The 53,440-nt window shown below is 54.5% G+C and carries 42 protein-coding genes and 1 tRNA gene; 34 read left to right on the forward strand and 9 right to left on the reverse strand.

The window, feature by feature from the left end; translation table 11 throughout:
• The first annotated feature begins 164 nt into the window (after positions 1 to 164).
• Entirely contained in the window at positions 165 to 398 is a 234-nt protein-coding gene (locus tag R3F64_RS18075; RefSeq protein ID WP_332612925.1) for a helix-turn-helix transcriptional regulator, read from the forward strand.
• A gap of 3 nt (positions 399 to 401) precedes the next feature.
• Here R3F64_RS18075 and R3F64_RS18080 read toward each other — a convergent pair whose 3' ends face one another.
• Positions 402 to 1,205, reverse strand: coding sequence for a hypothetical protein (locus R3F64_RS18080; protein ID WP_332612926.1), 804 nt, complete (start codon positions 1,203 to 1,205; stop codon positions 402 to 404).
• A 651-nt stretch (positions 1,206 to 1,856) separates the two neighbouring features.
• Here R3F64_RS18080 and R3F64_RS18085 point away from each other — a divergent pair.
• From R3F64_RS18085 to R3F64_RS18110, 6 genes are all read left to right on the forward strand, one after another.
• Positions 1,857 to 4,736 (forward strand): SNF2-related protein, encoded by a 2,880-nt coding sequence (locus R3F64_RS18085; RefSeq protein WP_332612928.1) that lies wholly within the window; start codon positions 1,857 to 1,859, stop codon positions 4,734 to 4,736.
• Between the two features lie 169 nt (positions 4,737 to 4,905).
• On the forward strand, positions 4,906 to 8,256 hold the full coding sequence (locus R3F64_RS18090) for a site-specific DNA-methyltransferase (RefSeq protein ID WP_332612930.1): 3,351 nt from the start codon (positions 4,906 to 4,908) through the stop codon (positions 8,254 to 8,256).
• Complete coding sequence (locus R3F64_RS18095) at positions 8,243 to 8,836, forward strand: zeta toxin family protein (protein WP_332612932.1); 594 nt, start codon at positions 8,243 to 8,245, stop codon at positions 8,834 to 8,836. The genes R3F64_RS18090 and R3F64_RS18095 overlap by 14 nt, the downstream gene beginning before the upstream one ends.
• Positions 8,833 to 9,027, forward strand: a complete 195-nt coding sequence (locus R3F64_RS18100; RefSeq protein WP_332612934.1) for a hypothetical protein — start codon at positions 8,833 to 8,835, stop codon at positions 9,025 to 9,027. The genes R3F64_RS18095 and R3F64_RS18100 overlap by 4 nt, the downstream gene beginning before the upstream one ends.
• Entirely contained in the window at positions 9,027 to 12,404 is a 3,378-nt protein-coding gene (locus R3F64_RS18105) for a DEAD/DEAH box helicase family protein (RefSeq protein WP_332612936.1), read from the forward strand. Before R3F64_RS18100 ends, R3F64_RS18105 begins: the two co-directional genes overlap by 1 nt.
• 1,158 nt (positions 12,405 to 13,562) lie before the next feature.
• Positions 13,563 to 13,937, forward strand: coding sequence for a histone-like nucleoid-structuring protein, MvaT/MvaU family (locus tag R3F64_RS18110; protein ID WP_332612938.1), 375 nt, complete (start codon positions 13,563 to 13,565; stop codon positions 13,935 to 13,937).
• A gap of 374 nt (positions 13,938 to 14,311) precedes the next feature.
• On the opposite strand, the gene R3F64_RS18115 is transcribed toward R3F64_RS18110, so the two are convergent.
• Complete coding sequence (locus tag R3F64_RS18115; RefSeq protein WP_332612940.1) at positions 14,312 to 15,505, reverse strand: tyrosine-type recombinase/integrase; 1,194 nt, start codon at positions 15,503 to 15,505, stop codon at positions 14,312 to 14,314.
• 378 nt (positions 15,506 to 15,883) lie between these two features.
• Between R3F64_RS18115 and R3F64_RS18120 the strand changes: the two genes are divergently transcribed.
• The gene (locus R3F64_RS18120; protein WP_085917800.1) at positions 15,884 to 16,810 is read left to right on the forward strand and encodes a YihY/virulence factor BrkB family protein; all 927 of its coding nucleotides are present in this window, start codon (positions 15,884 to 15,886) and stop codon (positions 16,808 to 16,810) included.
• A gap of 145 nt (positions 16,811 to 16,955) precedes the next feature.
• Positions 16,956 to 17,921 carry a zinc-binding metallopeptidase family protein gene (locus R3F64_RS18125; RefSeq protein ID WP_085917801.1) on the forward strand — a complete coding sequence of 322 codons (966 nt, stop codon included), beginning with the start codon at positions 16,956 to 16,958 and terminating at the stop codon, positions 17,919 to 17,921.
• Between the two features lie 21 nt (positions 17,922 to 17,942).
• On the opposite strand, the gene R3F64_RS18130 is transcribed toward R3F64_RS18125, so the two are convergent.
• A complete protein-coding gene (locus tag R3F64_RS18130; RefSeq protein WP_332612943.1) occupies positions 17,943 to 18,722 on the reverse strand; it encodes a CLCA_X family protein in 780 nt (259 codons plus the stop codon).
• 123 nt (positions 18,723 to 18,845) lie between these two features.
• Between R3F64_RS18130 and R3F64_RS18135 the strand changes: the two genes are divergently transcribed.
• Positions 18,846 to 19,904: an oxidoreductase gene (locus R3F64_RS18135; RefSeq protein WP_332612946.1), complete on the forward strand. Its 1,059-nt coding sequence runs from the start codon at positions 18,846 to 18,848 to the stop codon at positions 19,902 to 19,904.
• 40 nt (positions 19,905 to 19,944) lie between these two features.
• Here R3F64_RS18135 and nudE read toward each other — a convergent pair whose 3' ends face one another.
• Positions 19,945 to 20,559, reverse strand: coding sequence for an ADP compounds hydrolase NudE (gene nudE, locus R3F64_RS18140; RefSeq protein WP_332612948.1), 615 nt, complete (start codon positions 20,557 to 20,559; stop codon positions 19,945 to 19,947).
• Positions 20,560 to 20,631: 72 nt separating this feature from the next.
• Here nudE and yrfG point away from each other — a divergent pair, with 72 nt between their 5' ends.
• From yrfG to msrB, 5 genes are all read left to right on the forward strand, one after another.
• Complete coding sequence (yrfG, locus tag R3F64_RS18145; RefSeq protein WP_332612950.1) at positions 20,632 to 21,285, forward strand: GMP/IMP nucleotidase; 654 nt, start codon at positions 20,632 to 20,634, stop codon at positions 21,283 to 21,285.
• Between the two features lie 18 nt (positions 21,286 to 21,303).
• Positions 21,304 to 21,693: a ribosome-associated heat shock protein Hsp15 gene (gene hslR, locus R3F64_RS18150; RefSeq protein ID WP_066317902.1), complete on the forward strand. Its 390-nt coding sequence runs from the start codon at positions 21,304 to 21,306 to the stop codon at positions 21,691 to 21,693.
• A 47-nt stretch (positions 21,694 to 21,740) separates the two neighbouring features.
• Positions 21,741 to 22,616: an Hsp33 family molecular chaperone HslO gene (hslO, locus tag R3F64_RS18155; RefSeq protein WP_332612952.1), complete on the forward strand. Its 876-nt coding sequence runs from the start codon at positions 21,741 to 21,743 to the stop codon at positions 22,614 to 22,616.
• A 289-nt stretch (positions 22,617 to 22,905) separates the two neighbouring features.
• Positions 22,906 to 24,462: a phosphoenolpyruvate carboxykinase gene (locus tag R3F64_RS18160; protein ID WP_066317899.1), complete on the forward strand. Its 1,557-nt coding sequence runs from the start codon at positions 22,906 to 22,908 to the stop codon at positions 24,460 to 24,462.
• 119 nt (positions 24,463 to 24,581) lie between these two features.
• Positions 24,582 to 25,079 (forward strand): peptide-methionine (R)-S-oxide reductase MsrB, encoded by a 498-nt coding sequence (gene msrB, locus R3F64_RS18165; protein WP_253021511.1) that lies wholly within the window; start codon positions 24,582 to 24,584, stop codon positions 25,077 to 25,079.
• 12 nt (positions 25,080 to 25,091) lie between these two features.
• Here msrB and R3F64_RS18170 read toward each other — a convergent pair whose 3' ends face one another.
• Complete coding sequence (locus R3F64_RS18170; protein ID WP_332612955.1) at positions 25,092 to 25,952, reverse strand: LysR substrate-binding domain-containing protein; 861 nt, start codon at positions 25,950 to 25,952, stop codon at positions 25,092 to 25,094.
• Positions 25,953 to 26,086: 134 nt separating this feature from the next.
• Between R3F64_RS18170 and R3F64_RS18175 the strand changes: the two genes are divergently transcribed.
• From R3F64_RS18175 to rsd, 5 genes are all read left to right on the forward strand, one after another.
• Positions 26,087 to 26,353 (forward strand): DUF1127 domain-containing protein, encoded by a 267-nt coding sequence (locus R3F64_RS18175; RefSeq protein ID WP_199283560.1) that lies wholly within the window; start codon positions 26,087 to 26,089, stop codon positions 26,351 to 26,353.
• A gap of 80 nt (positions 26,354 to 26,433) precedes the next feature.
• On the forward strand, positions 26,434 to 28,776 hold the full coding sequence (locus R3F64_RS18180; RefSeq protein ID WP_264823360.1) for a Tex family protein: 2,343 nt from the start codon (positions 26,434 to 26,436) through the stop codon (positions 28,774 to 28,776).
• 131 nt (positions 28,777 to 28,907) lie between these two features.
• Positions 28,908 to 30,545, forward strand: a complete 1,638-nt coding sequence (gene gshA / locus R3F64_RS18185) for a glutamate--cysteine ligase (protein WP_264823359.1) — start codon at positions 28,908 to 28,910, stop codon at positions 30,543 to 30,545.
• Positions 30,545 to 31,063, forward strand: a complete 519-nt coding sequence (locus R3F64_RS18190; protein ID WP_085920253.1) for a disulfide bond formation protein B — start codon at positions 30,545 to 30,547, stop codon at positions 31,061 to 31,063. The genes gshA and R3F64_RS18190 overlap by 1 nt, the downstream gene beginning before the upstream one ends.
• 104 nt (positions 31,064 to 31,167) lie before the next feature.
• Entirely contained in the window at positions 31,168 to 31,656 is a 489-nt protein-coding gene (gene rsd, locus R3F64_RS18195) for a sigma D regulator (protein WP_085920230.1), read from the forward strand.
• A 178-nt stretch (positions 31,657 to 31,834) separates the two neighbouring features.
• On the opposite strand, the gene R3F64_RS18200 is transcribed toward rsd, so the two are convergent.
• Together R3F64_RS18200 and R3F64_RS18205 are read right to left on the reverse strand one after the other, a co-directional pair.
• Entirely contained in the window at positions 31,835 to 34,897 is a 3,063-nt protein-coding gene (locus tag R3F64_RS18200; RefSeq protein ID WP_199283557.1) for an efflux RND transporter permease subunit, read from the reverse strand.
• Positions 34,881 to 36,002, reverse strand: coding sequence for an efflux RND transporter periplasmic adaptor subunit (locus R3F64_RS18205; RefSeq protein WP_309780995.1), 1,122 nt, complete (start codon positions 36,000 to 36,002; stop codon positions 34,881 to 34,883). Before R3F64_RS18205 ends, R3F64_RS18200 begins: the two co-directional genes overlap by 17 nt.
• A gap of 240 nt (positions 36,003 to 36,242) precedes the next feature.
• On the opposite strand from R3F64_RS18205, the gene R3F64_RS18210 reads away from it, so the two are divergent.
• Positions 36,243 to 37,217 carry a malate dehydrogenase gene (locus tag R3F64_RS18210; RefSeq protein ID WP_085920233.1) on the forward strand — a complete coding sequence of 325 codons (975 nt, stop codon included), beginning with the start codon at positions 36,243 to 36,245 and terminating at the stop codon, positions 37,215 to 37,217.
• A 149-nt stretch (positions 37,218 to 37,366) separates the two neighbouring features.
• Here the strand turns inward: R3F64_RS18210 and R3F64_RS18215 are convergent, their stop codons facing one another.
• Entirely contained in the window at positions 37,367 to 38,023 is a 657-nt protein-coding gene (locus R3F64_RS18215; protein ID WP_199283553.1) for an HAD family hydrolase, read from the reverse strand.
• Positions 38,024 to 38,210: 187 nt separating this feature from the next.
• Here R3F64_RS18215 and R3F64_RS18220 point away from each other — a divergent pair, with 187 nt between their 5' ends.
• On the forward strand, positions 38,211 to 38,702 hold the full coding sequence (locus tag R3F64_RS18220; RefSeq protein ID WP_085920235.1) for an RNA pyrophosphohydrolase: 492 nt from the start codon (positions 38,211 to 38,213) through the stop codon (positions 38,700 to 38,702).
• 81 nt (positions 38,703 to 38,783) lie between these two features.
• A complete protein-coding gene (gene ptsP, locus R3F64_RS18225) occupies positions 38,784 to 41,045 on the forward strand; it encodes a phosphoenolpyruvate--protein phosphotransferase (RefSeq protein ID WP_085920236.1) in 2,262 nt (753 codons plus the stop codon).
• 9 nt (positions 41,046 to 41,054) lie between these two features.
• Here the strand turns inward: ptsP and R3F64_RS18230 are convergent, their stop codons facing one another.
• Complete coding sequence (locus tag R3F64_RS18230) at positions 41,055 to 41,825, reverse strand: NRDE family protein (RefSeq protein ID WP_085920237.1); 771 nt, start codon at positions 41,823 to 41,825, stop codon at positions 41,055 to 41,057.
• A 193-nt stretch (positions 41,826 to 42,018) separates the two neighbouring features.
• Here R3F64_RS18230 and R3F64_RS18235 point away from each other — a divergent pair, with 193 nt between their 5' ends.
• The 11 genes from R3F64_RS18235 (at position 42,019) to R3F64_RS18285 (ending at position 53,158) form a co-directional block, all read left to right on the forward strand.
• Positions 42,019 to 43,191, forward strand: coding sequence for a response regulator (locus R3F64_RS18235; protein ID WP_332612964.1), 1,173 nt, complete (start codon positions 42,019 to 42,021; stop codon positions 43,189 to 43,191).
• Positions 43,188 to 43,988: a sulfite exporter TauE/SafE family protein gene (locus R3F64_RS18240; protein WP_199283550.1), complete on the forward strand. Its 801-nt coding sequence runs from the start codon at positions 43,188 to 43,190 to the stop codon at positions 43,986 to 43,988. The genes R3F64_RS18235 and R3F64_RS18240 overlap by 4 nt, the downstream gene beginning before the upstream one ends.
• Positions 43,989 to 44,074: 86 nt before the next feature.
• A complete protein-coding gene (gene lgt / locus R3F64_RS18245; protein ID WP_199283549.1) occupies positions 44,075 to 44,863 on the forward strand; it encodes a prolipoprotein diacylglyceryl transferase in 789 nt (262 codons plus the stop codon).
• A gap of 92 nt (positions 44,864 to 44,955) precedes the next feature.
• Positions 44,956 to 45,783, forward strand: coding sequence for a thymidylate synthase (locus R3F64_RS18250; protein ID WP_332612968.1), 828 nt, complete (start codon positions 44,956 to 44,958; stop codon positions 45,781 to 45,783).
• Positions 45,780 to 46,313 carry a dihydrofolate reductase gene (locus R3F64_RS18255; protein WP_332612970.1) on the forward strand — a complete coding sequence of 178 codons (534 nt, stop codon included), beginning with the start codon at positions 45,780 to 45,782 and terminating at the stop codon, positions 46,311 to 46,313. The genes R3F64_RS18250 and R3F64_RS18255 overlap by 4 nt, the downstream gene beginning before the upstream one ends.
• Before the next feature lie 45 nt (positions 46,314 to 46,358).
• Entirely contained in the window at positions 46,359 to 47,150 is a 792-nt protein-coding gene (locus tag R3F64_RS18260; protein ID WP_332612972.1) for a ProQ/FINO family protein, read from the forward strand.
• A gap of 260 nt (positions 47,151 to 47,410) precedes the next feature.
• Positions 47,411 to 48,556 (forward strand): porin, encoded by a 1,146-nt coding sequence (locus R3F64_RS18265; protein WP_332612973.1) that lies wholly within the window; start codon positions 47,411 to 47,413, stop codon positions 48,554 to 48,556.
• A 109-nt stretch (positions 48,557 to 48,665) separates the two neighbouring features.
• Complete coding sequence (locus tag R3F64_RS18270) at positions 48,666 to 49,649, forward strand: hypothetical protein (protein WP_332612976.1); 984 nt, start codon at positions 48,666 to 48,668, stop codon at positions 49,647 to 49,649.
• A gap of 361 nt (positions 49,650 to 50,010) precedes the next feature.
• The gene (locus R3F64_RS18275) at positions 50,011 to 51,969 is read left to right on the forward strand and encodes a sensor domain-containing diguanylate cyclase (protein WP_332612978.1); all 1,959 of its coding nucleotides are present in this window, start codon (positions 50,011 to 50,013) and stop codon (positions 51,967 to 51,969) included.
• A gap of 113 nt (positions 51,970 to 52,082) precedes the next feature.
• Positions 52,083 to 53,030: an AEC family transporter gene (locus R3F64_RS18280; RefSeq protein ID WP_199283544.1), complete on the forward strand. Its 948-nt coding sequence runs from the start codon at positions 52,083 to 52,085 to the stop codon at positions 53,028 to 53,030.
• A gap of 51 nt (positions 53,031 to 53,081) precedes the next feature.
• A tRNA-Arg gene (locus R3F64_RS18285) sits at positions 53,082 to 53,158 on the forward strand.
• Positions 53,159 to 53,440 lie beyond the last annotated feature (282 nt).

Here is a 53,440-nt window from a genome sequence, read left to right on the forward strand (position 1 = left end):
GCCATGATCTACCTGATTGGCAGCCCGGTGGGCCGCCTGTTCGATCAGGCCAAATCCACATGAAGTGACGAAGAACCCATTATTTTTTCTAGAGCTTCGCTTCCGAGTTGAGAAGGAATGTTGTGCACTCTAAGATATATCTATCAACGAAGAGGAGGCTAAAGATGAAAGATAAGAATCAAGTTTATGAAACCGAAAATAAACGCTCTGTGTCGGTGCTGAGAATGAATCACATGAAGAATAAGCTGGGTATTAGCCGTTCTTGTATCTATGAGAAATTGGATCCAAAATCGCCAAGATATGATCCTACTTTCCCAAAGCCAATAAAGATTGGGCTTTCTGCTATAGGCTGGCTGGAGGATAAAGTTGATGCATGGATTGTGGCGAAAGAGCACTAATGCTTAACGTTTTATCGAGTTGGCTTGGTAAGCGTTTCTACATTTAGGGTCGTTCCTAAGCCAACTCTTAAGTTTAGTGTTGACTTCTTCGAGATCTGTTCTATAAATAGCTGTTTTATCACTTTTGTTGTGGCTATCAAGGACATGCTGTGCTAAGTATCCTGCAGCTGATGTTTGAGATTGCCACCCCTCTTTAGGAGCTTTGCTATATAAAAATTCGATGAAATAACTTTTAAGATTATCATATCGGGAGTACGATTGACTTCCATACTTACGACTTTTTTCTCTTTTTAATACAACCTCAACCTCATAGGTCAGGAGTTCGGTTAAAATATGGCTTTCATATTGATGACAAAGCAATAGGGACCATGCCTTAGTATACTCACCCTCTTTTTCTAGAAGGTCGGCACAAATAATTGATACAAGTGATCTACAATAGTATACATTTAACTCATTGGAGAAAGCATGCTCGAATATCTTTTCAAGACGAAAACAACATCTGGTTGCCGATGTTCCTTTTTTTACATTTTCTAAGTAGTTATTGTAGGTCTCTCGGAAGAAAGCTTCATTATTTTTTTCTTTTTCTTCATCAATTCCATATCGTATTACAAGTATGTCAGTATAAGTTTCCAGCAAAAAGCCATGAGATCTAAGAATATGATCTGTCAAACTTATTTCTGAAAAACGGTGGAAAAAGTCCTGTCCACTCATGACCGGACCGGGATTTTCTTCATCAATTTCAGCCCTTTGAGTAGAATGACCTGGCCATGAATGGTAATAAGGTAAAGGATTATAATCTGATGACATAGCTGGATCCAAACGTGTCTATATTTAGCGAATGATAAGAGGCCTCCTTTATGAGCTTGGTTTTAGGAACAAGCTCATGCTTTTCCGGATCGATAGGTGGCCAGACTTGGCCTAATTCAAGCCGATCTTTTCGCAAAACACAATTGTAGAATACTGAAGCTGAAGGTCAGGCCGCGCCACGCACTCGAATTAGATGGCGCACAAGCACTGTGGCGAAATGCCGTGTGCCCTTAACCCCTTGGGACGGGAGCCCTTCACCCACTCTTCAGCCATCACAACGGGATCAACTCTGCCCCCTGTGATCGATAGATTCTGGTCCGTACCTATACTCACCAGAATGAGGTAATACGCACCAGGCCCAAGAACGGATGCAACGCTAAGTTAATTCCAAGGCTAGTGATAGGGGACGTTCGCTCAGGGGCTATCGCCCCATGAACCCCGGTTCTCTGCTGGCCCTTGCCATTTAAGTACCAGGACAACGCTATAGCCTGCAAAAATCTGCTACTGAAAATGGGGTGACATTAAAAACGACATATTCCGCTACACCCAGCCATTCAAACTGGTTGAACCCATGCTCAAAGGCGTCTTGATCTCAGCGCTTGGAAGTCACAGAGTATACCTATAAATGAATAAACTGAGCAGGTTGCAGGCATGACCACAGAGCGCATCACGGACTACCACGCCAAGTACTATGCCTACGAATTAACCCGGCAACGGCGTGGTGGTGATGTTGATCGCTTGGCGGCATCCCTGTTCGATGCTTCGGTGGATCTCAACCCTCATCAGATCGATGCAGCGTTGTTCGCTCTGCAAAACCCACTGACCAAAGGGGTCCTGTTAGCCGACGAGGTAGGACTAGGCAAAACTATCGAAGCGGCACTGGTCGTCTGCCAGTACTGGGCTGAGCGTCGGCGCCGCCTGCTGGTGATTGCCCCAGCCGCTCTTCGCAAGCAGTGGGCGACCGAGCTATCTGAGAAATTCCATCTGCCTACTCAGGTATTGGATGCCCGCACCTACAAGCAGCAACGAGACCAGGGGATCTACGATCCACTGAATCAAGATGTCATCAGTGTGATGTCTTATCACTTTGCGGCCAAGCTCGAGCCTCAGCTACGTACTATTCCCTGGGACCTGGTGGTGATCGACGAAGCCCACAAACTGCGCAATGCCCACCGCGAGAGCCACAGGACGGGGCAGGCAATAAAGCGCGCTTTCGCTGGTAGTCGGAAGCTACTTCTAACAGCGACGCCATTACAAAATTCCTTGCTAGAGCTCTACGGCCTCTCCACGGTCATCGATGACCAGCTGTTTGGAGACGCCGTCAGCTTCCGCCGCCAGTTCATGCGCGGTGGTAACGACATTGAGGGGTTGAGACGCAGGTTAGAGGAGTTCGCCAAACGCACCCTCCGTCGTCAGGTACTGGAGTACGTGCAGTACACTGAGCGTAAGGCACTGACGATACCTTTCACTCCATCACAGGATGAGCAGCGGCTTTATCACCTTGTCTCAGGCTACCTGGAACGCGAGGACAGCTATGGCGTACCGTCTCGCCAACGCCATTTAGTATCATTGGTCATACGCAAGCTGTTGGCCTCCTCTACGACAGCCATCATACAGACGCTGGAGACCCTCAAGGAGCGGCTTGAGTCTCTGCATGACCGGCACAAAGTCGAGCAGGATTGGCTGGAACGGTTGATGGCCGATGAGTCACTCGATGAAGAGCTGCTGGAAGCCACGGAAGTTGATGAGGTGGAAGAGGCGGATGCCAAATATATAGAACAGGAGGTCAATCCCACTCGCTTGCAAGGTGAGATCGCTGAAATTGAGCAGTATCTAAACCTAGCTCGGGGTATTCACGAGGATGCCAAGTCCCATGCGCTGGTTACCGCTCTGGAAACGGGCTTCGCTCGCATGGATGAGATGGGGGCTCCTCGCAAGGCTGTGGTTTTCACTGAGTCGCGACGCACCTTGGAGTATCTCAGCCGCTTTCTGGAGCGTCATGGCTTTGCTGACCAAGTCGTGACCTTTAGCGGTACCAACAACAGCCCAGGGGTGACTGGAATATATCAGCGTTGGTTGGTAGAGCACGCTGGCGGCGACCGAGTAACAGGCAGCCCTGCCATCGATCGGCGAACTGCCATCATCGACCATTTCCGGGACAAAGCACAGATCTTGGTGGCTACCGAAGCGGCCGCTGAAGGCGTTAACCTACAGTTCTGCAATCTGGTGGTGAATTACGATCTACCCTGGAACCCCCAGCGTGTGGAGCAGCGCATTGGTCGCTGTCACCGTTACGGCCAGAAGTTTGACGTGGTGGTGGTAAACTTCCTCAATCAGCGCAATGAGGCCGACAAACGTGTGCTCGAGCTACTGAGTGAGAAGTTCCAGCTCTTCGATGGTCTGTTCGGTGCTTCTGACGAAATTCTGGGACGGCTGGAGTCGGGCGTGGATGTCGAGAAGCGCATCGCCGATATTTATGCTACCTGCCGCACGCCAGACGCCATCGAGACGGCCTTCATAGAGCTCCGCAAGCAGTTGGAAGTCGATATCGATGCCCGCATGCGAGATACAGAGAATAAATTGCTGGAGCACTTCGACGAACAGATTCACGATCTGCTACGCATTCAGCGTGACAAGGCCGAGGCGCAGCTTGATCGCACCGGTAAGCTATTCTGGCAATTGACCCGCCACTGCTTGGCAGAGCAGGCCGATTTCAATGACAACAAACTGACTTTTCACCTGGAAAAATCACCCGTCACGAACGTTCCCGCCGGTGACTATTGGCTGATTCGTAAAGGGAAGGGGATAAAGCCGCCCGAGCATGCCCATGTCTATCGTCTAACACACCCTCTTGGTGAGCATGTGCTCGATAGCGGTCGTCGCCGTGAGACGCCAACTGTGACTCTACGTTTCCAGCTATCGGATCATCCGCTGAGGATCTCAGTACTTGATCAGCTCAATGCTCGCAGCGGCTGGCTGGAGCTGAATCTACTTGAACTAGATAGCTTCCAGCATGAGGAGCATTTGGTCTTCACCGGACTGGCTGACGATGGTGCACGGCTAGACCAGGAGGGCTGTGAGAGGTTATTCAATGTAGCGGCAGAGGTAGTGCCGCCCATTGCCGATGAGCCCCCACAGGAGCTCTCTGCGCTTGCCAAGCGCCAGTTGAATGCAAAGCTCAGCCGAGTGTTGGAAGAGAACCACTGTTACTTTCAGCGCGAGCGAGACAAATTAGAGGCCTGGGCCGATGACCAGATCTCCTCCAGTGAGGCAAAGCTAGAGGACACTCGTGTCAAGATCAAGGATGCTAAGCGTCGTTCACGCACCGCTGAAAGCCTGGAAGAACAGAAAACTGCTCAGGAAGCACTTAAGACCCTCGAGCGTCAGCAGCGTCGAGACCGTCAAGCAATATTCGACGTGCAGGATGAGATCGAGGAGAAGCGTGATGCGCTCATTGATGCCCTGGAACACCAGATGCATCGTAAGAGCCAGACGCACCGTTTGTTCCGTGTACGCTGGGAACTAGTATAAGTCTGAGCTTCACTGGCCGACTTCCCATGACGGCTGTCGCGTTGAGCGGTATCATCTCTGCGAATTGAATCACACTGGGCTGAACACATCGTTCAGCCCGGTTTTATTGTAGAAATCCGATATTTCAGAAATTTATCGTCATATCGAGAGAAGCAACGGGAACGTGTTAATGGCTGCTAACATCGCAGAAGATCGAAAGGAACGCTTCATCAAGCTTCTTCACGAGCTTTTCCAGCTCGACAAGCCGGAGCTCGATTTTGGGTTATACCGCATCATGCATGCTAAAAGTGATCAGCTCTCTCGCTTTATCCGTGAGGACCTTTCTGAAGCCATTGAAGCTGCATTTGCCGAACAAGGGGAACAGCAGCTCGCGACGTTACGTCATGATATCGAAGAGAAGCGCCGACAGGCCGAAGAATTTGGCGCTCCTGACCCAGATGGTACATCTGCAGTGAAGCAGGCGCGGGCGGCCTATGATGTCGCCAAGCGGGAGCAGAACGCTTCAGCGGACATTTACGACCATCTCTACCGCTTCTTCTCGCGCTACTACGACAAAGGCGACTTCATGAGCCGCCGCCATCACGTTGCTGAGAATGACAGCCGTGCCGCTCCTTATGCGGTGCCCTTCGACGGGCGTGAGGTCTATCTCCATTGGGCCAACAAAGACCAGTACTACGTAAAATCCTCCGAGACGCTGGCCAACTTCACGTTCAACCTCAACGAAGCTCTGAAGAAGCTGCAGGGGGCTGCCCCACAGGGTGGCCTGAGCTTCGATTCGGTGGACTCTGCGCTCAAGGTGCACTGTCGCGTGGTGGAAGCTACCGAAGGCGAGCATAACGATGTGAAAGAGAGCTCCGAGCGCTTCTTTATCATCCATCATGACGAGCCGATGCGACTGCTAGGTGCTGACCTGGTGCTGCAGTTCGAGTATCGGCCCGATCCGGACAAGACGGGGCAGAGCGGCACCTGGCAGAAGAAACGCTTGGAGGAGGCCGAAGAGGTCATCATGTCGTCGCTGCGCACTACCGATGGCGTCGCCGCCTATCGGGATGGGCTTGCTACCCCAGCACCGACCGAAAAGCAGAAAAGCCGGACACTACTGGGCAAGTACCTGCAGCAGTACACTGCCCGCAATACCATGGACTATTTTATCCACAAGGACCTGGGCGGATTCCTCTCACGCGAGCTGGATTTCTATATCAAGAATGAGATCCTGCGTCTGGACGATATCGACAATGCCGATGTTTTGATCGTTGAGCAGCAGCTCAAGAAAATTCAAGTACTGCGAAAAATTGCCAAGCAGATAATCACTTTTTTGGCTCAGCTTGAAAACTTTCAGAAAAAGCTCTGGCTGAAGAAAAAGTTTGTAACTAATTCCGATTATTGCATTACTCTAGATCGGTTAGAAAAACATGGGGAATTACTTAAGTCTATTTTTAGAAGTGATGCCCAAATAAAGCAGTGGCAAGAGGTTTGTTCTCTAGATCCGTGTCGGCTAAGTTCTTTCCTTGAAAAGGAGAGTGTTGTTGATGTTGTTAAGAAAGATGAGTTCCGTTACCTCATGGTTGACACTGCATGCATTAGTAGCGAGCTGAAGGCTGATGTGCTAGCTTGCATCCACTCAATAGATGAAAGTACGGGCGGCGTGATAATTAATTCGGATAACTATCAGTCTCTCAGCCTTTCTGAAGCTAAATACTTAAAGTCTGTCGGGGCTGTATATATAGACCCTCCTTATAATACTGATGCTTCCGCAATACTTTATAAGAATGATTATAAGGATTCATCCTGGATAAGCCTCATGCATGATAGGCTTAGAAAGTGCAGCGAATTGATGCGCGATGATGGCATGGTTAGTGTTGCAATTGATGATGAGGAGTTTTCTTTTCTAAATATTCTGCTAACAGGTTTATTTGATAAAGAGATAGGTGTTGCACCTGTTAGGTCTAATCCTCAGAGCCGTAAATCAAAAGGAACTCTTTCTCCATCGCACGAGTATGCTGTTTTTTATGGAAAAACTGCCTCGTGTCAGCCGGGAAGTCTGGACTTAACCGATAAGCGTATGGATCGATACCCCTTGTCTGATGATAAAGGCAGGTATGCGTGGATGAACTTGATCAGAACGGGTACCAATGACCGCAGAGAGGATCGTCCGAAGCTTTTTTATCCAATTTATGTTTCTGATGCTGATGGACTTCGTGTTCCTAAAATGGAGTGGATAGAAGGAGAGAAAAAGTATTTCATAAAAGACAAACCAGCTTCAAATGAAGTTTCGGTATATCCGGTTCGTTATTTCAATGATAAAAAGATAGAAAAGCGTTGGCATCGCGGCTGGCAGCGTGTAATCGATGAGCCTGAAGATTACAGAGTTAGAAGAAGTTCTTCAGGAGAAGTTAGTATTGATTTCAAAACTCGCATTGATTCAAAAGCGATGGCAAGCACTTGGTGGGACCGAAAAGAATATGCCTCTGCAAATTACGGCACCGCGGAGATAAAAGAACTTTTTGGCGAGAGTGGTTTTGATTTTCCTAAAGCAACCACGCTTGTAGAGGACTGCTTAAAAGTAATACTCGGAGAAAGTAGGTCAGGTGTTGTTTTTGATTTTTTTGCGGGCTCAGGAACCACGGCGCATGCTTTGATTAATTTGGAAAGGGAGTGGGGTGGTGAATCTAGATATGTTCTAAGTGAAGTTGGTGAGCATTTTTATAAAATTATTAAACCAAGAATTCAAAAGGCGGTATTTTCGGCATCTTGGAAGGAAGGTTATCCCCACAGTGAAGATGGGGAAAGCTTTGGTGGTATTTCACATTGTTTTAAATATCTTCGTCTTGAGAGCTACGATGATACTCTCAACAATCTCGAACTGAACAATAACCCTCAGCGCGATGCGTTAATGGAAGAGAACTCTGAACTTCGTAGTGACTATACTCTCAAGTACCTGCTAGAAATAGAAACCCGAGGCTCGGCCAGCCTTCTCAATACCGAGTGGTTTCGCGACCCTGAAAGCTACACGCTGAAGGTCAAGCAGCCCGGCAGCGATGAAACCCGTGAAACATCCGTCGATCTGGTCGAAACTTTCAACTGGTTGATCGGCCTACATGTCACCCATCTGGATAAGCCCCGCACATACGTCGCTCGCTTCGAGCGTGAAGCAGATCCCGAGTTACCGGAAGACCATAACACCCGGCTCAAAGCGGTTAGTCTGCGTGAGAATGAAGACGGCGCCTACTGGATACGCCAGGTGGAAGGGCGCGTGCGTCGTATACCAGGCAGCGACGAGGACCTGGCCAAGGTGTTGGTGGTGTGGCGCAAGTTGACCGACGATCCGGAAAAGGACGCCGCGGTGCTGGAGGCGTTACTGGCGAAATATAAAATCGGCACCACCGACAGCGAGTTCGATGCAATCTACATCAATGGCCCGCATGGCTTAAATCTGGCTGGCAGTGCGCGTAGCCGCGTGCATAGCTTGGAAGAGACCTTCCATGCCCGCATGTGGGAGGGATGTGATGATGACCTCTGAAGTTAGCGCTCCCACTTGCTGGATCGTTGCAGGCCCAAACGGCGCTGGTAAGACGACGTTTGCGCTCCACTACCTGCCCCAAGTGGCTAAGTGCGCGCGCTTTATCAATGCTGACCTAATTGCCGCCGGCCTGTCGCCCCTGGCCCCGGAGCGGGAACTGCTGGCTGCCAGCCGGATATTTCTACGTGAGATAGAAGATGCTATCAAAGAGGGCGAAAGTTTTGCCTTTGAGACGACGCTTTCGGGGCGTGGTTATCTGAGCCTTGTGAAACGGCTGCTGGCCACTGGCTGGCGAGTTGAGCTGGTCTACTTGGCATTGCCCTCGGTGGAGATGTCGCGCCTTCGTGTGGCAGAGCGCGTCTCTCATGGCGGACACAACATTCCTCTGAAGGACATCCAACGCCGTTTCCCGCGCAGCCTGAATAACTTGTTTGAACTCTATGCACCAAGTGTTTCCCGTGCTCGCTGTTTTATGAATGCGGGTGGTACGCCTGAACCAGTGTTTGAACAAGAAGGTGGTCAGCGCCAAATTCTCAACGATCCATACTTCCAGGTACTCCTCAAGGAGGCGCAGTCATGACACAGCTAGCTCCGGACACTCAAAAAATGCTTGATAGCCTGCGTTCTGCCGTGTCAGAAACGCTTGAGCGAAAGCGCCGCCTTGGTCAGTACGCGGTTATTTGGCAAGACGGAAAGCCAGTATTGGTTGGTGAGGATGCCCCCAAAGATCAGGAAATAAGTTCCGAACACCAAGATCGGGAGGCGTATTGATGGCACGGAGGCCACGCCAAACCAAAGTCAAGCAGCTAAGCGCCAAGAGCGATTTTCTCAAAAAACTGGTACTCAATCAGTGGGTGTTAACCCGTTTCGGTATTGATCCGTTGGATCAATACCGGGATGGAGGTAGCCGAGTGCGCCCAATCACACTTCTAAGCAAGACGCTAAAGGAGAGTGGGCCGGGGCTAACTGGGGATCGCCACCATCACTATCTGCACGCTTTGCTAGGCAGCTATCAGTCCAGCTGGAAGTACAGCGAGGAAGATCTGAAACGATTCGATGCCAATATCGTCGAGCATACCGATGCACTCAACCAGCAACGTGAGGTTGAGGTAGAGTGGAAGTACTTCCAATGGCTGACTCTGCTGTTTGTTGAGATCTACCTCCATGAGTACTTCAGAGACCGTGAGGCGCTCAAAGCCGGCCTCAACCGGCAAGTCATGCTGTTCAATAGCTACTGGCAGGGGCAGGGCTACCAGACTGGTATCGGCCCCTATGAAGACGACGAACTTAACAAGCTGTGTTTACAAAACGCCACTGGCTCGGGCAAGACGTTGCTTATGCATACCAACGTGCGTCAGTTCCGCCATTACGCTCGTGAGTATCACCGGATTGCTGATTACGGTCAGATCATCCTAATCACTCCGAACGAGCGTCTCAGCGACCAGCACCTATTGGAGTGTCGCGACTCCAGTTTGGAAGCAGAACGGCTGAGCCAGGACGGGGGTGACCTGTTCAGTGGGGAGCGTAAATCCCTCAGCCGCGTTGCTGTAACTGAGATCACCAAGCTTGGCATTGAGCAGGGCAAAAAGACCATGGCGGTCGACAGCTTCGGCGATGGCAATCTTCTGTTAGTAGATGAAGGCCACCGTGGTCTGGGTTCTGCAAGCGAAGAGAAGGGTTGGCTGTCGCATCGTAACAAGCTGGCTGGGTGCGGCTTCACTTTCGAATACTCGGCCACCTTCAAGGAGGCAGTAGTTGCCGCCAAAGATAGTGCGGTGGAGGAGACGTATGCCAAGAGTGTCCTCTTCGACTATGGCTACCGCTACTTCTACGAAGATGGCTACGGCAAAGATTACCGGATCTTTAACCTACCGGAGAAGGAAACCCAGCAGCGCTACACCTACCTCACGGCGGCGTTACTTGCCTTCTACCAGCAGCAGCGCTACTACCAAGAAGAGCACGGCCAGCTGCCTCAGTGGAATCTAGCCGCTCCGCTTTGGGTGTTCGTCGGGGCCAGCGTGGTCAGAGACGACGGCAGCAAAGAGACCGCAAAGAACTATAGTGAGCGTGCTTCCGATATCGCACAGGTACTGGGCTTTCTGGCCTGGTTCCTAGGGGAGAAAGAAGAGGCTCGCCGGGCACTCAGTGCCGTTTATGAAGGTGACGCTGCTAGTGCTGGCCTGATTGATAAGCAAGGTAATGAGATCTTCTCGGGTAGCTTTCCTTGGCTCAAGGCGCAGGGGCCATCCGTTTATGAGCTTTACCGGGACATTCTCGCTCACACTTTCCATGCTCCGGGAGGCGGCACGTTGAACGTCGACCGCATTACCGGGGACTCTGGCGAACTACTGCTGAAGGTAGGAGAAGCAGAGAAGCCTTTTGGTCTGATCAATGTGGGTGATGCGTTAGGGTTGGCTGAGCACCTCGATAGCCGCAAGATCCAACACCTGCAAGTCCGTAAGTCGGAGCTGGCAAACCCAATCTTCTCTGAGGTCAACCGCGAGAGCTCGCCGGTCAACCTACTTATTGGGTCAAAAAAATTCATCGAAGGCTGGAACTGCTGGCGAGTCTCTAGCATGGGGCTGATGAACACCGGCAAGAAGGAGGGCTCTCAAATCATCCAGTTATTCGGCCGCGGCGTGCGTTTGAAAGGCCGTGATATGAGTCTGATGCGCTCCAGCCGACTCGATCCGGTGCTGGCTCCTAAGCACCTCTACTTACTGGAAACCCTCAACGTTTTCGGCGTCGGTGCTGACTTCATGGCGACGTTCCGCGACTTCCTGGAAGACGAGGGCCTACCGGGCAACGATCAGCCAGAAATCCATACGCTGAAGCTGAACGTGATGGAAGACGTGGGCAAGTCGTTAATGATGTTGCGTCCTAAGGTTCGCCAGGACACCAAGCAGGCTTACAGCTTCCACCGTAATGGACCTCTGGTGCGTTTCGGCCTGCCAACAACCGCTTCAAGCAGTGAGTTCTCCAGCGAGCTGGGACTGACACCGGATATTGTCCTCAAAGAGCGCAAGATCGAGCTCGATCGCTATCCGCGGGTCGAAAGCCTTCAAGCTTCGGGAGTGAAGGACGTAATGGCCAAGCCTGGGCAGGCCAAGCAACATGAGCGCTACTTCGACGACGAGCGCCTGCTTTTCGTTGATATGGCCGCACTGGAGCGCGACTTAGAGCGGTATCGTCGAACCCGTGGCTACGCGAACTTGTTGATTGATGCTAGCCGATTCCCGGCGTTGCTGAAAAGCCAGGTGTGGTACACGTTGTTGGTACCCGATGACCAGTGGAAGCTGCATGCCGACAACTTTAAGCGCTACCAGAGCGTGGCACTGGAGCTCTTATCCCTGCTGATGGACCGTGTATTCAACTATCACCGCCGGGCCTATCTGGAGCCGCGCATGGAGCTGGTGGCGCTTGAGGATGCTCGAGGTAATCTACCAGATACAAACGAGTATCAGTTGGTCATTGATGGTAGCGAATCGGCGCTGATTGATGACATCAAACAAATGAAAGAGGCTATCGAGGAGAATCGCCAAGCCTCCTATCGCTCGTCCAAGTCCAATGGTGTTAGCGCAGTGCAAATTGGAGCACACCTTTATAACCCGCTTTTGCACTTGGGCAAGGACAGCCGTATCCGAGTCGAGCCTGTCGCCCTTAACGATAGCGAATTCCGCTTTGTTGAGGATCTAAAAGTATGGCTTGAGCGTAATCAGCAGGCGATAGCAGAGCGTGGTGAGCAACTTTATCTTCTGCGTAATCTGGTCAAGCAGGGAGTCGGCTTTTTCGAAGCAGGTGGTTTCTACCCCGACTTTATCCTCTGGCATGTACAAGAGGATCACCAGCGTATCGTCTTCGTTGATCCCCATGGGCTGCGTCATACCGGCCCCAAGGACGAAAAGATCGAGTTCGGGGAGCGTATTAAGGATGTTGAGCGTCGGTTGAAGAATAATCAGGTCGAACTGGAAAGTGTCATTCTTGCCCCATCCAGTACTACGCGGGAGTGGATTATCAGCCATTGGGACATGACCACTGAGGAGTTGCGCGACAAGCATGTGCTATTCATGTCGGACTCGGACTACTTGGATAGCCTTATGAAGGTGGTGGTTGGAGAGCCGAAAGCAGAAGTACTCATTCGACCATGACTTTTACTGCTTTATAGTTGGGATATTTCCTGGCAAATCTGTAACCAGTTGAAGAGTGCACACTGCGCTTTATGCCAGCATAAAACTTACCCTGTCAACGACTAACTTTCAGTTGTTGGCAGGGTTTTATAATTAATGTAAAGATTGATTTAGCGCAGTAGTAACACAATTCAGTTTGGTTATTGTGCGCAGAAAATGCAAACAGTGTTGAGGGATATGTCAATCCTTGCACCCTTTTCTATGGGGCAATATGAAGGGTCATTTGCGCTTATATGGTTTAATTTCATTTGCTCGTGAGATAAATACAATGTTGTCCACCCTTCAGTCAACTCAATCAACTCGAACTGATCTTGGGTGAGACCGACAACATCAAGATAAAACGTATTTTCGAGCTCACATTGAGAGTCACACTGGTCTGTGCACGGGATAGTAATGGCATCGTACATGAGAGATTCTCCTGGCTATGCTGGTGCGTTTTCATCAGTTCGCAATCAGTATATTTTTGACACCCTACCTCACGTCAACAGCCATTTGTAATTTATACGTAAATAGACTTGCTTGGACAGAAATTAAGAAGATGCACCGCCTTATTTGTAATTAAATACTGTAGTGGTCAACTATTTCCGGACCGTATTTTAAATTTTTTCTTCTTCAACCATGGGCGGCATGCCTCCATTGAATGTATGGGGAAGCTGACGGTTATAGTAGTTCATCAGGTAGCCGCCAATATCATTCCTTGCGTCAGACGTCGAGCGATATCCGAGCGAGGATATCCATTTTCTCCTCAAGCTTCAGAAGGCCTTTTACATCATGGGCGTTATCACAGCAATTTTTGAATGGTTGCGACCAGCGGTTTGTTGCAGAGCGTGTAGCTGTGTTGAATCTTTTGTCCCTCTAAGCACTTAAATTTAGTTTTCGAACGATAGCTTTGATAGAAGGCACGGTGTTGATCAAAGCCATTCTACTCAAGGGATTTCGTGCTTTGTTGCTATTTTCAGGCTTGCCATCAACTTTGAAAGCTCTAGAAAGCCAATGTAATAGCTAGCTTCGAAGCGCCTGCCACTATTATAATTTTACTTGTGTTGTGGCTGACAGGGTTGATATGCCATGCTTATATGCTGATAATCCATGGTGAGTTTAAAATGAGGAGTTAATGAGATGGCGTCAGTCTTAAACGATTACATCAAGAAAGAGCAGCTTCTAAAGCAGCTACAAGATGAACTGCAAGAGCTGGAAAGCAATAGCGAGCTTAAGAAAGAACTCGAATTCAAAGATAGGCTCCATGCATTGATGAGTGAGCATGGTAAATTTGCACGTGATGTATGTGAGATTTTAGACCCTTCGTATCGTGAAGCGACAACCAAGGGAGCTAGTCCCGGCGCCCGAAAAAAGCGTCCCCTAAAAGTCTACAAAAACCCCCACACAGGGCAGGTTGTGGAAACACGAGGCGGAAATCACAAGGTTATCCAACAGTGGAAAGCAGAGTTCGGTAATGAAGAGGTGGTTAGTTGGATTGTGGAAGAACGCCCATAAATAGAAAAGTCATGAGTGTGATTGCCTGTTGCTGGAGTTATTGAGGCAGCTCTTGAACCAGCATGGAGCACAGCAATGATAGTGGATCTTCTAGGTGCTAATAGTATTTTATTGGTCACGTTTTTAGATATTGAAGCGTCTGGGCTTGATCAGCCTGGAAGTTAACCCATCGAGGTAGGTTGGACTGACACGTTCGGTAAAAGGGACGGATTTTTCATCCGTCCCTTTTGCAGTTGGTCGCACCGGTGTCCAATTGCAGAGTTTATGCACGGTATTCAGCTAGAGGAGCTGTTAGAAAAAGGTTAATCTGAACTCGCGATCATTTCTGCTTGGCATAACTTCTTCTCTACAGATAAAAAAATAGAGTCTTAAAATCAGCCAAGATAGTCAGCCCACTCCTGCATCATTGCACGTCGTTTCTCGAAAAGGTCGCCCCGACGGTAGGCTGCTTCCACCTTGTTTTCGATGGTATGAGCTAAAGCCATCTCAGCAACATCGCGTGGGTAGCTTGTAACCTCTCCAGTCCAGTCGCGGAAGCTAGAGCGAAACCCATGGGGTACATAATTACCTTTTTCGCCACTTGGCCCGTACCCCATTCCGCGCATGAATTGCAGTAGCGCCATATTAGAAAGTGGGCGGGCGAACTTCATACCGGGAAATACAAACGAGCTCCCTTTTACTTGTGGTAGGTTCGAGAGTAGCGATAGAGCTTGCTTGGAAAGCGGCACTCGATGTTCGCGGTTGGTTTTCATTCGATTAGCAGGGATTGTCCATGTGGCGTTATTCAGGTCAATCTCGTTCCACTCGGCATTCAACACCTCGGAGGTGCGCGATGCGGTCAAAATCAAAAACTGCAGCGCTTTAGAAGACATACTGCTGTATTGTTGAATCGAGTTCATGAAGTCAGAAACGTCGTCATAGGGCATGGCAGGGTGGTGATTAACCTTCTGAATACGCGACGGTTTGGCTAGTAGCTTATCCAGGTGCCCGCGCCAGCGGGCGGGATTAACCGGATCGCGATAGCCGTGTGCAGCCGCATAATCCAAAATATTCTCGACGCGTCCCTGTACACGTTTGGCCGTCTCGTTTTTATTTGCCCAGATGGGTTTTAGGACTTCAAGCACATCCTGGGTCGAAATATTTTCTATAGGCTTTTCACCGATTTTTGGACGCACATAGGTTTTGAGCGTACTGACCCACTGACGGGCATGCTTGGCATTTCGCCAACTACGGCGGTGTGCCTTGATAAAGCGAGCGGCGCAGCTTGTGAATGTGACAGCTTCCTTCTGAGCTTCTTTCTCTTCTTTTAAGCGCGCTTCCAGTGGGTCAATCCCTTGCTTGACCATTTTGCGGTTATCCGCTGCGAGCTCGCGGGCTTCGGAGAGGCTTACGCCAGGATGCGACCCTAGACCCATATAGCGCTGCTTGCCTTGAAGCTTAAAACGGTAAATCCAGCTAACCGACCCGCCAGCGGTAATTTGCAGGTATAGGCCTTGGCCGTCACCCGTCGATCCCTTTTTACGTTCTTTCGCAAGCTTCTGAACTGTCTTGCTAGTGAGCTTACCCATGGCAATGCCTCTCTGTGGTACAGCCGACTGATTGCTGAAGAGCCTACCACAATATAACCCACACTTTTGCCCTGGGATAAGCTGGATTTGATAGGAGAGGATTGGACAGTTAATAATGTATTATTTCAATAAAAACAGTTTATTAATGTACCGCCTTGGACTTTCTGGGAGTGCATGTATACGGACTCCTCCTCCGCCAAGATTATTAAAAAAAGCCCGCTGAACTATTTTCAGCGGGCTTTTTTGTTCTCTGCACTTCAGTTTATCTTCAGACAGCTATCTTCATTAAATACGCCACCCCCTATTTTCTGCCATCCTTGCACGCAGGTAGCGCCATAGGCGTATCATGGCCTTAGCGTACAAGGAGAATGGCAACCAATGGCTCGAAATCGCACATTACTCAGTGCTGTCGTTCTTCTGCTACCCAGGTTGTTGCACTTTGCTTGGCGAGTATTGTGCAATTTTCTGAAGAACCGCGGCATCCTGTTGGCGGGAGGGGTGGGGTACAACGTCCTGCTGTCCATCGTGCCGCTGTTTGCTTTGCTGGTTGTGTTGCTAGCGCAAGTCGTGGACGAGCAGCATCTTCTCAATGTGTTGGCCTTACAGGCACGCCATTTAACGCCTGCCAATGCTGAGGTTTTGCTGGAAGCTGTAAGAGGGATACTGGATTCTCGCGATGTGATCGGCATTTTCGGTTTTCCGATCATGCTGCTCTTCAGCTCGTTTGCTTTTCGAATGCTCGAGGATGCGCTGGCGATTATTTTCCATGCGCCAGAGACGCCACATATCAAACGCAGTGCCTGGGTGTCCGTGATGCTGCCATATGCCTTCATGCTGGTGCTCGGGGCAGGATTGATGGCGTTAACGCTGGTCGTGACCCTGGCGAGTTCGCTCAATACGATGGTGCTGGCAATCTTCGAGCGGGAGCTGCCGCTGGCTCAATTTTCAGAGCCGGTGCTTAACCTGATCAGCTTTGTCGGTGTTTTCCTGTTATTCAGTGCCATCTACAAGATACTTCCGGTTGTGCGCATCGCCTTGAGGCGCGCGGTGGTTGGCGGTTTTGTTGCAGCGCTTTTATGGGAAGGCGTACGGCTGTTGCTGGTCTACTATTTCACGCACCTTTCTTTGGTCAACGCCGTTTACGGCTCTCTGGCGACACTGGTGATTGTGCTGCTCAGCCTTGAAATTGGCGCGATCATTTTATTGCTGGGTGCCCAGGTGATTGCTGAGCTGGAACGTAATACTCGCCTAAGCCTGCCATGGTATATCGACCCTGACCACCAGCCCGTCACCCGGCTGGAATGATCTGACACCCTCTCTCATGACCCCTTGGCAGGGGATAACTTGGTGATACAGAGGCGGATCAACCGCTATTTATGTCCAGCCACTTGTGGGGGAGCCGCCTGGGCGCGCAAGATGGTCGTAATGTTCATTTCGGAGTCGTCATCTTATGCGTGTTTTCGCCAATCCCGTCGGAACGGGGAATCTCTGGTTCGACAATCTCAGCACCGCAGACGGCACCCCTGTCGGTTATGATCCCCAGGCACGGGCGTTTGTACCGATGCCTCCCTTTTGTGCCAACCGGGAAAGAATCGGTTGCAACTGGATTGCGCCAGAGGAGGGGGCGTTTTGCCGCTCCTGCGCCATGACGGCGCTGGCACCTGACCCTTCCATCCCCGATGCCATCCCCAACTGGGCGCAGACTGAAGCGGCCAAGCGCTGGGTATTGGATAATCTGGGGCGCTGGCACTGGTTCCGGCCGGAAGATCCAGGGGCACGGCCTGTGTTTCATCTGCTTGCTGAAGGCCCTACCCCTGTTCCCATGGGGCATGCACAGGGTGTGGTGACCATCAGCGTTGCGGAGATGGACCCTGTGTTGCTCACCACGCGCCGAGAAGCGCTGGAAGAGCCTTACCGGACCATGATTGGCCATATGCGCCATGAAATTGCCCACATGTTGTGGTGGAGATTGAGCCTGCGCGAGGATTTTCTGGATGCCTTCCGCGCCATGTTCGGCGACGAGCGGATCGATTATCCAGCCGCGTTGCGTTACCACTATGAAAATGGCCCGCCGTCGGAGTGGAAACAGCATTACCTGACAAGTTACGCTTCTGCGCACCCCCACGAGGACTGGGCCGAAACGGCGGCACATTTGCTTCATCTCACCGATATTGCCGACAGTTTTGTCGCCACAGGCCTGTCGTCGCCGCAAATACCCAGCGCTGGTTGGGATCCGTATTCGGAGCCTGACGCCGGTCAGTTGATCCACATTGCCGCCTCCGTGACCGTGGGTGTCAACCACATCAATCGCTCTATGGGGTTATCGGACCTTTATCCGTTTGTACTCTCGGAGCACGCGCGCCATAAGCTGGCCTTTGTACATAACTGGTTACGGCGCGGCGCTCAGGGGCTTTAAACGCCTGAATGGACAAGAGGTTTAGAGCTCTCGTTGCAGCGCTTTGCCTAATGTCGAGAAATAGTCGCCAAATAGCCGATTGATTCGTTCGCGCTGCTCGCCTTCAGGGTAAAGCCCCTTTTCGGCTTCCGGCGAAGCCTTGCTGCCCTTTACCAAGAAATGGTTGGTGATCGCGGCGTCCTGTACAAAGGCTTCAAAGGCGCGGGCACAGAGTTCTTCGGGGCGGCTGTAGTACAGCTGGCCAAGTTGTTTATCCATTCGGGCCGAGTGCCTGAATAGTTCGCTTGGCTGGTCGCCTTCCGGCTGCAGTAAAATGGCATGAAAGCAGTGCATTAACCGATCATTAAGTGGGTGGGGAACAGGCTTGGCATCCGAAAGCCAGGCCGTCGAGGCAAATTGGCCGCTGGGCGTGCCGCGAAAGCACTTGGTGACAATGTAATGATCGAATGCATGAAACCACTCGTGAGCGATGCTCCCGGGGCCCGCATTTTTGGCCAGTGCAAAGCTGCGCTGGCTGGGGTCGTAGTGGGCGGAGACGCCCGGCCTTCCGCCGCTACCGTACTGTAAGGCGAGCGAGCCGCGTAGCGAAATCAATGCTTCAGGTCCCTGCAAGATCAACATTAAATCGCATAGTGCATCATGGAACAGCTCCGCTGCGCGGTCGCGCTCGGTGTTTGTCACCCAGCGGCCAATTTCGATGGAGCGAAAATCGAACTGGCGACGAATTAGCGCAAAGCTACTCGTGTGCGCTTGGCGGTGGCGTGGTCCGTTGCGATAAAATTCCCGCGCACTGATACTCAAGGCATGGCTCGCTCAGGTGGGTCAAGAGAACTCGTAGCCTCATGATATCGCGTTGGCATCTGGTTTGCTCGGGGTGCCCATGCCACAATCGATAAACGCTTGGATTGACCAGTAAGGAATGCAATGAAGTCGAGTATTAATGTGGGCCTTGTCGGCTACGGTTTTGCCAGCAAAACATTTCATGCTCCCCTGATTCAGGCGACCGAAGGTCTGGATCTGGTCGCTGTCTCCTCGAGCGATGCGGCAAAAGTGCGTGCTGACTTGCCCGATGTCGAGGTCGAAAGCAAAACGGTGGCGTTATGCGAGCGCAAGGATATCGACCTGATCGTGATTCCCACGCCCAATGACACCCACTTTCCGCTTGCCAAGGCGGCCCTGACGGCAGGCAAGCATGTCGTGGTCGATAAACCCTTTACCGTTACGCTCTCTGAAGCCAAGCAGCTAAAAGCATTAGCGACCGACAAGGAGCGGATGGTGTCGGTATTTCATAACCGTCGCTGGGATAGTGACTTCTTGACCGTCAAGGGGTTGCTCCAGGCGGGGACATTGGGGCGTGTGACCGGGTTTGAGTCGCACTTTGACCGTTTCCGGCCTGAAGTGCGCGATCGCTGGCGGGAAAAGGCGACGCTAGGCGGCGGTATCTGGTATGACCTGGGGCCTCACCTTCTGGATCAAGCCTGTGAACTGTTTGGCATGCCCAACGCCATTTTGCTGGAGCTGGGCGCGTTGCGCGAGGGGGCCAAGGCCGATGACGACTTTCTTGCCCTGCTTGATTATGAGGGAGTTCGCGTCACCCTTGCGGCGGGCACTCTGGTGGCTGAACCCACGCCACGCTTTCGGATTCACGGTACCCAGGGAAGTTTCGTCAAGTACGGCCTGGACCCTCAGGAAGATCGCTTGAAAGCCGGTGAATTGCCTGCCTCCCAGTGGGGCGAAGATACCCAGCACGGCACACTGACGCTGCGGGAAGGCGAGGGAGAAAGTGCCCCACTGGTACGCCAGGAATACCCCACCCAGCATGGCGATTACCTGGCGTATTATCAGGGCATTGCCAGTGCGCTTCTCGATGAAGCGCCATTGCCGGTGAGTATTGAAGATGCGCTGCGCAGCATGTCACTTCTGGAAGCCGGTCTTGATAGCCATCGCCAACGGCGCTGGATTTCGTTGAAAAATCATCTCTAAGCACGGTGCAAGACTGGGACGGCCGGCGGGTCGTCCTGTGTTAAAGCAGATTCGTCGTGCTATTGCGTTTATCTTCACGCAGTTTATCGCGGGCAATGTACAGCGCAGCGATTGCCCGTGCTTCATGAAAATCCTCACGCATTAACAAGGCGGGAAGCTCCTCCAGGGCATGGGTCTCAACGATTAATGGCTCGGGCTCGTCGCCGGGCAGGCGCTTGGGATAAAGGTCAGTCGCCAGCAGTACCTGCATCCGGTGGCGCATATAGTTGGGTGCCAGGGAAAGCTCGGCGAGTGGCTCAAGGTGATTCGCACCGAAACCGCATTCCTCCATTAACTCCCGGTTGGCCGCGGTGACGATATCTTCACCGGGGTCAACCAGGCCTTTGGGCAGCGTCAGTACGTAATCCTCGAAGCCCGCCGCGTATTCACGGATCAACAATACGTGTTCCGGGTCGGGCATGGCGACGATCATCACCGCGCCTCTGTCGGCGCCGGTCAAGCGCTCAAACTGACGCTCCTCGCCGTTTGAGAAGCGCAAGTCAAGCGCTTCAACCTGAAACAAGCGACTTTGTGCGACGGTATTGCGCGCTATGATTTGCGGTCTTTTCAGGTAGCCGGGCGAGGTATGATCGGCGGTTGAGTCGTATTGGGACATCGGGCCTCCATGGCTGGTAAACGGTAGTTAGGCTACAATAGCACGCTTATAACTTTCACGATGGGAGTGGCAATGATCGAGTGGAGTGAAATTGATACCGTGCTGTTGGACATGGACGGCACGCTGCTGGATTTGCACTTCGACAGCCATTTCTGGCTGGAACATCTGCCACGCCGCTACGTTGAACTTCACCAGTTGGACGAGGCAACCCAAGACACTCTGCGCGCCCGTATCATCGGCGAGCAGGGCACGCTCAACTGGTACAGCCTGGCCTATTGGAGCCGCGAACTTGGCGTCGATATCGTCGCCCTCAAGCGAGAAGTGCAGCACTTGATCGGTCTGCGCGGCGACGCCCTGGATTTTCTGACCTGGCTGAAGCAAGCCCATCCCCGCGTCATACTGGCAACCAACGCCGATCGGGCCAGCCTGGCTCTCAAGCTGCCGCTCACGGGGTTGGAAAACTACCTGGACGCCATCATCTCATCAGAAGACGTCGGTGCGGCAAAAGAAGAGCAGGCCTTCTGGTCAGCGCTGCAGGCGCTCGAACCGTTCGATCCCGCGCGAACATTATTTATCGACGACAACCCTCACGTGCTTGCCAGCGCCCGGACCTTTGGTATCCGCTATCTGATGGGTATCAAGCAGCCCGATAGCCAGCGGCCTGAAAAGGCGCTTGAGGAATTTGTCGCCCTGGACCGATTTGCCCAACTGCTGCCGCATGCTTGAGCAGCGAGGAGAGCGTTAATGAGCGATAGCGTTCGCTTGGATAAATGGCTGTGGGCCGCGCGGTTCTTTAAAACCCGCGCGCTGGCCAAGAAGGCCATCGAAGGTGGCAAGGTGCAATACGACGGCACCCGCGCCAAAACCAGCAAAAACGTTGAGTTGGGTGCACTGATCAAGGTGCCCCAGGGCTGGGACGTGTACGAGGTGGAAGTGACCGCGCTGTCAGATCAGCGGAAGGGTGCTCCCGAAGCCCGCAAACTGTACGCCGAAACCCAGGAAAGCGTTGAGCGCCGCGCCCGTGAGGCCGAGGCACGGCGGTTGAACAATGAAGTCATGCAGCATCCGATCAAGCGGCCTGACAAAAAACAACGCCGCGATATCCAGCGTTTCCAACGCGAGCAAGGGGGGTGAGCTCCCCGCTCGTCGGTTCCTTTTTTATTTCCCCCAACGGTTGTCTTATGTCTGACCAAATCCAACGTTTCCTGTTTGACCAAACCAATGTGCGCGGCGAAATCGTGACGCTATCCAGCGCCTACCATGAAGTGCTTGACCGTCATGCCTACCCACCTGCAGTCAACCAGCTGCTGGGCGAATTATTGGCCGCCGTTGCATTGCTGACGGATACCGTAAAGCTGGACGGGACCCTCAGCATAGAAGTTCGTGGCCAGGGCGAACTGTCGCTGTTGATGGCGGAATCCAACCCGGGTGGCGAGTTGCGGGCCATTGCCCGGATTGCCGATGGCGGCGCTTTACCCAGTGAGCACGCCAGCTTTCGTGACCTGGTCGGTGACGGGCAGATCGTGATTACCCTCGACCCCCGCGGCGGCAATCGCTATCAGGGGGTGGTTGCACTTGATCACGATACCTTGAGTGGCTGTCTGGAGGCCTATTTCAGCCAGTCGGAGCAACTGCCCACACGGCTATGGCTGGCCGCGGACGGGGAGCGGGCAGGGGGCTTGCTGCTGCAGCGCCTGCCGGACGCCTCCCAGAACCAGGACGTGGACGCCTGGGAGCGCAGCGTGCATCTGGCCGATACCATCAAACCCGAAGAGCTGCTGGGTCTTGAGCAGCGTGAAGTGCTGTACCGGCTCTATCATGAGGAGACAGTGCGCGTCTTCGAGCCGAAAGCGCTGCGCTTTGGCTGTACCTGCTCTCGCGAGCGTATGAGTAGCGGATTGTTGACACTGGGTGGTGCCGAGCTGCGGGATATTTTGCGCGAACAGGGTGAAATCAATACCCAGTGCCACTTTTGCCACACGAAATATCACTACACGGCCGCGGATATTGAAAGTTTATTGGACAACCCTGACGCGCCGTCACCCACGATCCATTGATTTTGTAGTCATGTCGGTAAAGACCCATGTTTAAAACGCCACTGACGGGCGCGAGCCATACCAGTCACTTGAGCACATTGGCCAAACAGTTGTTTGAAAAAATACTGCGCCGCAACACAAAATATAGTGTCAATGTTGTAGTTTAACTACAACATATTTGCTTCCAGCCCCCGTTTTCCGGGGGCTTTCTTTTTGCCATAATGCGCCGGACTTAAGCGCCCAGCCACGTGCCGGGATGAACTTTAAGGCGTCGGTGGCGCCCGGTAATCGAGAAAATCCAGGAATCGACATGACCACGACTCAAGCCGCTCATCAAGCCCACGTTAACCTCTGTAGCGCCGAATTGATCGAGCGCGCCGTGGCGCGTGGCGAAGGCCGCCTGTCGGCAAACGGTGCTCTGGTAGTGAACACGGGCATTCGCACCGGGCGTTCACCGAAAGACCGCTTTATCGTTGATGAACCCTCTACTCGCGACAGTATTGACTGGGGCAGCGTCAACCGGCCTTTTGATGCGGACAAGTTCTCGGCGCTCTGGTCGCGGGTTGAAGATTATCTGGGTGCGCGCGAGCATTTCGTTTCCGAGTTGCACGTAGGCAGCGACGACGTTCATTACCTGCCGGTGCGGGTTCAAACGGAAACCGCCTGGCAAAATCTATTCGGGCGTACCATGTTTGTGCGGCCTCAGGTGTTTAACCCGGCCGTCAAAGATGAGTGGACCATTCTCAACGCCGCCGATTTTGCCTGTGACCCCAGCCGCGACGGCACGTCCTCCGAAGGGTGTGTAATCATTAACTTCGCCGAGAAGAAGGTGCTTATCGCCGGTATGCGCTACGCCGGTGAAATGAAGAAAGCCATGTTCTCGGTGCAAAACTTCCTGCTGCCTGACGCCGATGTGCTGCCCATGCACTGCTCAGCCAACGTGGGTGAAGATGGCGAAACCTGCCTGTTCTTCGGCCTTTCCGGTACCGGCAAAACCACCCTTTCCGCCGATCCGGCGCGCTACCTGATCGGTGACGACGAGCATGCCTGGGGCGACGGCATCGTGTTCAACATGGAAGGCGGCTGCTACGCGAAGTGCATCGACCTGTCCGAAAAGAACGAGCCGGTGATCTGGAACGCCATCAAGTTCGGCACCGTGCTGGAAAACGTAGTGCTGGACGACCGTCGCGAGCCGGATTACATCGACGATAGCCTGACCCAGAACTCGCGTGCCGCCTACCCGCTGGAGCACGTTGAAAAGCGCGTGCCGGAAAACCTTGCGGGTGAACCCAACGCCATTGTGTTCTTGACCTGCGACATGTCCGGCGTGCTGCCGCCGGTATCGGTACTTTCCAAGGAAGCGGCGGCGTATCACTTCCTGTCGGGCTACACCGCCAAGGTGGGCTCGACGGAAATGGGTTCTTCTGAAGGGCTGGCGGCGACGTTTTCTACCTGTTTCGGCGCTCCCTTTTTCCCGCGTCCCGCGCGGGAATACGCCGACCTGCTGATCAAGCGTGTAGATAAGCAAGGCGCCCAGGTGTACCTGGTGAATACTGGCTGGACGGGCGGTGCCTTTGGTGAGGGCGGTGCACGCTTTTCAATTCCAACCACTCGCGCCATTATCAGCGCCATCCAGTCCGGTGTGCTGCGCGATGTACAAACCAAGCACATCGATGGGTTGAACCTGGACGTCCCCGTCGCGGTGCCGGGCGTGGATTCAAGCCTGCTTGATCCGCGCGATACCTGGGAAGACCGCACGGCTTATGACCGTCACCTGCAAGAGTTGGTTACCAAGTTTGTCGATAACTTCAAGAAATTTGAAGGCGTTAACCAGGCGATTGTGAATGCAGGTCCGCAGTTGACTTGATCTTGAGGCCTAGCCTGTAAGGTTTAGAACGCAAGCACCACTAAAGTGTCTGAAGGGGTAGCGCCACGGCGTTACCCTTTTTGGGTTCGCCGGTCTTTGATCGCTACAGGAGCAGACGCATGAAACGTCGTCACTTTTTAGGCCTTGCCGGTTTCACGGGGCTGGCCGGGGTCATCCCCGGTGTATCGTTTGGCTTTCCAAGGCTCGATCTCGAAGCGGCGCCGGATATCGAACCGCTTGAACTCAGCGAAGCGGAGTGGCGTGAACGGCTTTCCGATAAAGCCTTTGACGTACTGCGCGATCATGGCACTGAACCCGCCTTCTCAAGCCCGCTGGACGATGAGTGGCGGGAAGGCGAGTATCGCTGTGCGGGCTGTGATCTATTGCTTTTTACCAGCGCCATGAAATTCGATTCCGGCACCGGCTGGCCGAGTTTCTTCGAGCATGTTGAGGGCCATCTGCTGACTGAACTTGATTTCAAAATGGTATGGCCGCGTACCGAATACCACTGTGCCCGCTGCGGTGGCCACCAAGGTCACGTGTTCGAGGATGGCCCCGACCCGACGGGGCTACGCTGGTGCAATAACGGCGTGGCGTTACGGTTCGTGGCCGCGTAACGCTGGCAGCCTCTAAAGCCTGAAGCCTTCACCAATATGCTCGGCCAGGCTATCGATAATCGGCGATTGGGTGGATGAGGTGTGCAACAACACGATGGAGGCTTCCGGCAATTCGGGAAATCCGTCCTCTTTACCCAGTATCTGCATCTCGGCGGTTACCAGGCTGCGCATCCAGGCAGAGACTGCCAGCCCTGCTCCCACAACTGCCTGCAGTGTCGCCAGGCTCGGGCTGCTGTAAGCGACGCGATAGGCACGGCCTGCACGGTCCAGCGCATTGCAGGCATGTCGGCGACAAAAGCAGGGCGCTTCAAAGAGCGCAAGCGGTACCGGTGTCTGTAAATGGGTGCTGTGACTTTCGGCCGCGACCCAGACGGTCGGCTCTCGTCTTAGTATTGTGCCAATCTCGTCGCCTATTTCCCGGGTCATGATGATCAGGTCCAGGCTCCCCTGCGGCTGCTGGGAAAGTACGGAGGAGGGCGCACAGTGTACGTCCACATCCACCAACGGCCATGCCTGGGAAAACGTCCTGAGAATGCCCGGTAGAAAGCGCATCACATAGTCATCGGGCACGCCCAGCCTGACGCGGCCCACCATATCGGGTTGGCGAAGCAGTGTCAGCGCCTCGCCCTGCAGCGATAAAATCTTCCGTGCATAGCCGAGCAGGGTGTTGCCCTCGCTGGTCAGCAGTAGCTGGCGGTTCTGGCGCACAAACAGCGGGCGCTGAATCACGTCTTCCTCCAGCCGTTTGATTTGCATGCTCACGGCCGATTGCGTGCGGTTGACGGCCGCTGCGGCGCGGGTAAAGCCCCCTTGATCCACAATGGCAACAAAGGTGCGCAGCAGCTCGTGATCGATGGTGGGTAGTGTTGCCATTGGTATCAATCTTCTTGATGTTGTGCATAAGCACTATTCGTTGGATTGATTGTAGGCGCCGTTCAATACTTCTTTCAACACTTAAATTGCCCTGCCGAGCGTATGGGTGATCTAACCGGAGAGGAGAGATTGAAATGGAATGCTCGCTATCATGCCACCAAGCCGGACAGCGCCATCAGAACGACGAATCTCAGCAGATCGAACAGCACCAGCAGATCGAAGGCAAGCCTTGCAGGGTAACCTGGCGGGAAAGGCTATATCGCTGGCGACAGCTACGTCACGAGCGCAATACATTGCGTTACTTAAGTGACGACATGTTGAAAGATATCGGTATGAGTCGTGAGGCTGTTCTGCGCGAATCCCGTCGCCCGTTCTGGGATGATCGGGGATGGCGTCGCTGATGTCTCAATTCATGCCAGTCAGAGCGGGATTGTGATACCTTGTGGGCACTAAAAAGTGCCGCATGAGTTAGTTGTCATTTATGGATGTTAATCAGCGAATTATTGCCCGCTTGGCTGACGAGCTGAGCGTTCGCCCCGAACAAGTGACGGCCACGGTAGAGCTTATTGATGGTGGCGCTACCGTGCCGTTTATCGCCCGCTATCGTAAGGAAGTCACCGGCGCGCTGGACGACAGTCAATTACGCCAGTTGGATGAACGCTTACGCTATCTGCGGGAACTGGAAGAACGTCGCACTGCGATTCTGGCCGCCATTGAGGAACAAGGTAAGCTGGACGCGACGTTAAAAGCAGCGATTGATACTGCGCAGACCAAGCAGCGTCTGGAAGATTTATACCTGCCCTTCAAGAAAAAGCGCCGCACCAAGGCGCAAATCGCCCGTGAGGCAGGCTTGGAACCGCTGGCGGATGCGTTGCTTGGCGATCCATCGCTTGATCCTGAAAGCGAGGCGGACCGCTATCTGCGGCCTGCAGAGGGCGATATTCCGGCAATTGAAGACGCCAAGGCAGCACTCGATGGGGCCAAGCAGATTCTGATGGAGCGCTTTGCCGAAGACCCCGATCTGATCGGCCAGCTTCGCGAGCGGCTCTGGCAGGAAGGAGAATTAAGCGCCCGCGTGCTGGACGGTAAGCAGCAGGAGGGTGCCAAGTTCGCCGATTATTTCGAGCATGACGAAAAACTTGCCAAGGTGCCATCGCACCGTGCGCTTGCCATGTTCCGTGGTCGTAACGAGGGCGTGTTGAGCCTTGCCATTCGTCTGCCGGGCGAAGACGAAGCGCCTATTCACCCTGCCCAGGTGGCGATTGCCAAACACGTGGGCATCACCGACCAGGGCCGTGCCGCCGATAAATGGTTGGTGGAAGTTGTGCGCTGGACGTGGCGCGTCAAACTCTACACGGCGTTGGAAACCGAACTGTTGGGTCGCCTGCGCGAGACGGCGGAACAAACCGCGATTGACGTCTTTGCGGCCAACCTCAAGGACCTGTTGTTGGCCGCACCGGCGGGGCCGAAAGTCACCCTGGCGATTGACCCGGGCCTGAGAACCGGCTGCAAAGTGGCTGTCGTCGATGCCACCGGTCAGTTTGTCGACCAGGCAACGATTTACCCCCATGCACCGCAGAAACGCTGGGATGATGCGCTTGGCGTGCTCGCGAAGCTGGTCAAGCAGCACGGCGTTCAATTGATTGCCGTGGGTAACGGCACCGCCAGCCGTGAAACCGACAAGCTGGCAGGGGAGTTGCTCAAGGCGCTTGCGCCTGACCATCGGCTCAGCAAGGTCATGGTCAGCGAGGCTGGGGCCTCGGTTTACTCCGCGTCGGAATACGCTTCCAGAGAGCTCCCGGACCTGGACGTGACAGTGCGCGGCGCGGTGTCGATCGCCCGCCGTTTGCAGGACCCGCTGGCCGAGCTGGTCAAGATCGAGCCCAAGTCGATTGGGGTTGGGCAGTACCAGCACGATGTCTCGCAAATTCAGTTGTCCCGTAGCCTTGAGGCGGTCATTGAAGACTGTGTCAACGCGGTGGGCGTGGATTTGAATACCGCATCGAGTGCGCTGCTGTCTCGGGTGGCTGGGTTGAGCGCCGCCATCGCCGAGAATGTGGTTGCCCAGCGCAATGCTCAGGGTGCCTTCAAAAGCCGCCAGTCGCTTCTCGAGGTCAGCCGTCTTGGCCCCAAGACGTTTGAGCAATGCGCTGGCTTCTTGCGCATCAGTAACGCCGACAACCCGCTGGATGCCAGTGCGGTTCACCCAGAAGCCTATCCCGTGGTGGAACGCATGGCGAAGCAAAGCGGCCGGGATGTCAGAGGGTTGATTGGCGATAGCGCCACGCTCAAATCATTAAACCCTGCCGATTTTGCCGACGAACGCTTTGGCGTGCCCACGGTAAGCGACATCCTGGCTGAGCTGGATAAACCTGGCCGCGACCCAAGGCCTGAATTCAAGGCTGCCGAGTTCCGTGAAGGCGTCGAAACCCTCAATGACCTGACGCAGGGAATGGTGCTGGAAGGCACGGTCACTAACGTGACCCATTTCGGTGCCTTTGTGGATATCGGCGTTCATCAGGACGGACTGGTCCATATCTCGGCGCTCTCTCACCGCTTTATCGACGATCCCCGCAGTGTGGTCAAGGCGGGCGATATTGTCACGGTCAAGGTCATGAGCGTGGATATTCCGCGCAAGCGGGTAGGCCTTTCCATGCGTTTGGAAGATGAGCCGGAACGCGAACCAAGTGGGGCTCGCCCCTCCGCGGACAGTGAGCCGCGCAAGCCATCGCGCAGCCAGCGGCAGGCAAAAAAGGCTAACGAAACGCCCGCAGCGGTGGGCGCGTTGGGCGCTGCATTGCTTAAAGCCAAACAGGACAAATAGTCGCGCGTCTTGAAAGTTGAACGGCTGCCGCCATATCCTGCTGTTTATTCTCGATGGGTAGACGCTGGCAATGCCACCTGATTCCACCAAGGCCCGCGCGTGCGCGGGCTTACTGACAAGGAGTGTTCACCTTGCCTGAACCACTCACTGTGCCATCTTCACTAACGGCCACGATTGACCGCTTGCTACCCAGCGCCCGGTTGGGTCGCCTCGGTCGTCTTCGCCGCGGACTCGAAAAAGAAGGGCTGCGGGTCGATGCGCAGGGGCATATTGCGCAAACGTCGCACCCTTATGCATTGGGCTCGAAACTGACCCATCCGCATATCACCACCGACTATTCGGAGTCGTTGATCGAGTACATCACGCCGGTGTATTCAGAGCCAGGCGAAGCATTGGCGTTCCTTTCTGACCTGCATACCTTCACCTATCAGCATCTGTCGGATGAGTGGATATGGCCAGGCAGTATGCCATCGCGTCTGTCGGGTAATGACAGTGTACCGATCGCCGATTACGGCCACTCAAATGTCGGTACCATGAAACACGTATATCGCAAAGGTCTTGACGTTCGCTATGGGCGGATCATGCAGGCTATCGCCGGGGTGCATTACAACATGTCGCTGCCCGACGATATGTGGCAGGCGCTGCGTGAGCAGGAACAGGCGACCAATGTGCCCTTCAACGATTATCGCTCAACCCGCTATTTCAGCATGATCCGGCATTTCCGACGCCATAGCTGGCTGCTGTTGTATCTATTCGGCGCTTCGCCTGCCGTGGACAAGAGCTTCCTGCCCGACGGCAAGGTGCCAGACAAGCTTAAACCACTGAGCGACGATACCTACTATGCCCCTTACGCGACCACGCTGCGCATGTCGGACCTGGGTTACCAGAACAAGGTGCAGTCGCAGTTGAAAATCTGCTTCAACTCGCTTTCCAATTACGTCAATACCCTGCGGCACGCGATTTCCTCGCCCTGGCCGGACTATCAAGAAATGGGGGTAAAGGTGGGCGACGAGTGGCAACAGCTCAATGCCAATATTCTGCAGATCGAAAACGAGTACTACAGCGATATTCGCCCCAAGCGGGTCGCCAAGCATAATGAAACGCCCAGCCAGGCGCTTGAAGCTCGTGGTGTCGAGTACATCGAAGTACGCTGTCTGGATCTAAATCCCTTTGATCCACTGGGCATTGACGAAACACAAATGCGCTTTGTCGATACCTTCTTGATCTGGTGTCTGCTGAGCGAGAGCCCATGGATTTCGGACGAAGAGTGCGACAGGCTCGATGACAATCGCCGTTTTGTGGTGGAAAGAGGGCGCGACCCGGCATTGACGCTGGTGCGTGATGGTGAATCGACCACAGTGGCCGCATGGGGTGAGCAGATATTCGCCGAGATGGCAGAGGTGGCACGACTGCTGGATGCGGTTGAGGAGGGCACACCGCATGCGAAGTCATTAGAGGCGTTGGCGCCGCGCCTCAAGGATCCTTCGTTGACGCCGTCGGCGCAGTTGCTTGCGCAATTGCAAGCCGGTAATGGGTCACTCAGTGATACCTTATTAAGTCTTGCCCAAGCCCAGGCTGCTGAGTTAAAAGCCAAGCCCATGCTGCGCTCACGCGAGGCGCTCTTGGCCCAGCTGATTGATACCTCCCATCAGCAACAGCACGATATTGAAGTCGATGACAAAGTGAGCTTCGATGACTTTTTACGTGACTATTTTGCCCATGCACGGGAATCTCGCGCGCTATCTTCACTGACAGCGGAGAAGAAATGATGAAGACGCCGTCCATACGTTCAGCGGCGCTGTTGGGCGTCGTTTTTTGTATTGTCATGATGGCGGTGGCGTTGGGGCTTGAGCATATCGGTGGCTTTGAGCCCTGCCCGCTATGCGTTTTTCAGCGCGTTGCGGTGATCGCAACCGGTTTGGTGTTGCTGATAGCCGCGATACACAATCCGGCGAGCCGTGGTGGCAAGGTGGTCTACGGCGTTTTCGGCTTGCTGACCGCTGGGACAGGGGCTTTCATTGCCGGTCGCCATGTCTGGCTTCAGTCTCTGCCCGCTGATGAAGTGCCTACCTGCGGTCCAGGCCTGGATTACATGATCGATGTTCTGCCTATGCAGGAGGTGGTCGCCATGGTCCTGACAGGCTCTGGCGAGTGCGCCGATATCGACTTTAGCTTATTGGGGCTATCGCTGCCGGCGTGGACACTGATCGGTTTTGCGGTGCTGTTGCTCATACCGTTGCGTATGATTGTACTGGCACGCCAGCGTGCCATGCTCTTCAGTCAGTAGGCTTAATCATGGTACGAGGGAAACCATCCTGATGAGGATTGACAGCGCAGAGTGGAAAAGCGAGTCTAGCCTTGTTAACGGCGGCGACAAGCAAGGAGAGCCCCATGCTCGAAGATTGTAAAAATGCCCAGGAGCGCTGGGGTGGCGTGCACAGTCTGATTGATCGATGGCTGCAGCAGCGCCGCGATTTACTGATCAGCTTTATCGAGCTGAAAGAGGCCTGTGACACAGAACTCGAAAGTGTCAGCAAGGCACGCATTGATCATTTCAGTGAATTGCTGATGGATTACATCAGCGCGGGACATTTCGAGATTTACCCGCAGTTGGCTGAAGAAGCGCGCGCTTTCAACGATGAGAGTGCGCTTGATATCGCAGACAAACTGCTTGAGCGGTTGGATATGTCGACGGAAATGGTGTTGTCGTTTGACACCGACTTTTCTTGCACCTCCAGTTGCGAGCAGAACATCGCCCGTCTGCCAGCATGGATTGACCGCCTGGCGCGCGGGTTGACCGAACGCTTTGCCCTGGAAGACCAGCTGATTGCCCGTCTGCACGCCGCCCACAGCCCTGAAACCTCCAATGCCCCCGCCTGATGATCATTGATCGTGCCGCCGTCGTTTAACGCTTTTAGATGGCCTTATCGCCCGACAAGTCGGGCTCATTCAGGGTTGTCTGTATGATTGGGTTTTGTAAGAGCGCAATTCATTGCGCTCAGCAGCGATCTTGCCGCTGAAAATGATCGCTCGTAGATACCTGGTCGAGCGCTTGGCATTAGCGCCATCTCCCCCCAATCACTAACATGCAGGGCGTCAGCAGCAAGGTGAGAGCGGTGGCAAAGGTGAGCCCACCGGCTATGGCGCTGGACATCTGAGTCCACCATTGGGCGGAAGGGGCGTTAAAGCCGAGCGCCGGTGTGAATAAGTCCACATTGATCCCGAGGACCATCGGCATGAGTCCGAGTACTGTGGTGATCGCCGTTAACAGCACCGGGCGAAGGCGCAAGCAGCCTGCTTCCAGGGCAGCTTCGACGGGCGTCATGCCTTGGTCGCGTAGTTCGTTGTAGGTGTCGATCAAAACGATATTGTTATTGACCACGATGCCCGCCAGGGCAATCACCCCCATTCCCACCATGACAATGCCGAAAGCCTGGCCGGTAATCAGCAAGCCCATCAACACACCCGCGGTGGAGAACATAATGGCCGAAAGCACCAGGCCCGCCTGATAAAAGCTATTGAACTGGGTCACCAGAATCAGCGCCATCAAACCGATAGCAATCAGGAAAGCGCTGGCCAGGAACTGCATTGATTCCTGCTGATCCTCCTGCTCACCGGCCACATTCACCATCAAACCGTCGGGTAGACTATCGTTGCCGGCTTCTAACAGGGCGTTCAGACGCTCGTCAGCCAGATAGCCAGGGGCAAGGTCGGCATCGATAGTGATTGCCCGGCGGCCATCAATGCGGTTCAGCGTGCCGACTTTAGGGGCCGGTTCCAGGGTCACGAAATGCGAGATCGGTACCTGCCCCCGCTGAGTATTGATGGTCAAGCGCTCAAGCTGATTCAGCGAGCGCCAGTTTTGCGGTAGCCGTACGCGGATATCCACTTCATCGTTCACCTCGGGCGGACGATAGCTTGCTACCTGAAGGCCGGTGGTGAGCAACTGCACCGCGCTCCCAATGGTTGTCACGTCCGTGCCCATACGCGCCGCAGCTTCCCGATCCACGTTCACCCGCCACTCCACACCGGGCAGGCTGCGGTTATCCTGAATATCGGTAAAGCCGCCCAGCTCGCGCATTAACTGGGTCAGTTGGTCAACGCCGGCATCGGCAACATCAGGATTCGTGGCGCTCACTTCGAGCACAATGGGTTTGCCGCCGCCTGGGCCCATTTCCTGTTCCTGAAACTCCAGCGTAATGCCGGGGATATCCCCGGCGCGCTTGGCCATATCGTCCAGAATGGCCTGGGCAGGGCGGCGCTCATGCCAGTCGATAAACTGGAACTGCAGCATGCCGATGACGTCATTGCCCATCTGCTCGTTGGGCACTGCGAAGGAGCGCGCATAAAGCGCACGTACTTCGCTCATGCCGGATAGCTTGGCTTCTACCCGCTGCACGATGGCGTCGGTCTCCTGCGCAGAGAAATCCCCCCGGGCACGCACCAGCACCTGGGCGCTGTCCGGCTCCACATTGGGAAAGAAGTCGACGCCGTGGTTGAAGCGCGCATAGCCGGTATACAGCAGCGCCATTAACAACAGGGCGATCAACAGCACCCAAGCGGGATGCTTGAGCAGCCTGGCCAGCAGGTGACGATAGCCGCGACCAAAGGACGTCGTCGCCTCTTCAGGGGGCGCACTATTCGACGCTGCCGCGGTACGTGTAAACAAACGGCCTAGCGCCGGCAAGAATACCAGCGCCATGGCCAGCGACGCTAAAAGGCACAAGATCACCGTGGCGGGCAGGTACTTCATGAACTGGCCGACCACGCCGGGCCAGAACAGCAGGGGAATAAACACCGCGAGCGTGGTGGCTGTGGAGGCAATGACCGGCCAGCTCATCCGCGAAGCGGCGTTAAGCCATGCCTGGTGAGGGGCTTGGCCATCGCGCAGGTGGCGGTCGGCAAGCTCGCTGACAACGATCGCCCCATCCACCAGCATGCCGGCTACCAGAATCAGCGCGAACAGCACCACGATATTGAGCGTAAAGCCGCATGCCCAAACCAGCAGGATGCCGGTCAAAAAAGCGCCGGGTATGGTAAGCCCGACCAGCAAGGCCATACGCCACCCCATTGCTGCTACCACCACAATCAGTACCAGCACCACGGCGGTGAGCACGTTGTTCAAGAGCTCTGAGAGCATATTCTCAACGGTGGTCGACTCATCCAGAATGGTGGTGAAGCGCAACTGGTCGGGGAGCAGGTCATCGGCTTGGGCTAACCTTTCACGCACAGCGCCAATGGTAGCGATAATATTGGCCCCGGCACGTTTGGAAATTTCCAGTACGACCGCAGGTTGGCCGTCAATTCGGGCAAAGCCTTCGGGGTCTTTGTAGGTCGGGTTGATCCAGGCCACATCGCCAAAGGTGACCACTCGGTCCTCATCGACCTTGACCGGCATATTCATGACATCGTCAAGGGACTCGATGATACCGGGGACTTTTAACGCCAGGCGCCCCGCGCCGGTATCCAGGCTGCCCGCTGCCACCAGGCGATTATTGCGCGATACCTGATTGAACAGCGTATCAAAATCAACCCCGTAGCTCTCCAGCACCAGTGGATCGACGACGATTTCCAGCAGGTCTTCCCGCTCACCGGCAATATCGACTTCCAGCACATCGGCAATGCCTTCGATCTCTTCCTGTAGGCGCCGGGCTACGGTCATGCGTTCGCGGGTGTCCAGCTGCCCAGAAAGACCAATGGTCAATACCGGGAACTCCGATACATTGACCTCCATGACCCGAGGCTCATCGGCCTCGTCAGGTAGTTCGCTACGGGCAATATCCACTCGGTCGCGGACATCTGTCAGCGCAGTGTCAGGGTCAAAGCCAGGGTCGAATTCCAGCGTGATCGAGCCATGCCCCTCGCTGGATTGGGCTGTAAATTTACGCAGCCCCTCAATACCGCGCAGTTCCTGCTCCATGGGGCGAATCAGCAGCCGCTCGCCGTCCTCGGGGCTAACGCCCTCCAGCGACAGCGAGACGTAGATCATCGGAATGGTGACGTCGGGGTTGGCTTCCTTGGGGATCACCTGCCAGGCCGTCATACCTGCCAGTAGCAAACTGACTAACAGCAGTAGTGTTGTACGGCTGTGGGCTAGCGCGGCATCAATCAACTGGCGCATGAACGCTATCCTGGCCAGTTAACGGTTGTGAAATCGTGGCTTCTTCCATTATTACCGGGGTGACCGTTTCGCCAACGTCCGCCATACCTGCGCCCAATGTCACCAAGCGTAGCGGGTCGGGCAGGCCGGTCACGTAGGCGCGCTGGGTATCGGCACTGACCAGTTCCACGGCGGTCTGCTGCACCTGGTTGTTGTCATCCAGGTGCTTGACCGCCAGTTGCCCTTCGCTATTCAGGCTGAGCAGCGCAGGGGATAGGGTATGCACCTGGCGAGGCGGCAGGGTGATAGTCAGCTCGGCGCTGCCGCCTGCAAGGCGTTTACCGGCTGGGTTATCAAGCGTGGCTTCGACATAGAAAGTGCGTGTGGCTTCTTCTGCACGGTGGCTGATAAAGGTCAGCTCGCCCTCCAGGTGGTCGCCGTTCAGCAGTCGAGCGGTGACCGGCAGGCCCACGCTCAAATCGCCCACCTGTTGCTGTGACACCCAGGCAACGCCTTTCAAGCGGCGATCATCAACCAGTTGGCCCCACTCTTCGCCGGGCTGGAGTAAATCACCTAGCTCTACCTGTACACGGTTAAGCACGCCGTCAAAAGGCGCGGTGGGACGGCTGTCATCCAACTGCTTCTGCAACTGGGCCACCGAGGCGGCGCTGGCGCTAAGCGCGCTCTCAAGGCGTAATAGTTCGGGCTGGGAGATCAGTTCCCGCTCACGCAGGTTACGGGCACCAGCATATTCCGCCTCGGCGACGGCCAGCTCGTCCCGGGCCTGTTGCAGTTGCTCGGGCAATGCGTCGTTATCCAGTACTAACAGTGTATCGCCCGACTCAACGCGGCTACCCTGGGTCACCGGCTTCTCGGCCACAAAGCCCGCTATATTGGCACGTAGTGTGGTTTCGCGCTCAGCTGTCAATTGGCCTTGGGTAACCTGCTGCGGGATAAAGACGATGCTTTGTTGCTCAACTACCTCGACCCTCGGGCCTTCAGTCTGGCGATCAGGGGCATCCGGGGGGGTGCTTTGAAAGCCCTGGAAGTTACCCAAGGCGAGCCATATCACCAGCGCCAGCACGAGCAGGCTGGCGAGTGCGTAGGAGAACGGGATTCTTCGCATGGGGCGTCCATGTCCTTGGCAACACGAGAAAAGCAACTGTTGAACGTTGACACCATAGCGCAACTGAACCTGTTCGGCGAGTCGCAAACGGCTGTGTCGATAGCAAGCATGCCAAATGGGTACTAGTCGCATGTCTGATTGAGTTTTTGCCTAACTGGGCATACCATCTTTGCGTCTTGAGTTCTGTCGACCCACCCTCAGGCGAGAACCATCCCTAGGCGAACCCATCAAGGAGCAATGATGAAAGATCCAGTACGTATTGCGATTACCGGCGGTGCCGGTCAGATTAGCTACTCTCTTATTTTCCGCATCGCCGCCGGCGACATGCTGGGGCCGGATCAGCCTGTCATTCTCCAGCTGCTGGAAATTCCCCCGGCAATGGATGCACTGACGGGCGTGGTGATGGAAGTCAACGACTGCGCCTTCCCGCTCGTTCAGGATGTCGTCGCCACCGACGACCCGAATGTCGCGTTCAAAGACGCTGACTTCGCCCTGTTGGTGGGTGCACGTCCGCGTGGCCCTGGCATGGAACGTAAGGACCTGCTGGAAGCCAACGCAGCGATCTTCTCTGTTCAAGGCAAGGCGCTTAACGACCACGCCAGCCGTGACGTGAAAGTACTGGTTGTCGGTAATCCGGCCAACACAAACGCGCTGATTGCTTCCTGCAACGCGCCGGACCTGGATGCGGGTCAGTTTACGGCCATGACGCGTCTGGATCATAACCGCGCCCTGACGCAACTGGCACAGAAAACCGGCAAGCACGTCACTGACGTTGAAGACTTGATCATCTGGGGCAACCACAGCGCGACTCAGTACCCGGATCTGGCTCAGTGCAAAGTCGACGGCAAGGCAGCGTTCGATCTGGTTGAGCGCGACTGGTACGAAAACGACTTTATCCCCACCGTGCAGCAACGCGGTGCGGCGATCATCAAGGCACGTGGCGCCTCTTCTGCTGCCTCTGCTGCTTCTTCTGCCATCGACCATATGCACGATTGGGCGCTGGGTTCCAAGGGCATCGTCAGCATGGCGATTCCGTCTGACGGCAGCTACGGCATCGACGAAGGCATCATCTACTCCTACCCGGTACGTTGCCAGGGTGGCAAGTATGAAATCGTTCAAGGCTTCGAGATTGACGAGTTCAGCCAAGAGAAGATGAAGGCTACCGAGACAGAACTGCGCGAAGAACGTGCGGCCGTCGAGCACCTGCTCGGCTGAGCGGAGAAAAGCAAGAAATTAGAAGTAAGCAATAAGATGTAAGAGAGCCCCGCAGGCTGTGACCTGTGGGGCTTTTTTGGTTGATATCTTGAGCTATCCTGGCTCTCTTTCAGGCACAAAGCGGCGCTTTTCAAGCTTCCAGCTGGTTATCAGTCCCGTAAACTCATGATCCGCCATTGGCGCTCTTCGGCGATCTGGCGAAGGGTATCGTCAGGGTCGACGGCCACCGGGTTTTCGACTTTCTCCAGTAGCGGCAGGTCATTGTGGGAATCGCTGTAGAACCATGCGTCGTCCATGGTCATTTGCTGTTCTTCCAGCCATTGTTCCAGGCGGATGACCTTGCCTTCACGGTAGCTGGGTACACCCTTCACACGGCCGGTGTAGTGGCCGTCGATGCATTCGGGTTCAACAGCAATCAGGTGCTCAATGCCCAGGCGCTCGGCAATCGGCCCGGTAATGAAGCGATTGGTAGCGGTAATAATCAGTAGCGTATCGCCCATGGTGCGGTGGCGGGCCAGCAATTCCTCAGCTTTCGGCAGGATATGTGGCTCGACCTTGCTGGCCATGAATTGCTGATGCCAAGCGGCAAGCTGCTCTGGCGTGTTGTCGGCAAGCGGCTTTAGCGCGACAGCCAGAAAGTCGGCCATGTCGAGCGTGCCCGCTTGGTAATCGGCCATAAACCGGTCATTGGCTTCCCGGTAGGCAACGGGATCTACCGCCCCCTGCTCAAGCAGGAACTCCCCCCAGGCATGATCGCTATCGATTGATAGCAAGGTATTATCCAAGTCGAAAATGGCCAGACTCACGGCGCTCCCCTTATGCTTGATGATGGTCGTTTGCAGCCAGACGTGAAGCGCCGGATTATCGCAGAGTCACCGATGCTTTGACACCGACGCGCCGCGCTGCGTTGGTAACTTGGCGCTATATTGTATTGATACGCTTGTTGTCCTTGTGGAAAAATGGTCACAACTGAAAATTTATAAGGTGATGTCCGTGATCGACGCTGACGGCTTTCGCCCCAATGTTGGCATTATTATCGCCAACCGCCAGGGGCAGCTGCTATGGGCGCGTCGTGTAGGACAGAATGCGTGGCAGTTCCCCCAGGGAGGCATCAAATCAAGCGAGACGCCGCAAGAAGCTCTTTTCCGTGAGCTTCACGAAGAAATTGGCCTGACGGCCAATGACGTTGATATTGTCGCCTGCACCCGGGGCTGGCTGCGCTACCGTCTGCCACGACGCATGATTCGCACACATTCGCGGCCAGTTTGTATTGGCCAGAAGCAGAAGTGGTTTTTACTCCAGATCCGCTGCGAGGACAGTCGTATCTGCATGACGGCGACACCCAAGCCCGAATTTGATGGGTGGCGATGGGTTAGCTACTGGTACCCTCTTGGTCAGGTTGTGCCGTTCAAGCGTGAAGTGTATCGCCGTGCGCTCCGCGAGCTGTCGCCCCGCGTTCAACGATTGGCATTAATTGATGAGTAAACTGCCGCCCTGCGATAGGGTGGAGGTTGACGGCCAAGAAATTCCTCAGCGAGGCAAATAACAGTGAAAAGTAAAACGTCCATGCTTGAGGTTCTGCGCCGCGTTATTCAGGAAGTGAATGGCGCGCGCAACCTGGATGCTGCATTGGCCACCATGGTGCGGCGCATTCGCAAAGCGATGCAAACCGATGTGTGCTCTTTTTACCTTTACGATAAAGAGCTTGAATCCCTTGTGCTCATGGAAACTATCGGTCTGCGCACTCAGGCCGTCGGGCAGGTGGTGCTTCCACTAGGCGAGGGGCTGGTGGGGCTCGTCGCCAAACGCAGCGAGCCGCTTAACCTCGAAGATGCTCAATCTCATCCCCACTTTCGCTATTTTGAGGCGACCGGCGAGGAGCGTTATTCGAGCTTTCTGGGTGTTCCCATCATCCATCAACGTCTCATGCTGGGTGTGCTGGTCGTGCAGCAAGCCGAGCAGCGCCAGTACGACGACGAAGACGAAGCCTTCCTGGTGACCATGGCGGCTCAGCTCGCGGGTGTGTTGGCGCACGCGTTGGCGACAGGCAATTTAAACCGCCGTGCGCTGCCCAGTGGGCAGACCATGTTCAAGGGCGTGGCTGCGTCGCCGGGTATGGCGATGGGTGAGGCCGTGGTGATCACTCCGCCATCGGATCTCAACAGCGTGCCTGATCTGGTCCCCAGTGATGAGGACTTCGAAGTCGCGCGGCTCAAGGAGGCCATTGGCAAAACGCGCGCTGAAATCCGTGCGGCGGCTGAACGATTGGTCAATCGTATTTCGACCCAGGAGTTGGCGCTGTTCGACGTTTATCAACAAATGCTGGGTGAAGCAGCGCTTTCAGAGGAAGTTGAAAAACGTATTCGTGAAGGGCAGTGGGCACCTGGTGCCCTGGCCGACGTGGTTCGACGTCATGTGCAATACCTTGAGCGCGTGGATGATAATTATCTGCGCGAGCGGGCGGCGGATATTCGCGACCTGGGGCGCCGCGTGCTGGCCCACTTGCAGGAGGATTCCCCCTCAACGCCGGAGACCTATCCCGATAACGCCATACTGGTCGGCGATGAAATCAGTGTTGCGATGCTCGGTGAGGTGCCCCGCGACAAGTTGAAAGGGCTGGTGTCGGTGCGCGGTTCGAGTACGTCTCACGTAGCGATTGTTGCCCGCGCAATGGGCATACCCACGGTGCTTGGCATGGTGGATCTGCCGCTTCCGCGCCTGTCGGGAGCGCCAGTCGTGCTCGACGGCCACCGGGGGCGGTTATTCGTCAGGCCTGCCCCTGAGTTGAAAGCCCGCTATGAAAGCCTGATTGCCGAAGAAGAAGCCCTCAGTGAACTGTTGTCGCACGAACAGGATCTGCCCAGCGAGACGCCGGATGGTCATGATATGCCGCTGATGGTGAATACAGGGCTTGCTGTCGATGCCGCTGCCTTGCTCAAAAGCCGTATTAGTGGCGTGGGGCTTTATCGTACCGAAGTGCCGTTCATGATTACTGAGCGTTTCCCAGGCGAGAAAGAACAGACACGACTCTACCGCGATCAGTTGGAAAGCTTTTCGCCGCTACCGGTGGTCATGCGTACGCTGGATATCGGCGGCGACAAAGACCTGCCGTATTTCCCGATCGAAGAAGCCAACCCCTTCCTGGGCTGGCGCGGCATGCGAGTGACCCTGGACCACCCTGAAGTCTTGATGGTTCAGCTGCGGGCGATGCTGAAAGCGTCCAAGGAACTCGATAACCTCTACGTACTTTTCCCGATGATTACCAACGTCGAAGAAGTGGACGAAGCACTGCGATTGCTGGACCGTGCGATCCTGGAGCTAGGCGAGGAGGGTATCGACGTAGAGCGTCCCAAGGTGGGGGTAATGATCGAGGTGCCGGCCACTATCTATCAAATGGATGCCTTGGCCAAGCGGGTGGATTTCTTCTCGGTGGGCAGTAACGACCTGACTCAGTACCTTCTTGCGGTAGACCGTAACAACCCGCGCGTTTCTAGCCTCTATGATGCACTGCACCCAGCGCTGCTTGGTGCGCTGCAGGAGCTGTCCCAGGATGCACAACGACTCAAAAAGCCTATTTCGTTGTGCGGTGAGCTGGCCGGTGACCCGTCGGGGGCATTACTGCTAATGGCGATGGGCTTCACCAGCCTGTCCATGAATGCCCCCAGTCTGCCCAAAGTGCGCGCGGCGATTCGCCGTGTTCCTTTCAGGGATGCCCAGCAGTTGCTGTCGGAAGTCATGCTGCTGGATACGCCTGCTCAGGTGCATATGCACCTGGATAAACGGATGGATGACTGGCAGCTCTCGCATTTGCTACCCCCGCGTGACTAGATGCGTTGCTCAGCGCTCGCAAGGGACGCTGAGCGTCGTTTCTCCTTCAAATGTCCCACACGGCCCAAAACGTTGCTCGGTGAGAGAGATGTCGCCATTGTCAGCTAGCGTTAACCAACTGGTGGCACGTGTACCGTAGCGTTCGCCGACGATAAACGCTGCTGATAGCTGTTTTTCAAGTTCGGTTCCCACGCCGGTATCCGGTAGTGCGGATAGGGGGGCTTGCCGAGAATTCTGGAAGGCGTCCAGCGCCTTCCCCGGGAAGTGCATGGGGTCAACCTCTTCAAGCGCAGCTCTGGCCGTTAGCAGTTTCGGCCATGGGCTGTTGAGTGTCGCATTAGACAGGCCGTGAATGCCCGCCGACACTTCATGGAGTGACACCTGCTCGCGGCCGCGATGCAAGCACCAAAGCTGAGTCGGGGTGGCAACCAGCAAGTTGAACCCCGCGTACTCAGTTGCCCCGCCGTCAGCGAGGTTGTCTAACCAGACCATGATGTTGTCGCACTCCAATGCTTGTTTCACCAGATGCCCGCGGCTTGGCGCGCCAGGCGCTGAGGCCAGGGCAGGATCACGAACATTGGTAATCGCCGCGACCCTGCCCTGATGACTGGCGGCAAGCCAGCTTCCTCCTGCCTCCAGATCGCGTCCACCTACCAGGCAGGGAGCGTCCTGCCAGGTTGCGAGGGGGGCTGTTGGTCGCGCGTGGAACTCATCGCGGTTGCCGATCAGTTGCAAAGGGGTTGCAGATTCGGGGTGCCAGCGGAAAGCGATTAAACACATGGAGGGCTCAATGTCAGGTTAGTGTTTGTCAGGTGAGTGTTTCAGACAGTGCGTACATGACACTCCACGCGTCTCGACGTACACTTGCTGCCTGTCATTTCCTACACTAACGCAAATTACCGCAAAAATTCGTGGATTATCAGGTTTACGCATTCGTTCGAGTCAATTTGCCAGAGAGGAAGGCGCTTCTTTTATGCAACCTAGTCAGCGGGAACATTTCTGGAACACGTTGATATGGCCAGTGCTTTGGCCATTACTACTCCTGCAGGCCACGCTGGTGGTGCTTTGCGTGCTGTTGGTTTGGCTGATTGGCTGGGTTTCGCCTGGCTACGCCTCATGGAGCATTTCGCTATGGTTGATGCTAGCACTACTGGTTGGCAGTTGTTTGAATGTGGCGGCGTTTTTGATGCTTGTGAAATCACGTGCCAAGCACAAAGAAGCGCGCCTGATGCAGCAGTTGGTTGAGCTCGAGAGGCATACGCAAGCCATCAGCCAGCAAATGTCGACAGCGTATTCTCAACAAGCGTCAACGCTTGACGAACTCCCTAAAACACCGCCTTTCGCACGCATTGCTAACGTTAATCGCGTGTTGGCAGGCCTGTCGACGTCGATGGCTGACGGTTCTTCATCAACACCGGAGAAACCGGCCAGCGCTGACGAAGATGCCAAGGTGCTACTCGATGACCTGCATGACCAGCAGCAGCAGGTAAAACGTTTGCTCGCCGGGCGCGACCGAGCGCGAGAAGAGTCGCGGCTCAAATCCGAGTACCTGGGCTTGTTACAGCGCGAGACCGATGCGCTGTTTGCACGTTTGAGTGAGCAGTTAAATAGTGAAGTCAGCGAAGATTGTCGGGCCAACATGCTCGAGGTGCGCGAGCGAATCGCGGATATTCGGGCATTGCTAATGAACCTGGTGCAAGACCGTGACGTCCAGACTGAGACTTCCGATCCAGCACCGGTGGCAATGTCGCTGCGCGTGCTGGTTGTCGATGACGGCCCTGTTAATCTCATGTTAGCGCGTCAGATGCTCGAAAATCACGGCCTGTATGTCGAGGGCGTGAGTAGTGGAGAACAGGCGCTGGAGCGTCAACAGCAAAGCGATTTTGACCTTGTTTTCATGGATATTTTCATGCCCACGCTCAGCGGGTTGGAAACGACCCGTCGCTGGCGGGAGGTTGAGGCAACCCAGGGGAGTCGCAAAAGTGTTCTCGTTGCGCTTACGGCGAACGCTGACAATATGGGGCAGGACGAATGCTTGTCTGCAGGGCTCGATGATCTGCTGACCAAACCCTATCAGCCGGACACCCTGCTGGGCATCATTGCCAAGTGGTTTCCCGATAATCAACGAGCACCGTCTGGCGCATGAGTACCTTGACGATAACGTTAGGTTATTGGCTGCTTGGCGCTGTCGCCGGCACGATGGCGGGTCTTTTTGGCGTCGGGGGCGGGTTGATTATTGTGCCCGCTTTAGCCGCGGCCTTTACCCTGCAAGGGCTATCGCCAGATGTTGTGATGCACCTTGCCATCGGTACCTCGCTGGCTACCATCGTGGTAACGGGAACGTCATCCACATTGGGCCACTGGCGACGGGGAAGTATCCATCTTGCCTGGTTTCTCGCCTTGCTACCCGGGTTGATGGCCGGTGCCATTCTGGGGGTGCTGGTTGCCGGGCAGTTGGAAGGGCCGCTGCTGGGTACGTTGTTTGGTCTGTTTGTCCTGTCGGTGGCCGTTAAAATGGCGCTGGGGTTCAGGCCTTCGCCACGCCGGGGTGCCCAGACACCCCGTTATGCGATGGTTCTGGCAGGGAGTGTCATTGGGGGCGTGTCGGCGTTGTTTGGCATCGGCGGTGGCACCTTGGCGGTTCCATGGCTGTCACGCTGTGGGGCGAGTGTAACCCAGGCGGTGGCGACATCAGCCGCTTGTGGTGTGCCTATCGCGTTATTCGGCACCGCCACTTTTGTATGGATGGGCTGGAACAATTCCCTGTTGCCTCCCTGGGCCACGGGTTATGTGATGTGGCCAGCCTTTATCATCATTGTCATGACAAGTATTCCCTTCGCCCGCCTGGGCGTTCGATTGGCACACCGACTGCCCAGCCATGTCTTGCGCTGGGCATTTGCGGCCCTGCTCACTGTTGTGGGGCTTAAGTTTTTATTGAGCTAGACATCGCTCAGCAAGACATGGTCGTTGAGCTTATCGCGTTAATCCTATTCAGACATATTAATAGACCCACTAAGTAGAGAGCCTAGATGATTAATTATCCAACAATCGACCCGGTTGCCATCGCCATTGGGCCGCTGCAAGTTCATTGGTATGGGCTGATGTACGTCGTGGGGTTTGTGGCCGCCTGGTGGTTGGGTTGTCGGCGAGCGGCGCGAATTGGGTTGAACCGGGACGATATCGGCGACTTGCTGTTTTACTGTGCCATCGGGGTGGTCGCCGGAGGGCGCTTAGGCTACGCGCTGTTCTATGGCCTGGGCCAGTGGACGGCCGACCCGCTATGGGTGTTTAAGGTCTGGGATGGCGGCATGAGTTTCCATGGCGGCCTGATAGGGGTGCTGCTGGCGGCCTGGCTCTTTGCGCGGCGTAAGCAATTGGCCATATTGACGTTAACCGACTTTATTGCCCCCCTGGTGCCCATTGGGCTAGGCGCTGGCCGCATCGGTAATTTCATAAACCATGAGCTGCCCGGACGTATCACCTCGCTGCCCTGGGGGATGCCATTCCCCGGTATGGGGCCGGAACCGCGTCATCCATCGGCCCTTTACGAAGCGTTGTTAGAAGGCCTCGTGCTGTTCTGTATCATATGGTGGGCATCTGCCAAACCGAAAGCGCGCGGCTTTATCTCAGGCCTGTTCTTGCTTGGTTACGGCATATTCCGCTTCCTGGTCGAGTTTTTCCGTATGCCCGACGCCCATATCGGCTTTATTGCCTTTGGCTGGGTGACCATGGGCATGTTGCTGACGCTGCCCATGATCGCACTGGGCACCGTGTTGATTGCCTGGTCGCGCCAACAGCCGGTGGATGCAGTTCGTTGAATTTTGGATAGTGAGTCGTCAGTGGTTCACTGTTCGCAGGCGGCTCACATGTATAGAATAGACGTTAATTGATGACTTGATCTGGGATTGCCGTGACTGCAACGACGCCGATGAAAGAGGCTCTCGAACAGCCCTATTTGGATTTAATGCAACTGGTATTGAATCAGGGAACCGATCGCCATGACCGCACCGGGGTGGGCACCCGCTCGGTGTTTGGCCACCAAATGCGCTTCGACTTGTCGCGTGGTTTCCCGCTGTTGACCACTAAGAAGCTGCATTTGCGCTCGATTATTCATGAGCTGCTGTGGTTTTTAAAAGGCGATACCAACATCGCCTACCTGAAAGATCATGGCGTGCGTATCTGGGATGACTGGGCGGATGAAAACGGCGACCTGGGGCCGGTTTATGGTTATCAATGGCGTAGCTGGCCCGACCCCAAAGGCGGCAGCGTTGATCAAATTGCCAATGTGCTGGAGCAGATTCGCACGTCGCCCCAGTCTCGTCGGCTGATAGTGTCAGCCTGGAACCCGGCTCAGGTGGACGATATGCAACTGCCGCCATGCCACTGCCTGTTCCAGTTTTACGTGGCGAACGGGCGACTTTCCTGTCAGCTTTATCAGCGCAGTGCTGATATTTTTCTGGGCGTGCCGTTCAATATCGCAAGCTATGCCTTGCTGCTGAGCATGGTGGCTCAGGTGACCGGGTTAGAGCCTGGTGAGTTTGTGCATACCTTGGGCGATGCCCACCTTTACAGTAATCACTTGGCCCAGGCGGAGCAGCAGCTTGGGCGCACGCCCAATGCACCGCCGCAGTTGAACCTGAACCCCGAGGTCAACGATCTCTTTGATTTCCAGTTCGACGATATCGAGATAGTCGACTATCAGCCACACCCCCACATTAAAGCAGCGGTGGCGGTATGAGCGAGTTCGAGTCGTTGGTACCGGTGGCCATGATCGTGGCCATGGCGAAAAATCGCGTTATCGGGGTGGAAGGGCAGTTGCCCTGGTACTTACCCGAAGATCTGAAATTCTTTAAGCGCATGACCCAGGCCAAACCGCTGGTGATGGGGCGTAAGACCTTTGCCTCGATTGGCAAGCCGTTGCCGAATCGGTTAAACATCGTGGTGACCCGTCAGGAAGCGTTCGCTCACGACGGTGTTCGAGTCTGTCACGACCTGTCGGCAGCACTTGCGCTGGCGGATCAGCAGGCAACCATTGAAGCGGCCGAAGAAATCATGGTGATGGGCGGGGGAGAAATATATCGTCAAGCCATGCCGTATGCGACCCGACTCTATGTCACAGAAGTTGACATTGAAGTGGAAGGTGATGCGTACTTTCCCTTGTTAGACCCCAGCGAGTGGCGTGAAACGCAACGCGTAGCCGGGCAGCCTAACGAAAAGCAGCCTGATTATGCGTTTGTTACTTACGAGCGCATCGTGGCAGAGGCCTAGCTGTGTTCAAGCTGTGTCTAAAAGCACCGCGAAGGAGAGCCCAGAATGTCGGTTAGCACTAAATCGGTAAGCGCTGAATCAAGCCCTATGGCGTTATTGGACGATCTGGAACGGCGCTTGATGCTCACGCAGGCAGAGCTGGCCCAGTTGCGTGCGGAAAACGCCAAGCTAAAGCAGCAACTGGCTCAGGCCCCCGGGTCGACGCCATCGGAAGCAGAGGCATCTGATGCTCAACAGTCGGCTTTTGAGTTCGTAGGCTCAAATGAAACAGACGAGTCTGAGCTCGAAGCGACGGCCTCGTCAGCGGTTGATGTTCCCGCGCAAGGGGCGCCCGGGTCTGAGCCTCCATCGCCGCATGCACTGCTGGCACAATGGTACAAACGCTACCCTAAAGCGTTTTTCAAGGGGCATACCCAGCCGCTGAAGGTGGGTATACACCACGATTTGGCAGAGCGTGAGCCATGGTCGGGTAAGCTCATTCGCCGCGCGCTGGCAAACTACGTCAATCTGCCGCGCTATATAAAATCGGTGCGGGAGGGGGCCACTCGGATTGATCTGGAAGGCAATGAAGCGGGAGTGGTAGACGCGGAAGCCGCGCGCCATGCGGCCCAAAAGCGTGCCCAGCAGGTGTCTTCTCCGCCAAGTGAGCCTGTCCAGGCGACCCAGGAAGCCCCCTCTCGCGCCAAGACGGCAAAGCCCAAGAAACCCAAGAAACAAACATCTGAAAAAGCGGGTGGCAGCGCAAAAAATACACCGACGGACGCTAACAAACCGCAAAAGCAACTTAGCCTGGAAGATAAGCTCTTGGGCTTGCAGCAGAAATTTCAGGGGCGGTAGGACCCCGCTTAAGTGGGCTTGGTTCCAAAAAAAATCACAAATAATAAAAAAACAGTGTTTTTTTCTATTGCGTTCCTCTGAATCCCGGTATAGAGTTTGCCCTGCGAGCATTGGAATATAACAAGGTGTTGTTGAGGAAGTGCCGCATTGAATTGGGAATGCTCCCGTCAGTGACACAAGAGCACACCCAGCATCCCGGCTGTCGACCTTAGGTCGGACAGAAACGATCAAAACAGTAAGCTTGTTAAGGAACCTACACCATGAAAAAGACACTTTTAGCGACTGCTATCGCTGGTGCTGCCTTCGCCTCTGGCGCCCAGGCAGCCACCATCTACAACGAAGATGGCACTAAGCTTGACCTGTACGGCAACATCCAAATTGCCTACAAAAGCATTGATCAAGGTGCTAATGGCAGCGAAGACGAAATCTTTGATAACGGCTCTACCATCGGTTTTGCTGGCGAGCACCTTATCACTCGTGACTTGACTGGTTACTTCAAAGCTGAAGTTGAGCACGATGCCGACGAAGCAAAAACTGCTGGTGGCCTCGACACTGGCGACCAAGCCTACCTGGGTTTGAAAGGCAATTTTGGTGATCTGCGTGTCGGTTCTTGGGATCCGCTGATCGACGACTGGATTCAAGATCCGATCACCAACAACGAATTCTTTGATGTATCTGATTCCAATGGACGCATTGTAGGTATCGAAAGTCGTGAAGGTGATAAGTTCACTTATACTTCTCCGTCTTTCAACGGCTTTACTTTCGCGGTTGGTACTCAGTACGAAGGCGATGCTGAAGGCGATGCTGAAGGCGGTGGTACTGTCAATACTGGCGGTGATACCGGTGCTAACATTACTGTTAGTGACGAGACTGGAAGTAACGCATCCGCTTTTGCTGGTGTTGAATACTCAGCGGGCGCTTTCTCTATCGCTGCCGTTTATGACGATCTGGGTAATAACGATGGTACTTTCACAGGTACGGATGCTGACGGCAACGCTGTAAGCGGCGACTACGACGCTGGCGAACAGTACGGTATTACTGGTCAGTACACTGTTGACACGCTGCGTGTTGCTCTCAAGCTGGAGCGTTTCCAGTCTGATAGTGACTTCCTGGCTGATACCAACTACTACGGCGTTGGTGCTCGTTATGGCTACGGCAACGGTGACATCTACGGCGCTTACCAGTATGTTGATGTTGGCGGTGACGACTTCACCGATACTGCCGATGCAGCCTTCACCAGTGGTGACTTCCCGAACGAAGTTTCTGATGAAAGCTACAACGAAATCGTTCTGGGTGTCACTTACAACGTTTCTGATGCAATGTACACCTTCATCGAAGGCGCTATGTACGATCGTGAAAACGACGAAGATGACGGCGTAGCGGTTGGTGCTGTCTACTTGTTCTAAACCCTCTTTCGAGACATGGGGGTTCCCAGTCTCCTAGGGTTTTGATATATAAAGCCGATCCCTTAGGGGTCGGCTTTTTTATTTGTGGGTACAAATGGAGTGTGGTGATATGAAGAAAGTAACGTTGACGGCTAGTCTGCTGGCTCTTGGAATCTGTGTTGCGAGCACTCCCGTCGTCGCCAGTACCATCGAAGAGCGCTTTCGCGAAGAAGGCAAGCAAATGGATTTGACGCGTTTTCTTAGCTCCGAAAACGATGCCCGCAGTCGGAGCTTTTTTTACGGTAGCGTTCACGAGCATGACTTCACGGTGGATGAGGAAGGCACTTATATATTCAGTAGCCAGGTGCCGGCGGGAGAGTCGGATGACTACCGTGTTGATGTTGTCTTGATGGATGATGCGGGCAATGTAGTCGCACGTGATGAACTGAACAGTAATGAGCGGTTGAGCCAGACACTTGTGCCTGGCGACTACGTTTTGCAGGTACAGGGCTATAAATACGGCAGCACGAGCACCGGCGGCAACAGTTTTTATGTCACCGTGGGTGGGCAGAATGTTGACCAAGGCATTTCAACCGGTGACGCCATTGCCTTTACGGGGAATCGTCGCGAAGGGGGCCAGTCAGCCTTTGTACGCCGATCAGACACGGTGGTCGCCATTGCTGCCAGTAATGATTCTGTTTCTCAAGAAGAGCCAACTTCATCGTCTAACACCAATGAGCGAGTAGCCAATAACGCGGCCGGCCAAGCATCGAATTCTGAAAGCCGTCAAGGCTTCCAGGAAATCGTCACCGACGTGAAAATTCGTGCAAAAGGGGAGGTGCTCAACTTCGAAATGCTCGAGGCCGGGCCTATTCTCATTACCACTTCCACCTTCGGTAATAACAGCAGTGAGTACCGTATCGTGGCAGAAGTCCTGAATGACCAAGGCCAAGTTGTAGCCCGTGATAGTGGCGAAGGTTTTGATGGTGATATTGATTTACGCACTGAGTTGCCACAAGGCCGTTACAGCATCCATGTTCAGGGGCAAAAATTCGGTGGTGCTCGTTCAGGTGTTAACAATTACGAGTTGAGAGTTAAGCGTCTGGATCCATAACACATCATTCATATGCATCATGATAAGCCCCAACAGCGTTGGGGCTTAAGGATCGAATCCTGCCGGTTTTTTACCCTTGTCCTATGACGACTTCACAATGTTGACCGAGCCGCTATACCGATGGCGATGTCGTTACAAAGCTCTGTGGTGTCAGATGTTTACCAGATGGCATTGTCATCAGGGTATTAGTCACGCTTGATTCTTTTGTCGTAAACGCTCAGGTAGCGGTACTATAGGCCGATAAACAATCAAGATACTAATTTCCTACGTTGAATATTCGGCAAAGTAAGCGAGGTGCGAGGGTTTGGTTCGCTGGTTAACACGCAAAACTTGCATCAGCTCGCTTCAGAACCGAATGCTGATGGGACTGGCTATTACCTGGCTACTGGTTGTGATGCTGGTACTGGGAATGGCTTGGCAGTTAGGTAATTCCATGGTAAAGGCCACCAATATGGCGCACTTGCGCTATGAATCAACGTTAGTGGCTGACGAGGTTACCGAGCAGATAGAAGCTCGAATTGATGCGCTAAGTCGTCTCGACAGCCAGGTCGAGGACGATGAGAATCGTGACGCCATACGCGCCACCCTGAAACGCAATGAAGCCCTGATGGCGTGGTTCGAAGGTGTCGTCGTCGCCAATAAAGAAGGGCAAGTGATTGCCGACTGGCCGAATGTTGCCGGGCGTGAAGGATTGGACACCTCTCAGTTGGAATACTTTAAAATGCTGCGTGGCGCACAAAGGCCTTATGTGAGTGAGCCCTTTGTGGGCCGTGCCAGCGGTATGCCCATGGTCCTGATCAGCGTGCCGCGCATTGATGAACGCGGTGAGTTTAAGGGCTTTTTAGGCGGGATTGTCAGTCTTGATTCCGGTGGCCTGTTTGATCGCCTATCGCGTGTAAGATTAGGCGGAGAAGGCTACGTCGGTGTGGCGACGGCGTCGGGGAAGATTCTTTATCACCCTAACCGAGACCTGATCATGACCGATGTGCCGGATAGGGATTTCAATCCCTGGCTAAATCTGGCATTGGATGGCTGGGAAGGTGAGTCCATCGGCTCGCTGCTTAACGGCCAGGAGGGTTTTCAGTCCTACGGTCAGGTTTGGCCGGCAAACTGGGTCGTCGGCCTGTACTTGCCCAGTGATCAAGCCCAGGCGCCGCTGAATGATTTTCTGCAGCGACTGTGGTGGCTCGGGGTTGCGCTGACACTGCTGATGCTGCCGGTACTCTGGTTGATCCTGCGCCGTATGCTGTCGCCATTAAAGCATTTGGCCAAACAGATCGGGCAAGTGGGGCGTGGTGAGCGCGCGCGAGTGGAGCTTGGCACCCGGATGCAAGAGTTGCAGCACGTGGCGGGCACCTTCAATCGCGTTGAGGACGAGCGCCAGGTATTAATGGCCAACCTTCAAGAGCGTGAAGCCTTTCTTGACTCTGTGCTGAATGCCACTCCCCAAGGCATGTTCGTCGCCAATTTTGATGGCGACATTACCTATATGAACCCTGCATTGCTCGATATGCTCGATATCCAGCCGAATACCCCGATGGAGACCTGGCTACATAAAATTCATTCGGATGATCGGGGGGGCGCCAAGGATATGTGGCAACACAGCTTGAAGTCCGGAAGCGATTTCGTCCGACAGTTGCGCTTTATGCGCAATGAGAAAGAAACGCTATGGCTGGATATTCATGCGCGAGTGGTCATGCTCTCCCAGGGCGGACATTCGCTGGGGTTGGTGGGAGTGGTCAAGGATATTACCGAGCGTCGCGAGCAGGAGGCCATTCAGCGCTGGGAAGCCGAACATGATCCGCTAACCGGCTTGCTTAATCGGCGCGGTTTCGAGCGGCGCCTTGATGATGCTTTTGCTGAGTTTCAAAAGACCAGCACGCCTTCGGCGCTATTGTTGTTTGACCTTGACCATTTCAAGCCGATTAATGATGAAGGCGGTCATGCGCTGGGTGATGAAATGCTTAGGCGCATTGCCCAAGTGGTGGCCTGGGAGGTGCGTCGCAGCGATCATGTTGCCCGTCAGGGCGGTGATGAGTTCGGCGTTCTTCTGCCCAGCTGTACCTTGAATCAGGCACAAAAGATAGCTGAATCCCTTTGTCATTCAGTAGGGGAAATTTCGGTTGTTCATGAAGGCAAAGAATATAGCGTAACGCTAAGCATTGGGGTCACGACCTTCCATGAGGATGATGGCAGTACTGAGGACGCAGTGGCTCGTGCCGACGCCGGAAGCTACGCGGCGAAAGACAAAGGCCGCAATGGGGTGGTAGTCAATTTGCATGACGAAAAAGAAGCTGACATTGTTAATCTTTTTGAGTAGTGTCTAGCCCAGCCTTTCATTACTTCCACTTTGGTCGACAAAATCTCGCCAACCGTAGAATATAAGCAGGTGCTGTTCTTGATATTGATATTCAGGAAAAGAGATTGCCGCCTGTGAGCCTATTTGAACTTTTTGCCCGGACCCTTGATGTTACGTTGCCTGTCTTTGCCATGGTATTCATTGGTTTGGGCTTAAAGCGACTGGGCTGGATTGATCGGGCATTCGTATCCACCGCCTCTGCACTGGTCTTCAGGGCGACCTTGCCGACGCTGATTTTCCTGAGCTTGATTAAAGCTGATCTGGCCGTGGCGCTGGATATACCACTGTTGGTGTTTTTCGCCTTGGCGACGCTTTGCCAATGCGCGCTCAGTTGGGGGTGGGCGCGCTTTCGGATCCCGCGTCGGGAGCGTGGTGTCTATGTGCAAGGCGCATTTCGCGGTAATTGTGGCGTGGTGGGGCTGGCCCTGGCGGCGGGCATGTACGGCAACTATGGTCTTTCGGCAGGTAGTTTGTTGCTGGGTATTGTCATCGTTACATATAACGTTCTTTCGGTCGTTATGCTGGCGATGTACCAGCCTGGCCAGGCCACCGACTGGCGAAGTCTGCTCTGGAAGATCGTTACCAACCCGCTGATTATCGCCGTAATAGCCGCGCTGCCATTCACTGCCTGGTCAGTTGAGTTGCCCCGTTGGTTGATGACATCGGGCGATTATTTTGCCTCTCTTACCTTGCCGCTGGCACTGATTTGTATCGGGGCCACTCTGTCGGTTAGCAGTCTGAGAGATAATCAGGAGGTTGCACTAAGCGCCAGCGTGATGAAAATGGTCATTCTTCCCGTCTTGTCGACCGGAGCTGCCTGGCTGATGGGGTTTTCCGGGCAATCGCTGGGCCTGCTTTTTCTCTTCTTTGCCAGTCCTACTGCGGCAGCCAGCTTTGTCATGGTCAAAGCGATTGGTGGTAATGTCGCCTTGGCAGCCAATATCATTGCCATCACCACACTGATGGCCAGCGTGACGGTAACCGTTGGGATTTTTGCGTTGCGATTGCTCGGCTGGATATAGCCCATGCCTTGGCCTGGGTTGGCCGAGACGTTATAATCCGCCTGCCTATAAGTCCCTGTAGCTCAGCAGGATAGAGCAGCCGCCTCCTAAGCGGCAGGTCGCAGGTTCGAATCCTGCCTGGGACGCCAATTAAATCAGTTGGTGAGTTGTGCATTTCCCTTAGTGTTTCCGCTGCATTTTCATTTCCTCTTCGCAGGTGCCCCTCAAACTCTCGCTTCTGTCAGTTATTCAAAACCTTCCTTGCCTTTGCTTCCGCAGCTTTTTCAGAAATCGAATGTTATTTCATCAACCTATTAGCCCGGACTGGTTTAACAGGTAAACCCCAGAATTATTGGTTCTTCGTCACTTCATGTGGATTTGGCCTGATCGAACAGGCGGCCCACCGGGCTGCCAATCAGGTAGATCATGGC

It is taken from the genome of Halomonas sp. 5021, assembly GCF_036663435.1.
GTDB classification, from domain to species: Bacteria; Pseudomonadota; Gammaproteobacteria; order Pseudomonadales; family Halomonadaceae; genus Vreelandella; species Vreelandella janggokensis.

Bases quoted from the DNA above. Each gene is read 5' to 3' on its own strand.
- R3F64_RS18210 (WP_085920233.1), top strand. From the start codon at position 36,243: ATGAAAGATCCAGTACGTATTGCGATTACCGGCGGTGCCGGTCAGATT.
- R3F64_RS18260 (WP_332612972.1), top strand. From the start codon at position 46,359: ATGTCGGTTAGCACTAAATCGGTAAGCGCTGAATCAAGCCCTATGGCG.
- hslO (WP_332612952.1), top strand. From the start codon at position 21,741: ATGTCTGACCAAATCCAACGTTTCCTGTTTGACCAAACCAATGTGCGC.
- R3F64_RS18205 (WP_309780995.1), bottom strand. From the start codon at position 36,002: ATGCGAAGAATCCCGTTCTCCTACGCACTCGCCAGCCTGCTCGTGCTG.
- R3F64_RS18170 (WP_332612955.1), bottom strand. From the start codon at position 25,952: ATGGCAACACTACCCACCATCGATCACGAGCTGCTGCGCACCTTTGTT.
- nudE (WP_332612948.1), bottom strand. From the start codon at position 20,559: ATGTCCCAATACGACTCAACCGCCGATCATACCTCGCCCGGCTACCTG.
- R3F64_RS18125 (WP_085917801.1), top strand. From the start codon at position 16,956: ATGCGTGTTTTCGCCAATCCCGTCGGAACGGGGAATCTCTGGTTCGAC.
- R3F64_RS18180 (WP_264823360.1), top strand. From the start codon at position 26,434: ATGGATGTTAATCAGCGAATTATTGCCCGCTTGGCTGACGAGCTGAGC.
- R3F64_RS18100 (WP_332612934.1), top strand. From the start codon at position 8,833: ATGACACAGCTAGCTCCGGACACTCAAAAAATGCTTGATAGCCTGCGT.
- hslR (WP_066317902.1), top strand. From the start codon at position 21,304: ATGAGCGATAGCGTTCGCTTGGATAAATGGCTGTGGGCCGCGCGGTTC.
- R3F64_RS18135 (WP_332612946.1), top strand. From the start codon at position 18,846: ATGAAGTCGAGTATTAATGTGGGCCTTGTCGGCTACGGTTTTGCCAGC.
- msrB (WP_253021511.1), top strand. From the start codon at position 24,582: ATGAAACGTCGTCACTTTTTAGGCCTTGCCGGTTTCACGGGGCTGGCC.
- R3F64_RS18275 (WP_332612978.1), top strand. From the start codon at position 50,011: ATGGGACTGGCTATTACCTGGCTACTGGTTGTGATGCTGGTACTGGGA.
- yrfG (WP_332612950.1), top strand. From the start codon at position 20,632: ATGATCGAGTGGAGTGAAATTGATACCGTGCTGTTGGACATGGACGGC.
- ptsP (WP_085920236.1), top strand. From the start codon at position 38,784: ATGCTTGAGGTTCTGCGCCGCGTTATTCAGGAAGTGAATGGCGCGCGC.
- R3F64_RS18265 (WP_332612973.1), top strand. From the start codon at position 47,411: ATGAAAAAGACACTTTTAGCGACTGCTATCGCTGGTGCTGCCTTCGCC.
- R3F64_RS18095 (WP_332612932.1), top strand. From the start codon at position 8,243: ATGATGACCTCTGAAGTTAGCGCTCCCACTTGCTGGATCGTTGCAGGC.
- R3F64_RS18120 (WP_085917800.1), top strand. From the start codon at position 15,884: ATGGCTCGAAATCGCACATTACTCAGTGCTGTCGTTCTTCTGCTACCC.
- R3F64_RS18175 (WP_199283560.1), top strand. From the start codon at position 26,087: ATGGAATGCTCGCTATCATGCCACCAAGCCGGACAGCGCCATCAGAAC.
- R3F64_RS18200 (WP_199283557.1), bottom strand. From the start codon at position 34,897: ATGCGCCAGTTGATTGATGCCGCGCTAGCCCACAGCCGTACAACACTA.
- R3F64_RS18080 (WP_332612926.1), bottom strand. From the start codon at position 1,205: ATGTCATCAGATTATAATCCTTTACCTTATTACCATTCATGGCCAGGT.
- R3F64_RS18240 (WP_199283550.1), top strand. From the start codon at position 43,188: ATGAGTACCTTGACGATAACGTTAGGTTATTGGCTGCTTGGCGCTGTC.
- R3F64_RS18230 (WP_085920237.1), bottom strand. From the start codon at position 41,825: ATGTGTTTAATCGCTTTCCGCTGGCACCCCGAATCTGCAACCCCTTTG.
- R3F64_RS18255 (WP_332612970.1), top strand. From the start codon at position 45,780: ATGAGCGAGTTCGAGTCGTTGGTACCGGTGGCCATGATCGTGGCCATG.
- R3F64_RS18270 (WP_332612976.1), top strand. From the start codon at position 48,666: ATGAAGAAAGTAACGTTGACGGCTAGTCTGCTGGCTCTTGGAATCTGT.
- R3F64_RS18160 (WP_066317899.1), top strand. From the start codon at position 22,906: ATGACCACGACTCAAGCCGCTCATCAAGCCCACGTTAACCTCTGTAGC.
- R3F64_RS18110 (WP_332612938.1), top strand. From the start codon at position 13,563: ATGGCGTCAGTCTTAAACGATTACATCAAGAAAGAGCAGCTTCTAAAG.
- R3F64_RS18235 (WP_332612964.1), top strand. From the start codon at position 42,019: ATGCAACCTAGTCAGCGGGAACATTTCTGGAACACGTTGATATGGCCA.
- R3F64_RS18190 (WP_085920253.1), top strand. From the start codon at position 30,545: ATGAAGACGCCGTCCATACGTTCAGCGGCGCTGTTGGGCGTCGTTTTT.
- R3F64_RS18115 (WP_332612940.1), bottom strand. From the start codon at position 15,505: ATGGGTAAGCTCACTAGCAAGACAGTTCAGAAGCTTGCGAAAGAACGT.
- R3F64_RS18105 (WP_332612936.1), top strand. From the start codon at position 9,027: ATGGCACGGAGGCCACGCCAAACCAAAGTCAAGCAGCTAAGCGCCAAG.
- R3F64_RS18085 (WP_332612928.1), top strand. From the start codon at position 1,857: ATGACCACAGAGCGCATCACGGACTACCACGCCAAGTACTATGCCTAC.
- lgt (WP_199283549.1), top strand. From the start codon at position 44,075: ATGATTAATTATCCAACAATCGACCCGGTTGCCATCGCCATTGGGCCG.
- R3F64_RS18075 (WP_332612925.1), top strand. From the start codon at position 165: ATGAAAGATAAGAATCAAGTTTATGAAACCGAAAATAAACGCTCTGTG.
- R3F64_RS18090 (WP_332612930.1), top strand. From the start codon at position 4,906: ATGGCTGCTAACATCGCAGAAGATCGAAAGGAACGCTTCATCAAGCTT.
- rsd (WP_085920230.1), top strand. From the start codon at position 31,168: ATGCTCGAAGATTGTAAAAATGCCCAGGAGCGCTGGGGTGGCGTGCAC.